Annotated in this window: 54 protein-coding genes and 1 riboswitch (2 of these 55 running past the window's edge); of the genes, 33 read left to right on the top strand and 21 right to left on the bottom strand. The window is 63.3% G+C overall.

Features of this window, described 5'->3' with window-relative positions; translation table 11 throughout:
• Both ACTXGA_RS12085 and murJ read right to left on the bottom strand, forming a co-directional pair.
• Window positions 1–597: the 5' end (the start) of a phospholipase D-like domain-containing protein gene (locus tag ACTXGA_RS12085; RefSeq protein WP_443393959.1), read on the bottom strand. Its footprint begins 690 nt before the window's first position; the window shows 597 of its 1,287 coding nt (coding positions 1–597); the start codon lies at window positions 595–597; its stop codon lies beyond the left edge, outside the window.
• Window positions 594–2,141, bottom strand: a complete 1,548-nt coding sequence (gene murJ, locus ACTXGA_RS12080) for a murein biosynthesis integral membrane protein MurJ (protein ID WP_443393957.1) — start codon at window positions 2,139–2,141, stop codon at window positions 594–596. Before murJ ends, ACTXGA_RS12085 begins: the two co-directional genes overlap by 4 nt.
• Before the next feature lie 351 nt (window positions 2,142–2,492).
• Between murJ and ACTXGA_RS12075 the strand changes: the two genes are divergently transcribed.
• Window positions 2,493–2,921, top strand: a complete 429-nt coding sequence (locus tag ACTXGA_RS12075) for a hypothetical protein (protein WP_443393955.1) — start codon at window positions 2,493–2,495, stop codon at window positions 2,919–2,921.
• Between the two features lie 28 nt (window positions 2,922–2,949).
• On the opposite strand, the gene ACTXGA_RS12070 is transcribed toward ACTXGA_RS12075, so the two are convergent.
• Window positions 2,950–5,742 carry a [protein-PII] uridylyltransferase gene (locus ACTXGA_RS12070; protein ID WP_443393953.1) on the bottom strand — a complete coding sequence of 931 codons (2,793 nt, stop codon included), beginning with the start codon at window positions 5,740–5,742 and terminating at the stop codon, window positions 2,950–2,952.
• Window positions 5,705–6,895, bottom strand: coding sequence for a penicillin-binding protein activator (locus ACTXGA_RS12065; RefSeq protein ID WP_443393951.1), 1,191 nt, complete (start codon window positions 6,893–6,895; stop codon window positions 5,705–5,707). The genes ACTXGA_RS12070 and ACTXGA_RS12065 overlap by 38 nt, the downstream gene beginning before the upstream one ends.
• A 99-nt stretch (window positions 6,896–6,994) precedes the next feature.
• Between ACTXGA_RS12065 and rsmI the strand changes: the two genes are divergently transcribed.
• The 4 genes from rsmI (at window position 6,995) to ACTXGA_RS12045 (ending at window position 10,279) form a co-directional block, all read left to right on the top strand.
• A complete protein-coding gene (gene rsmI, locus ACTXGA_RS12060; RefSeq protein WP_443393949.1) occupies window positions 6,995–7,921 on the top strand; it encodes a 16S rRNA (cytidine(1402)-2'-O)-methyltransferase in 927 nt (308 codons plus the stop codon).
• Complete coding sequence (locus ACTXGA_RS12055) at window positions 7,911–8,333, top strand: YraN family protein (RefSeq protein ID WP_443393947.1); 423 nt, start codon at window positions 7,911–7,913, stop codon at window positions 8,331–8,333. The genes rsmI and ACTXGA_RS12055 overlap by 11 nt, the downstream gene beginning before the upstream one ends.
• 81 nt (window positions 8,334–8,414) lie before the next feature.
• Window positions 8,415–9,350, top strand: coding sequence for a glutathione synthase (gene gshB / locus ACTXGA_RS12050; RefSeq protein ID WP_443393946.1), 936 nt, complete (start codon window positions 8,415–8,417; stop codon window positions 9,348–9,350).
• Window positions 9,347–10,279 carry an alpha/beta hydrolase gene (locus ACTXGA_RS12045; protein WP_443393944.1) on the top strand — a complete coding sequence of 311 codons (933 nt, stop codon included), beginning with the start codon at window positions 9,347–9,349 and terminating at the stop codon, window positions 10,277–10,279. Before gshB ends, ACTXGA_RS12045 begins: the two co-directional genes overlap by 4 nt.
• Here ACTXGA_RS12045 and ACTXGA_RS12040 read toward each other — a convergent pair.
• Both ACTXGA_RS12040 and ACTXGA_RS12035 read right to left on the bottom strand, forming a co-directional pair.
• Window positions 10,245–11,759: a YifB family Mg chelatase-like AAA ATPase gene (locus ACTXGA_RS12040; RefSeq protein WP_443393942.1), complete on the bottom strand. Its 1,515-nt coding sequence runs from the start codon at window positions 11,757–11,759 to the stop codon at window positions 10,245–10,247. The two genes, ACTXGA_RS12045 and ACTXGA_RS12040, sit on opposite strands and share 35 nt — an antisense overlap.
• A 93-nt stretch (window positions 11,760–11,852) precedes the next feature.
• Window positions 11,853–12,719: a glutathione S-transferase gene (locus ACTXGA_RS12035; RefSeq protein ID WP_443393940.1), complete on the bottom strand. Its 867-nt coding sequence runs from the start codon at window positions 12,717–12,719 to the stop codon at window positions 11,853–11,855.
• Window positions 12,720–12,926: 207 nt separating this feature from the next.
• Here ACTXGA_RS12035 and ACTXGA_RS12030 point away from each other — a divergent pair, with 207 nt between their 5' ends.
• From ACTXGA_RS12030 to ACTXGA_RS12000, 7 genes are all read left to right on the top strand, one after another.
• Window positions 12,927–13,805, top strand: a complete 879-nt coding sequence (locus tag ACTXGA_RS12030; protein WP_443393938.1) for an RNA polymerase factor sigma-32 — start codon at window positions 12,927–12,929, stop codon at window positions 13,803–13,805.
• Entirely contained in the window at window positions 13,802–14,593 is a 792-nt protein-coding gene (locus ACTXGA_RS12025; RefSeq protein WP_443393936.1) for a ChaN family lipoprotein, read from the top strand. The genes ACTXGA_RS12030 and ACTXGA_RS12025 overlap by 4 nt, the downstream gene beginning before the upstream one ends.
• Before the next feature lie 179 nt (window positions 14,594–14,772).
• Complete coding sequence (gene coaBC / locus ACTXGA_RS12020; RefSeq protein ID WP_443393935.1) at window positions 14,773–16,008, top strand: bifunctional phosphopantothenoylcysteine decarboxylase/phosphopantothenate--cysteine ligase CoaBC; 1,236 nt, start codon at window positions 14,773–14,775, stop codon at window positions 16,006–16,008.
• Window positions 16,009–16,025: 17 nt separating this feature from the next.
• Window positions 16,026–16,496, top strand: a complete 471-nt coding sequence (gene dut / locus ACTXGA_RS12015) for a dUTP diphosphatase (protein WP_443393933.1) — start codon at window positions 16,026–16,028, stop codon at window positions 16,494–16,496.
• Complete coding sequence (locus ACTXGA_RS12010; protein ID WP_443393931.1) at window positions 16,496–17,545, top strand: HesA/MoeB/ThiF family protein; 1,050 nt, start codon at window positions 16,496–16,498, stop codon at window positions 17,543–17,545. Before dut ends, ACTXGA_RS12010 begins: the two co-directional genes overlap by 1 nt.
• A gap of 111 nt (window positions 17,546–17,656) precedes the next feature.
• On the top strand, window positions 17,657–19,678 hold the full coding sequence (locus ACTXGA_RS12005; RefSeq protein ID WP_443393930.1) for a M3 family metallopeptidase: 2,022 nt from the start codon (window positions 17,657–17,659) through the stop codon (window positions 19,676–19,678).
• A 116-nt stretch (window positions 19,679–19,794) separates the two neighbouring features.
• On the top strand, window positions 19,795–20,094 hold the full coding sequence (locus ACTXGA_RS12000) for a hypothetical protein (protein WP_443393928.1): 300 nt from the start codon (window positions 19,795–19,797) through the stop codon (window positions 20,092–20,094).
• A 47-nt stretch (window positions 20,095–20,141) separates the two neighbouring features.
• On the opposite strand, the gene ACTXGA_RS11995 is transcribed toward ACTXGA_RS12000, so the two are convergent.
• Window positions 20,142–21,134 carry a TraB/GumN family protein gene (locus ACTXGA_RS11995; protein ID WP_443393926.1) on the bottom strand — a complete coding sequence of 331 codons (993 nt, stop codon included), beginning with the start codon at window positions 21,132–21,134 and terminating at the stop codon, window positions 20,142–20,144.
• Between the two features lie 95 nt (window positions 21,135–21,229).
• Here ACTXGA_RS11995 and ACTXGA_RS11990 point away from each other — a divergent pair, with 95 nt between their 5' ends.
• Complete coding sequence (locus tag ACTXGA_RS11990) at window positions 21,230–21,901, top strand: DUF2161 domain-containing phosphodiesterase (RefSeq protein WP_443393925.1); 672 nt, start codon at window positions 21,230–21,232, stop codon at window positions 21,899–21,901.
• A 9-nt stretch (window positions 21,902–21,910) separates the two neighbouring features.
• On the opposite strand, the gene ACTXGA_RS11985 is transcribed toward ACTXGA_RS11990, so the two are convergent.
• Together ACTXGA_RS11985 and ACTXGA_RS11980 are read right to left on the bottom strand one after the other, a co-directional pair.
• Window positions 21,911–22,780, bottom strand: coding sequence for a sulfotransferase domain-containing protein (locus ACTXGA_RS11985; RefSeq protein WP_443393923.1), 870 nt, complete (start codon window positions 22,778–22,780; stop codon window positions 21,911–21,913).
• A 71-nt stretch (window positions 22,781–22,851) separates the two neighbouring features.
• Complete coding sequence (locus ACTXGA_RS11980; RefSeq protein ID WP_443393921.1) at window positions 22,852–23,775, bottom strand: DMT family transporter; 924 nt, start codon at window positions 23,773–23,775, stop codon at window positions 22,852–22,854.
• A 359-nt stretch (window positions 23,776–24,134) separates the two neighbouring features.
• Here ACTXGA_RS11980 and ACTXGA_RS11975 point away from each other — a divergent pair, with 359 nt between their 5' ends.
• The 3 genes from ACTXGA_RS11975 (at window position 24,135) to ACTXGA_RS11965 (ending at window position 28,304) form a co-directional block, all read left to right on the top strand.
• Window positions 24,135–24,446, top strand: coding sequence for a co-chaperone GroES (locus ACTXGA_RS11975; protein WP_443393920.1), 312 nt, complete (start codon window positions 24,135–24,137; stop codon window positions 24,444–24,446).
• Between the two features lie 74 nt (window positions 24,447–24,520).
• Window positions 24,521–26,164 carry a chaperonin GroEL gene (gene groL / locus ACTXGA_RS11970; protein ID WP_443393918.1) on the top strand — a complete coding sequence of 548 codons (1,644 nt, stop codon included), beginning with the start codon at window positions 24,521–24,523 and terminating at the stop codon, window positions 26,162–26,164.
• Between the two features lie 169 nt (window positions 26,165–26,333).
• The gene (locus ACTXGA_RS11965) at window positions 26,334–28,304 is read left to right on the top strand and encodes an ATP-binding protein (RefSeq protein ID WP_443393916.1); all 1,971 of its coding nucleotides are present in this window, start codon (window positions 26,334–26,336) and stop codon (window positions 28,302–28,304) included.
• A 38-nt stretch (window positions 28,305–28,342) separates the two neighbouring features.
• Here the strand turns inward: ACTXGA_RS11965 and ACTXGA_RS11960 are convergent, their stop codons facing one another.
• Window positions 28,343–28,780, bottom strand: coding sequence for a gamma-glutamylcyclotransferase family protein (locus tag ACTXGA_RS11960; RefSeq protein ID WP_443393915.1), 438 nt, complete (start codon window positions 28,778–28,780; stop codon window positions 28,343–28,345).
• A 196-nt stretch (window positions 28,781–28,976) separates the two neighbouring features.
• Here ACTXGA_RS11960 and ACTXGA_RS11955 point away from each other — a divergent pair, with 196 nt between their 5' ends.
• The 6 genes from ACTXGA_RS11955 to ACTXGA_RS11930 all read left to right on the top strand — a co-directional run bounded on the left by ACTXGA_RS11955 (window position 28,977) and on the right by ACTXGA_RS11930 (window position 35,258).
• A complete protein-coding gene (locus tag ACTXGA_RS11955; RefSeq protein ID WP_443393913.1) occupies window positions 28,977–29,288 on the top strand; it encodes a hypothetical protein in 312 nt (103 codons plus the stop codon).
• Window positions 29,266–29,928 (top strand): ribonuclease HII, encoded by a 663-nt coding sequence (rnhB, locus tag ACTXGA_RS11950; protein ID WP_443393911.1) that lies wholly within the window; start codon window positions 29,266–29,268, stop codon window positions 29,926–29,928. The genes ACTXGA_RS11955 and rnhB overlap by 23 nt, the downstream gene beginning before the upstream one ends.
• Before the next feature lie 89 nt (window positions 29,929–30,017).
• The gene (locus ACTXGA_RS11945; protein ID WP_443393910.1) at window positions 30,018–31,133 is read left to right on the top strand and encodes a site-specific DNA-methyltransferase; all 1,116 of its coding nucleotides are present in this window, start codon (window positions 30,018–30,020) and stop codon (window positions 31,131–31,133) included.
• 322 nt (window positions 31,134–31,455) lie between these two features.
• On the top strand, window positions 31,456–32,136 hold the full coding sequence (locus ACTXGA_RS11940; RefSeq protein ID WP_443393908.1) for a cupin domain-containing protein: 681 nt from the start codon (window positions 31,456–31,458) through the stop codon (window positions 32,134–32,136).
• A gap of 98 nt (window positions 32,137–32,234) precedes the next feature.
• The gene (locus tag ACTXGA_RS11935) at window positions 32,235–33,128 is read left to right on the top strand and encodes a DMT family transporter (RefSeq protein ID WP_443393907.1); all 894 of its coding nucleotides are present in this window, start codon (window positions 32,235–32,237) and stop codon (window positions 33,126–33,128) included.
• Window positions 33,129–33,233: 105 nt separating this feature from the next.
• Entirely contained in the window at window positions 33,234–35,258 is a 2,025-nt protein-coding gene (locus ACTXGA_RS11930) for a methyl-accepting chemotaxis protein (protein ID WP_443393905.1), read from the top strand.
• Window positions 35,259–35,276: 18 nt separating this feature from the next.
• Here ACTXGA_RS11930 and aroC read toward each other — a convergent pair whose 3' ends face one another.
• On the bottom strand, window positions 35,277–36,383 hold the full coding sequence (gene aroC, locus ACTXGA_RS11925; RefSeq protein ID WP_443393903.1) for a chorismate synthase: 1,107 nt from the start codon (window positions 36,381–36,383) through the stop codon (window positions 35,277–35,279).
• Window positions 36,384–36,615: 232 nt separating this feature from the next.
• Window positions 36,616–36,727, top strand: a riboswitch (TPP riboswitch).
• Window positions 36,728–36,769: 42 nt separating this feature from the next.
• Between aroC and thiB the strand changes: the two genes are divergently transcribed.
• Genes thiB through ACTXGA_RS11910 form a run of 3 tightly spaced genes read left to right on the top strand, consistent with a single transcriptional unit; the run spans window position 36,770 to window position 39,940 of the window.
• Window positions 36,770–37,756, top strand: coding sequence for a thiamine ABC transporter substrate binding subunit (thiB, locus tag ACTXGA_RS11920; RefSeq protein ID WP_443393901.1), 987 nt, complete (start codon window positions 36,770–36,772; stop codon window positions 37,754–37,756).
• Window positions 37,732–39,249, top strand: a complete 1,518-nt coding sequence (locus ACTXGA_RS11915; protein WP_443393900.1) for a thiamine/thiamine pyrophosphate ABC transporter permease ThiP — start codon at window positions 37,732–37,734, stop codon at window positions 39,247–39,249. The genes thiB and ACTXGA_RS11915 overlap by 25 nt, the downstream gene beginning before the upstream one ends.
• A complete protein-coding gene (locus tag ACTXGA_RS11910; protein WP_443393898.1) occupies window positions 39,236–39,940 on the top strand; it encodes a thiamine ABC transporter ATP-binding protein in 705 nt (234 codons plus the stop codon). The genes ACTXGA_RS11915 and ACTXGA_RS11910 overlap by 14 nt, the downstream gene beginning before the upstream one ends.
• Before the next feature lie 91 nt (window positions 39,941–40,031).
• Here ACTXGA_RS11910 and ACTXGA_RS11905 read toward each other — a convergent pair whose 3' ends face one another.
• The 3 genes from ACTXGA_RS11905 to petA are packed head-to-tail and all read right to left on the bottom strand — an operon-like array spanning window position 40,032 to window position 42,780.
• A complete protein-coding gene (locus ACTXGA_RS11905) occupies window positions 40,032–40,808 on the bottom strand; it encodes a cytochrome c1 (RefSeq protein WP_443393897.1) in 777 nt (258 codons plus the stop codon).
• 19 nt (window positions 40,809–40,827) lie between these two features.
• Window positions 40,828–42,174 (bottom strand): cytochrome b, encoded by a 1,347-nt coding sequence (petB, locus tag ACTXGA_RS11900; RefSeq protein WP_443393895.1) that lies wholly within the window; start codon window positions 42,172–42,174, stop codon window positions 40,828–40,830.
• Between the two features lie 12 nt (window positions 42,175–42,186).
• Window positions 42,187–42,780 (bottom strand): ubiquinol-cytochrome c reductase iron-sulfur subunit, encoded by a 594-nt coding sequence (gene petA / locus ACTXGA_RS11895; protein WP_443393893.1) that lies wholly within the window; start codon window positions 42,778–42,780, stop codon window positions 42,187–42,189.
• Window positions 42,781–43,001: 221 nt separating this feature from the next.
• Here petA and ACTXGA_RS11890 point away from each other — a divergent pair, with 221 nt between their 5' ends.
• Window positions 43,002–43,655: an outer membrane protein gene (locus ACTXGA_RS11890; RefSeq protein ID WP_443393890.1), complete on the top strand. Its 654-nt coding sequence runs from the start codon at window positions 43,002–43,004 to the stop codon at window positions 43,653–43,655.
• Between the two features lie 66 nt (window positions 43,656–43,721).
• Here ACTXGA_RS11890 and ACTXGA_RS11885 read toward each other — a convergent pair whose 3' ends face one another.
• From ACTXGA_RS11885 to ACTXGA_RS11870, 4 genes are all read right to left on the bottom strand, one after another.
• On the bottom strand, window positions 43,722–44,327 hold the full coding sequence (locus ACTXGA_RS11885; protein ID WP_443393888.1) for a glutathione S-transferase: 606 nt from the start codon (window positions 44,325–44,327) through the stop codon (window positions 43,722–43,724).
• A gap of 146 nt (window positions 44,328–44,473) precedes the next feature.
• Window positions 44,474–45,277, bottom strand: a complete 804-nt coding sequence (locus ACTXGA_RS11880; protein WP_443393886.1) for a CAP family protein — start codon at window positions 45,275–45,277, stop codon at window positions 44,474–44,476.
• Between the two features lie 174 nt (window positions 45,278–45,451).
• A complete protein-coding gene (locus ACTXGA_RS11875) occupies window positions 45,452–46,378 on the bottom strand; it encodes a tyrosine recombinase XerC (protein ID WP_443393884.1) in 927 nt (308 codons plus the stop codon).
• Between the two features lie 21 nt (window positions 46,379–46,399).
• On the bottom strand, window positions 46,400–47,098 hold the full coding sequence (locus ACTXGA_RS11870) for a DUF484 family protein (protein ID WP_443393882.1): 699 nt from the start codon (window positions 47,096–47,098) through the stop codon (window positions 46,400–46,402).
• A 179-nt stretch (window positions 47,099–47,277) separates the two neighbouring features.
• On the opposite strand from ACTXGA_RS11870, the gene ACTXGA_RS11865 reads away from it, so the two are divergent.
• Window positions 47,278–47,595, top strand: a complete 318-nt coding sequence (locus ACTXGA_RS11865) for an antibiotic biosynthesis monooxygenase family protein (protein WP_443393880.1) — start codon at window positions 47,278–47,280, stop codon at window positions 47,593–47,595.
• 40 nt (window positions 47,596–47,635) lie between these two features.
• On the opposite strand, the gene ACTXGA_RS11860 is transcribed toward ACTXGA_RS11865, so the two are convergent.
• Window positions 47,636–48,325, bottom strand: coding sequence for a response regulator transcription factor (locus ACTXGA_RS11860; protein ID WP_443393878.1), 690 nt, complete (start codon window positions 48,323–48,325; stop codon window positions 47,636–47,638).
• A 233-nt stretch (window positions 48,326–48,558) separates the two neighbouring features.
• On the opposite strand from ACTXGA_RS11860, the gene ACTXGA_RS11855 reads away from it, so the two are divergent.
• Together ACTXGA_RS11855 and ACTXGA_RS11850 are read left to right on the top strand one after the other, a co-directional pair.
• Window positions 48,559–48,972 (top strand): universal stress protein, encoded by a 414-nt coding sequence (locus ACTXGA_RS11855; RefSeq protein WP_443393876.1) that lies wholly within the window; start codon window positions 48,559–48,561, stop codon window positions 48,970–48,972.
• Window positions 48,973–49,003: 31 nt separating this feature from the next.
• The gene (locus ACTXGA_RS11850; RefSeq protein WP_443393874.1) at window positions 49,004–49,555 is read left to right on the top strand and encodes a hemerythrin domain-containing protein; all 552 of its coding nucleotides are present in this window, start codon (window positions 49,004–49,006) and stop codon (window positions 49,553–49,555) included.
• Between the two features lie 2 nt (window positions 49,556–49,557).
• Here the strand turns inward: ACTXGA_RS11850 and ACTXGA_RS11845 are convergent, their stop codons facing one another.
• The gene (locus ACTXGA_RS11845) at window positions 49,558–50,532 is read right to left on the bottom strand and encodes a DMT family transporter (protein ID WP_443393872.1); all 975 of its coding nucleotides are present in this window, start codon (window positions 50,530–50,532) and stop codon (window positions 49,558–49,560) included.
• A 133-nt stretch (window positions 50,533–50,665) separates the two neighbouring features.
• On the opposite strand from ACTXGA_RS11845, the gene ACTXGA_RS11840 reads away from it, so the two are divergent.
• Together ACTXGA_RS11840 and ACTXGA_RS11835 are read left to right on the top strand one after the other, a co-directional pair.
• A complete protein-coding gene (locus ACTXGA_RS11840) occupies window positions 50,666–51,604 on the top strand; it encodes an ABC transporter ATP-binding protein (RefSeq protein ID WP_443393870.1) in 939 nt (312 codons plus the stop codon).
• Window positions 51,601–52,362: an ABC transporter permease gene (locus ACTXGA_RS11835; RefSeq protein ID WP_443393868.1), complete on the top strand. Its 762-nt coding sequence runs from the start codon at window positions 51,601–51,603 to the stop codon at window positions 52,360–52,362. The genes ACTXGA_RS11840 and ACTXGA_RS11835 overlap by 4 nt, the downstream gene beginning before the upstream one ends.
• A 101-nt stretch (window positions 52,363–52,463) precedes the next feature.
• Here the strand turns inward: ACTXGA_RS11835 and ACTXGA_RS11830 are convergent, their stop codons facing one another.
• Complete coding sequence (locus tag ACTXGA_RS11830; RefSeq protein WP_443393866.1) at window positions 52,464–53,180, bottom strand: CDP-alcohol phosphatidyltransferase family protein; 717 nt, start codon at window positions 53,178–53,180, stop codon at window positions 52,464–52,466.
• 116 nt (window positions 53,181–53,296) lie between these two features.
• Between ACTXGA_RS11830 and ACTXGA_RS11825 the strand changes: the two genes are divergently transcribed.
• Both ACTXGA_RS11825 and ACTXGA_RS11820 read left to right on the top strand, forming a co-directional pair.
• On the top strand, window positions 53,297–54,670 hold the full coding sequence (locus tag ACTXGA_RS11825; protein ID WP_443393864.1) for a trypsin-like peptidase domain-containing protein: 1,374 nt from the start codon (window positions 53,297–53,299) through the stop codon (window positions 54,668–54,670).
• 2 nt (window positions 54,671–54,672) lie between these two features.
• Window positions 54,673–55,690: the 5' portion of a replication-associated recombination protein A gene (locus tag ACTXGA_RS11820; RefSeq protein ID WP_443393862.1), read on the top strand. Its footprint extends 314 nt past the window's final position; only the first 1,018 of its 1,332 coding nucleotides appear in the window; its start codon is at window positions 54,673–54,675; its stop codon lies off the right edge, out of view.

The raw sequence follows: 55,690 nt of genomic DNA, 5'->3' as shown, positions 1-55,690 counted from the left end.
GGTCCAGCAATCCGTGAAATGTCCGCGCAGCGCCCCGCAGAAATCGCCATCCTCGATGGCCAGCGCAAGGTCCGGCCCGCCGATCACGCAGGCCCTGTCATCGGCCAGCGCAAAGCTCTGCGGCATCTCCACCGGGCGAAACTCTGGCCCGCCGGTCAGAATGCGCCGCTGAACGGCGGTCAGCATCGCGGGGTCCTCAGACCGCAGGGCTGTCAGCGCGGATTTGTACCGGCGGCGCAACCGCCATTCCCAAAGGCCGCTGACCTGTTGCCCATGGGGGGCGCAGATCACCTGCGCGTCGCCCTGCACAACGTCGGCAAATCCCGATGCGGTCTTCCACGCGGCCCGGTGGCGGCCCGGCGTCAGCAGCGGATCGGTGTCGGCCACGATCATGCGCAGAGTCACGCCGCGCCGGGTCAAGAGCGCGATCAGGTCGGCCCAGACCTCCAGCCCGCGTTCGCGCAATTCCGGGATCTGCAGGGGGGTGTCCGGGGTCAGATGCGGGACAGCCAGATACAGGTCCCTGCGCGCCGTCGCCGCCAACCGTTCCAGCGCAAGGGCGCTGTCGGTTTCGGTGATCAGCGCGCGTGCCGTCATGCCCGTCTCCGCCGGACAATCGCCTTCATCTCTGCCAAGCTGAAGGCGCCAAGGACCTGACCGGCGATCCCGTAGGCCACGACGCCAAGCGCGATCAGGCCAAAGAGCGCCGCAAGCCGCAGGTAGGGGATGGCCAGCCACGGGGCGAGGATCAGGTTCCCGCCCCAGAGCACGGCCCCCATGATCACCGAGGCCAGACAGATGCGCCAGAGCCGGTTGGTGAACCGGCTATCGAACCGCGCGACATCGCCGAATTTCCGCGCGCCCCGGGCAAGCTGCCAGACCATGATCCAGCCGGCCAGCGTGGTCGCGATGGCCGGGGCGATCCAGCCGATGAAGGGCGCCAGACCGATGGCAACTCCGGCATTCACCACCATGGCCCAGACCGCATAGCGGAACGGGCTGCGGGTATCCTCGCGCGCAAAGAACAGCGGTTGCAGCACCTTCTGCAGCACGAAAGAGGGCAGGCCCAGCCCATAGATCGCCACGGCCAGCGCGATCGAGGCCGCGTCATTGGCCGTTGTCGCGCCGCGCTGAAACAGGACAGACACCATCGGCAGCGGAATGACGATCAGCGCGACGGCGGCGGGGATGGTCAGCGCCAGGCTGAGTTCCCCGGCGCGGGAAAAGGCATTGCGCGCGCCGCCGTGATCATCCGCCTTCAAGCGGCGCGACAGGTCGGGCAGCAGCACGATGCCGACGGCGATGCCCACCACGCCCAGCGGTAGCTGGTACAGCCGGTCAGCGGCATAAAGCCAGCCAACCGCCTTTTCGAAATGGCTGGCCACCTGTTGACCCACCAGCAGGTTGATCTGCATGACACCGCCCGCCAACGCGGCCGGAATGGCCACGACCACAAGGCGCTTCATATCCGGTGTCATGTGCGGGCGGCCCGGGCGCACCTTGATGCCCGACCGCTCTGCAGCGATCCAGACCAGCGCCAATTGCGCCACACCCGCAACCGGCACCGCCCAGATGAGCCAGAGAATGACCTCTCCGCCCATGGCCGATCCGATGGCCATCGAGGTGCAGACGAGGATGTTCAGCAGCACAGGCGCGGCGGCGGCGGCTGCAAAGCGGCCCGTGGCGTTCAGAACGCCGGAAAACATCGCCGCCAGCGATATCAGCAGGATATAGGGAAAGACGATCCGCCCATACCCGGTGGTCAGGTCAAATCGTTCGTCCCCCGAAAACCCGCCCGCCGTGGCCCAGACCAGCGCGGGCATGAAGATCAGCGCCAGCGCGGTCAGGATCAGCAGCACAAAGGCCAGCCCGTTAAAGGCATCGCGGGCAAAACGCTGCGGGTCCTCCTCGCCTTCGAATTTCTTGGAAAACATCGGCACAAAGGCTGCATTGAACGCGCCTTCGGCAAAGAACCGGCGGAACATGTTCGGCAGGCGAAAGGCCGCGACAAAGGCATCCATCACCGGCCCGGGACCGATCAGGGCGAGGATCAGGATCTCGCGCACCACGCCCAGAATGCGGCTCATCAGGGTCCAGAAGCCGACGGTCATGATACCGGCGACAAGGCGTATGGGTTTCATGCTGCTCCGCTCGCGCTCTGCCTGACCGTCCGATTATCGCAAAGCCCGTGGCGGCGGAAGGGGGATCGCTGTTCTCCGGCGATCCTTGTTTCGCGGGCTCATCTGTCGGGACCCGCAGTTGCGGTAGGGCGGACCGCGGCCTGAAAGCCCGCAATACGGGTCAGAAACAATTGCGACTGGGCGCGAATTCAGCCATCCTTTCGTATAGGAGTTGTCGCGCCCGCAGTTTCATCGCGGCGGGGCGCTCTGTCAGACACTCATCGCCGTTTGGTCGAAAGCGCGATTTTCAAGCTAACCATTGGGTTCATCATTCGATCAGGCGTCAGCCATTTAGGACGGGACAAGACCACATTGCCTATCAGGTATGAAATCCTGACCGATCTGGAATTGGTGCTGGTGCATTTTCTGGGCGAAGTCGGATGCGAAGAACACATATCCTCCTTTCAGGACTATGCCGCCGATCCGCAGTTCGATGGCCGCCAGCATGTGCTGATCGACCTGACGCATTGCAGATTGGACAATTCCTATTTCGAGGACATGCAGCGGCTCGCCTACCGTCTCAAGGGGTACTATGGCGTGCGGGCGCTGACCTCGCGGACGGCGCTCTATGCGCCCGGGGACGTCGTCTTCGGGATGTCGCGGATGTACCAGTCGATTGCCGCAGGGGTCAGCCCGTGGGAAATCGGGGTGTTCCGGACCTTGGCCAACGCCATGGGGTTTGTCGGCCTCCATCCCGACACGCCGCAGGCGGCGCGTTTCATGGAGGCCTGGAACGCCTAGGCCGGGCCGCAGACAGGCACGGCGGCGGTCAGCCGCGCGCCCGTTCTGCGCCTTCTTCGATCGCGGTGCGCAGTTTCTTTTCGATCACGTCGCGCTTGACCTTCGAATGCAGCTTCAGCCCGAACATGTCCTTGACGTAAAAGGCATCCACCACCTGTTCGCCATAGGTCGCGATGATGGCCGAGGCGATATAGATGTTCTGGCTGGCCAACGTGCGCGTCAGATCAAACAGCAGGCCGGGCCGGTCGCGGGTATCCACCTCGATGATGGTAAAGATCTCGGAGCCTTCGTTGTCAAAGGTGATATGCGTCGGAACCTTGAAGGCCTTTTCGCGCTTTTTCAGCTTGTCCTTCGGCTTCATCGCCTCGCGCGCCACGACCTCACCCAGCAGCGTCTTGCGGATGGTTTCGCGCAGGCGCGGAATGCGGATGTCCTCGTAGGGGTGGCCGTCCGAATCCTGAATCCAGAAGGCCGCCGTGGCATAGCCGTCCTTGGTCGTGAAGGTGCGCGCATCGACGATGTTCGCCCCGGCCAGCGCCAGCGCCCCGGCCAGCCGCGAAAAGATCCCCGGGTGATCCTGCAAGGCAAAACAGGCGCGGGTGGCGTCACGGTCGGGATCGGGGTGGATGTCGATCTTGATCTCGTCATCCTTGATGTCGCGCAGCAGATTGGCAAAGACCACATGCGCGGTAACATGCAGACCCTGCCAGTACGGGGGATAATGGCGTCCGGTTTCGACCCGGAGTTCGCTGTTGTTCCAGCCCTTGAGCGCCTTGCGCAGCGATTTGCGCGCCTCGGTGCCGCGGTTCTCGCGCGTCAGCGCCTCCATCCCGTCTTCGAGCGCGCGACGCGTCTGGCGATAGAGCGCGCGCAGCAGCGCGGCCTTCCAGTTGTTCCACGTCCCCGGCCCGACGCCGCGAATATCGCAGACCGTCAGCACGGTCAGCAGGTCCAGCCGCTCCTTCGTCTGAACCGCCTTGGCGAAATCGCGCACGGTGCGCGGGTCTGCTATGTCGCGTTTCTGCGCCATGTCCGACATCAGCAGGTGATAGCGGACCAGCCATTCGACAGTTGCGCTTTCGGTCTTGGACAGGCCAAGGCGCGGTGCAACGGTACGCGCGATCCGCGCGCCGAGGATCGAGTGGTCCTCATCCCGGCCCTTGCCGATATCATGCAACAGCAGCGCCACGTATAGAACGCGGCGGTTCACCCCTTCCTTCAGGATGGTCGAGGCAACCGGCAGTGCTTCTTGCAGTTGGTTGTTCTCGATCTCCGAGAGGTTCCAGATGCATTGGATGGTGTGTTCGTCCACCGTGTAATGGTGGTACATGTTGAACTGCATCATCGCGACGATGGGCGCGAATTCGGGGATGAAGGCGGCCAATACGCCCAACTCGTTCATCCGGCGCAGGGCCCGTTCCGGATTGCCGTGTTTCAGCATCAGGTCAAGGAACAGCTTGCGCGCTTCGTTGTCCTCGCGAAAGGCATTGTCGATCAGGTGCAGGTTCGCCTTCACCAGCCGCATCGCGTCGGGATGGATCAGAAGGCCGGTGCGCAGGCCTTCCTCGAACACCCGCAACAGGTTCAGCTTGTCCGACAGAAAGGCCTCGTCATCGACGATGGCCAGCCGGTTGTGCACCACGCGATAGCCGTCCTTGGTCTGCGGCACGCGGGTGAACAGCCGCTGGATCAGCGGTGCGCCCTTGGTGTGATCGGCCTCCAGAGAGGTCAGCAGGATGCGGGTCAGATCGCCGACGGCGGTGGCATGGCGGAAATAGTCCTGCATGAACCATTCCACGGCGCGCCGCCCGCCACGGTCATTGTACCCCATGCGGGCGGCAACCTCGACCTGCATGTCGAACGTCAGGTGTTCGTTGGCCCGGCCAGAAGCCAGATGCAGGTGACAGCGCACGCCCCAGAGAAAGCGTTCCGCCTGCACGAATGTCTCATATTCCTCGGGCAGGAACACGCCGCGCGTCACCAGTTCTGACACGTCGTCCGTGTGGTGGACGTATTTGATGATCCAGAACAGCGATTGCAGGTCACGCAGCCCGCCCTTGCCTTCCTTGACGTTGGGCTCGACCTTGTAACGCTGGCCCTGCTTGTCATGGCGGCTGTCGCGTTCTTCCAGCTTGGCCTCGACAAATTCCCGCGCGGTGGAATTGAACAGGTCCTTCCACAGCGTCTCTTCCAGATCCTCCGCAAGCGCCTCGTTGCCGATGATGTAGCGGCTTTCCAGCATTGCGGTGCGGATCGTGAAATCCTCTGACCCCATGCGCACGCAGTCGCGCACGGTGCGGGAACTGTGCCCGACCTTCAGCCGCAGATCCCACAGGATATACAGCATGGATTCGATCACGCTCTCGGCCCAGGGGGTGATCTTGTAAGGGGTCAGGAACAGCAGGTCGACGTCAGAATAGGGCGCCATCTCACCCCGGCCGTAGCCGCCGACAGACAGCACCGACAGGCGCTCTGACTCTGTCGGATTGGGCAGTTTGTGCAGCACTTCGGTCGCGATTTCGAACGTCAGCCGAACGATGCAATCGGTGATCCAGGTATAGGCGCGCGTCGTACGGCGCGCGCCAAAAGGCTCTCTTGCCAGCGCTTCGGCCACCACTTCGCGGCCCTTGTCCCGTGCTTCGCGCAGGACAGAGACCGTGACCTTGCGCACCTCCGCTTCGCTTGCGCCCTTGGGCAGGGCGGAAAACAGCGTGCTGCGGACCTCTGATATGTCAAAGATATCAGAGGCCGGAGCGATGAGGTTGTCCGGGTGGCTGTCGTTTTCAGAAACCGCCAGAGAGGCTGCTGGGCGCAGGGTCAAGGATCACCATCTGTTTGTCTTTTACCGTGGCGATGGCCAGCGCGCGCTGGTTGCTGCCGTTGTTCAGCAAGCGGAATACACCGCCGGTCCCGGTAAAGCTAGTCGAGGTCAGCGCTGTGGTTGACAGGGCGTCGGCCCGGCCTTCGCGCGCCAGCGCGCCGATGGCCGAGATGCCGTCATAGGCCAGCCCCGCCAGCGGATGCGGCGTGGCACCGTATTTGGCGCCGTAGCGGCCCGAGAATCCGGAAAGGCGCTGCGTGTCGGGCAGGGCAAACCATGCACCTTCGGCCCCGGCCATGCTGAACAGTTCCGGGCGCACGTCCCAGCGGGTCAGGCCCATGTACTGGATCTGGTCCGGGCTGACACCGGCTGCGGGCATCTGCGACAGCAGGATCTGCATGGCGGCGTTGTTGGCGGAGGTGGTGATGAAAACGGAATCCGCGGCACCAGAGCTGACCACCCGGCCAGCGGCCTGCGCGGCGGCGTTCACACCCTCGATCGACAGCTGGTAGGGCTCTGCGCCCACGACCCGCACGCCATTGGCGGTGGCGGCCTGCTCGATGGCAAGCTTGCCGAACTGGCCCTCGACATCGTCCGAATAGATGATGACGACGTTGCTTCTGCCGTTGCGCTTTGCGTAGCTGAGCATCCGGTTGGCGGTATTGGCAAAAGTCGGGCCAAGCACAAAGACGTTGCCGCCCGCGATGGACGGGTTGTTGGAGAAGCCAAGGACATTGACGCCCTTGTCCGCCACGGCCACGCCGGCGGCGTTCACCGCATCGGCCCGCAGGGGGCCAAGGATGATCTTCGCCCCGTCATCGACGGCCTTTTGCGCCATGGCTGCCGCCGTGGGGGCCTGTCCGCCGGTGTCATAGACCCGCAGATCGATGGTCACCCCTTCGCCCAGTTCCGCAATCGCCATTCGCGCGGCGTTTTCCAGCGACACGGCAATCGGCGCTGCGCCCTGATCCGACTTGGGGAGCAAAAGCGCGACCGGGATCGGCTCGGACGTGTTGATCCGGGGGCCGTCGCCGCCACCACTCTTGCCGATATTGGTCAGGGCAGAGGGATCACAGGCCGAAAGCGCCGCAGCGGCAATCAGCGCCGCAACCGGGCGTATTACCTTGCGGAGGTTGGCAAACATGGCAAACATGGACAAAGGACTCCCTCGTTTCAGGCGCAGGGTATGCGGTGCCTGTGGCGCACTGCGCGATTTTGCCAGACTTATAGTGAAGCGCGAAAGGGGGAACCAGTGACGATTGGTGACAGTGGCGGAAACGAGCGCGCAGTGCCTCCGGGCCTCTACCTGATCGCGACGCCCATCGGCAACGCGCGCGACATCACGCTGCGGGCGCTCGACCTGCTGGCCGGGGCGGATGTGCTGGCCGCAGAGGACACGCGCAGCCTGCGCCGGCTGATGGAACTGCACGGCGTGGCGCTGAACGACAGGCCGCTTGTGGCCTATCACGATCACAACGGCGCCCGCGTCCGGCCGCGCCTTCTGGCGGATATCGCTGCCGGAAAATCGGTGCTCTACGCCTCCGAGGCGGGGACACCGATGATCTCCGACCCGGGCTTCGATCTGGCCCGCGCCGCGACCGAGGCGGGACATCCCGTCACCAGCGCGCCGGGCGCAAGTGCCGTGATCACCGCCCTGACGCTGGCCGGATTGCCCACCGACAAGTTCCTGTTTGCCGGGTTCCTGCCCAATGCCGGGGGGCCACGCAGCAGCGCGCTGCGCGATCTCGCCGCCGTTCCCGCAACGCTTGTCTTCTACGAATCCCCCAAAAGACTGCCGGACATGCTGGAGGCCGCCGCCAAGGCGCTGGGCGACCGTGAGGCCGCGGTCTGCCGCGAATTGACCAAGAAATTCGAGGAAACGCGCCGCGGAACCCTGACGGAACTGGCCCTGCACTACCGCGAAACACCGGCGCGGGGCGAAGTCGTGGTGCTGATCGGCAAAGGCGATTCAGACTCCGTTAGGGAAATCGATCTAGAACATGAGGTGAACACTGCCCTGAAAACCATGTCCGTGCGCGATGCCGCCGATTATGTCTCGGCCCGGTTCGGGGTGAAACGCCGCCCGGTCTATCAGCTGGCGATGCGGATGTCCGCCGCGGATGCCGGGCGCGATGGGGCAGAAGACGGGGCAGAAGGAGAGGCCGAAGATGGCACTTGATCTTGTCGACGGGACACCCCCCGCGCCGGGCGATGGTCAGCAGCACCGCACCCGGCAGCTCTCGGGACGGACCGGCCATCTCGCGGGCCTCGCGGCAGAGGACTGTGTTGAACAGGACTACCTGCGCCGGGGCTATCCCGCGCTTTCGCGCCGCTGGCGCGGGCAGGGTGGGGAAATCGATCTGGTCGTGCAGGACGGTGACGGTGTGGTGATCGTCGAGGTCAAGAAAAGCCGCAGTTTCTCCCGCGCGATGGACCGCCTCTCTCAGCGCCAGATCGCGCGCCTCTGTGCCGCTGCCGAAGAATATGTCGGCACCATGCCGCGCGGGTCGCTGACCGACATCCGTTTCGACGTGGCACTGGTCAACGACCGGGGCGAAATTCGCATCGTTGAGAACGCTCTGGCCTGCTGATCTCCGGTTTCCGGCGCGCCGCCGGATTGCGCCCGCCCGCATCATGCGCCATCTATGGCGCAACGATTGCAGGGGATGCGCATGAAAATCGCCTTTCAGATGGACCCGATCACCGGGGTCGACATCAACGCCGACAGTTCCTTCCGTCTCGCCGAAGAGGCGCAGGCGCGGGGGCATGAGCTGTTCTACTACGGCCCGGATCAACTGGCCTTCGAAGAGGGGCGCGTAACCGCGCGGGGCCACTGGATGACGGTCCAGCGCGTCGCCTCTCAACCGGCCATTCTGGGCGACCGGGTGGCGGTGGACCTTGCGGACATGGACGTGATCTGGCTGCGGCAGGATCCGCCCTTCGACATGCATTACATCACCACCACCCATTTGCTTGACCGCCTCAAGGGGCAGGTTCTGGTGGTGAATGATCCGTTCTGGGTGCGCAACTCGCCGGAAAAGCTGTTGGTCCTGAACTTCCCGGCCCTCACCCCGCCCACGGCCATCGCGCGCGATCTGGATGTGCTGCGCGCCTTCCGCGAAAAGCACGGCGACATCATCCTCAAGCCGCTCTACGGCAACGGCGGCGCGGGGGTCTTCAAGCTTCAGACCGACGACGGCAACCTCAGCTCCCTGTTCGAGATGTTCACCGGTTTCTCGCGTGAGCCGCTGATCGTGCAAAAATACCTGCCCGCCGTGTCCAAGGGCGACAAGCGCGTGATCCTTGTGGATGGAGAGCCTGTGGGCGCGATCAACCGCGTTCCCGCCAAGGGCGAGGTGCGCTCCAACATGCATGTCGGCGGTCGCCCGGAAAAGGTCGACCTGACTGCGCGGGATCGCGAAATCTGCGCCGCCATCGGCCCGGAACTGCGCGAAAAGGGGCAGGTCTTTGTCGGCATCGACGTGATCGGCGACTGGCTCACGGAAATCAACGTGACCTCACCCACCGGCATTCAGGAACTCGAACGGTTCGACGGCATCAACGTCGCCGAAAAGATCTGGCAGGCGATCGAGGGCAAGCTGGCTTGAGCCGGGACACCCGGCCAAGCCTGCGCGCGCGTCTGATCAACACCTCCCTGCGGCTGATCGAAAAGCGGCGCCTTGCCCGGGTCGAGGCGCCAAAGGATCTGAGGCGCGGGTTTGAACGCAGCGCGCGGCTTTTCTTTCACGGGCCGCGCGGGGCGCGGTATGACCGGTTTCCCATGGGCGATACCCCGGCGGTCATGGTCACCGTGCCGGACGGCACATCGGGGATCGTGCTGCTCTACTTCCACGGGGGCGGCTATGTCATGGGATCGCCCCGGACCCATCAGGCGATGCTGGCCCGGTTGTGCGCAATGACCGGGTCCAGCGCCATTCTGCCGGATTATCGCAAGGCGCCGGAACATCCTTTTCCCGCGGCCTTCGAGGATGCGATGGCGGCCTATGCCAAACTCTTGGGGGATGAGACGCCGCCCGCGCAGATCGTGATCGGCGGCGACAGCGCGGGGGGCGGGCTGGCGCTGGCGCTTCTGGCAGAGATCTGCCGCCGGGGCCTGCCGCAACCGGCGAGGTGTTTCGCCTTTTCGCCGCTCACTGACCTGACGTTTTCGGGCGCGTCCTTTCAGGCCAATGCAGAGGCAGAGGTGATGCTGCCGGTCAGCCGGGCGCGCGGCATGCAAGAGATGTATCTGGGAACCGCCGATCCGCGCGATCCAAGGGTCTCGCCGCTCTTTGCCGATTTCACCGGGGCCTGCCCGGTCTGGCTGGTTGCCGGGGACACGGAGATCCTGCTGGACGATACAAGGCGGATGGCAGAACGGCTGCGCGCGCAAGGCGTGACCGTGTCAGAGCGGATCGCGCACGATCTGCCGCATGTCTGGCCGATCTTTCACAATGTCCTGCCAGAGGCGCGGCGCACGCTGCGCGACCTGGCGCGCTGGATCAACTCTCTTTCGCAGACAGCAGCCGATAACTGAGCGCCTCGGCCACGTGGTCGCGCCGGACCTCTGCGCTGTGATCCAGATCGGCGATGGTGCGCGCCACCCGCAGCACCCGGTGATACCCGCGCGCGGTCAGGTCGAACCGTTCGGCGGCCCGCGTCAGCAGATCGCGCCCCTGCGGATCCGGCGTCGCCACCTCTTCCAGCACCTGCCCTTCGGCATCGGCATTTGTGCGCAGGCTGTCATGCTCCGCGAACCGCGCGATTTGAATTCCACGCGCGGCGGCGACCCGTTCCGCCACCTGCGCCGAACTGTCGCCCGAGGCTGGCAGATCAAGATCGGAAAAGGCGACCGGCGGCACCTCCAGCCGCAGATCGAACCGGTCCATGAGCGGGCCTGAGATGCGGCCAAGGTAATCCTCACCACAATTGGGCGCGCGCGAGCAGGCCTGCGCCGGATCGGTGAGATAGCCGCATTTGCAGGGATTGGCGGCGGCCACCAGCAGGAACCGCGAGGGATAGCGGATATGCGCATTGGCCCGCGCCACCACCACCTCTCCGGTTTCGATGGGCTGGCGCAGGGTTTCCAGCACCGTGCGCGGGTATTCGGGAAACTCGTCCATGAACAGCACGCCGTTGTGGGCCAGGCTGATCTCTCCCGGTTTCGCCCCGCGCCCGCCACCGATCAGCGCCGCCATCGACGCCGTGTGATGCGGCTCTCGAAAGGGCCGGGTGCGAGAGATACCGCCATCCGTCAAAAGCCCGGCAATCGAATGGATCATCGAGGTTTCCAGCGCCTCGATCGGCGTCAGCGGCGGCAGCACCCCGGGCAGGCGCGCCGCCAGCATGGATTTGCCGGACCCGGGCGGGCCGACCATCATCAGGTGATGCCGCCCGGCGGCGGCAATCTCCAGCGCTCGCTTGGCCCGTTCCTGCCCCTTGACGTCGCGCAGGTCACGCGCCGCGGCACCGCCGGTCACCTCGCCCGGCAGCGCCGGTTCCAGCACGCTGGCGCCAGAAAAATGGCGCACGATTTCCAACAGGTTGCCCGCGCCGATCACCGTGCAGGCCTCGACCCAGGCCGCCTCCGGCCCGGAGGCGCGCGGGCAGATCAGCGTTCGATCCTCCTCGGCGGCGGCCATTGCGGCGGGCAGGGCGCCGACCACCGGCAACAGGTCACCGTCCAGAGACAACTCACCCAGCGCCACGGTCTGCGCGATGGCGTCCTTGGGCAGGATGTCCAGCGCCGCCAGCAGACCCAGCGCGATGGGCAGATCGAAATGGGACCCCTCTTTCGGCAGGTCCGCAGGCGCGAGGTTAATGGTGATCCGCTTGGACGGCAGCGCAATGGCCAGCGATGTCAGCGCCGTCCGCACCCGGTCCCGCGCCTCTGACACGGCCTTGTCCGGCAGGCCGACGATGGAAAAGGCCGGCACGCCCGGCGTCACGGCGCATTGCACCTCGACCGGGCGGGCCTGAACACCTTCGAAGGCGACTGTATGGGCGCGCGCGACCATCTCACTCCCGGATCATCGTTCCGGGACTGAGACTGCGCCGCGCGTGGTTAGCAATTGGTTAACGAAGACCGGGCGGATTAAGAAATGCGCCCCTCAGCCGTCGCGCAGCGCCACGAAGGCGGGCCATGCGTCCGGGTCATTCACCGTCTTGTCGCGGCAAAACGCGTTGCAGAACCCGAAAATGCGGCCTTCGGTTTCCATCAGATGGGTGACCGGATCGCCGGAATAGGGGCAGCGGTCGTTCTCGGCCACACCCTCCTCCACCGCCCGCGCCTTGCGCGGTGCCGGTCCGGGCCAGCTGACTTGCGGATACTCGCGGTCATACCACGGCAGCGTCGCCCCCCGCGCCAGCCCCATCGCGCGCCAGCGTCGAAAGGCCGGATCGGCCAGATGCTGCGCGACATAGGCCTGCGCGGTGTCGGACACAGGCAGGCCATAGCCCGCGATCCGCATCGCCACCGGGGCAAAAAACGCGTCAGCCACGGAGTACTCCCCGGCCAGCCACGGCCCGCCCGACCGTTCCAGCGCATAACCCCACAGCGACTGCACGCGGTCCAGATCCTTTTGCAGCGCCTCCGGCACCGGCACATCGCAATAGGCCGCGCGCAGGTTCATCGGGCACAACTCGCGCAGCGTGCCATAGCTGGAATGCATCTCTGCCGCCAAACCGCGCGCCAACGCCCGCAGGCCGGGATTGTTGGGCCAAAGGCCCGCGCCCGGATGACGGCTGGCCAGTTCCTCACCGATGGCAAGGCTGTCCCAGATCACGGTGCCATCCGACAGCACCAGCGTCGGCACCGTGCGCGCCGGGGCAAAGGCGGCCATCTGCTCTGCCACGCCTGCCTTCATGAAATCCACGATCTCGATGGACACCGGGATGTCAAACCGGCGGAACAGCAGCCAGGCCCGCAGGGACCAGCTGGAATAACTGTAGTCGCCAAGAAAAAGTCTGTCGGTCATGGAACCCCCACCAAAATCTTTGCGTTGTCATACCGTGGAGTGCGCCTGTCGTGAATTGAGTGTTTGTGCGGCAAGCCATCATCGAACGCGATTGATCGGTTGGCAGGCATAATTTCGCGACATTTTGTGATCCACCTGCCGAGGTGCCACGTAACAACTGTAAAATCCCCCGATCCGCGGGGTCAGATTTGCAACAGGGGAGCAACAATGGCACTCGATTCCTTCAGCGACCAATCCCTTTCCCGCCGCGCCATGAAGGCAGAACTTCTTGACGCGGAGACGGAGTTGAAACTGGCCTATGCCTGGCGCGATGAGCGTGACGAACAGGCGCTGCACCGGCTCATTCAGGCCTACATGCGGCTGGCGATTTCGATGGCGTCCAAATTCCGCCGCTACGGCGCGCCAATGGGCGACCTGATACAAGAGGCCAGCCTTGGTCTGATGAAAGCCGCCGACAAATTCGACCCGGATCGCGGCGTGCGCTTTTCGACCTACGCGGTCTGGTGGATCAAGGCGTCCATTCAGGACTATGTGATGCGCAACTGGTCGATGGTGCGCACCGGATCGACCTCTTCGCAGAAATCGCTGTTCTTCAACATGCGCCGCGTGCAGGCGCGTCTGGAACGTGAGGCCGCAGCCTCGGGTGAAGAGTTGGACGGCCATCAACTGCGCCACAAGATCGCCAGCGAGATCGGCGTGCCGTTGCGCGACGTCGAGATGATGGAGGGCCGCCTCTCCGGTTCCGACTACTCGCTGAACGCCACCCAATCGGTCGAGGATGAGGGCCGCGAGTGGATCGACACCATCGAAGATGACGGCGAGCAAGCCTCCGAAATCGTCGAAAACGCCCATGACACCGAACAGCTGCGCGATTGGCTGGTGCAGGCGATGGGTGCGCTGAACGACCGAGAGCGGTTCATCGTGCGCGAACGCAAGCTGCGCGAGGACACACGCACGCTGGAATCGCTTGGCAATGAACTGGGCCTCAGCAAGGAACGCGTCCGTCAGCTGGAGGCGGCCGCCTTCGGCAAGATGCGCAAGGCGCTTGAAGCGCAGTCCGGAGAAGTGTTTCACTTCCTCGCATGAAACGCCTGATCCTTGGCCTGCTGGCCCTTGCCTCGCCCGCTGTTGCGGAGGTTCCCACCGATGCCGATGTGCTGTTTCTGGGCGAGGTGCATGACAACCCCGGCCATCACGCCCGTCAGGCAGAAATCGTTTCGCAGGTGCAGCCACGGGCGATCGTCTGGGAAATGCTGGACAGCGCAGAGGCGGGGCGTGTGACGCCCGAGCTGATCGCCGATCAGGCCGCGCTTGACGCCGCTTTGGGCTGGACGGGCAGCGGCTGGCCCGATTTCGCGATGTACTATCCGATCTTCGCGGCGGCGCCGGATGCCGCGCATTACGGGGCCGAAATGCCCCGTGACAGGGCGCGGGCGGTGATGGAACAGGGGCGCTCTTCCGTTTCCATCTCGCATCCGGGCCTGCAGGCGTTGCTGATGGCCGACTACGCCAACCCCGCAGAGTTGCAGCTTCGGCTTGATCTGCAGATGGCGTCCCATTGTAACGCCCTGCCAGAGGACCTGCTGCCCCAGATGGTCGATGTGCAGCGCGTGCGCGACACCCTGCTGGCCGCCGAGGCGGCAAAGGCGCTGGAGGACACCGGCGGCCCGGTGGTTGTCATCACCGGCAACGGCCACGCCCGCAGGGATTGGGGCGCAACATACCTCTTGGCCGCCGTCGGAAAAGGCGCGGTGATCTGGGCACTGGGGCAGGCCGAGGATGGCCGCCCCGCGCCAGAGGGCGGCTTTGACCTGATAGAAAGCAGCCCGCCCGTCGACCGCGAAGACCCCTGCGCCGCGTTCCGCAAGGACTGAGATTTGCGCCGCGCCGCCGGGCGCAAAGGTTAAATCATCGTGAAAACGCGCCTGTAACCCCTTGATCCTGCATTCCCCCTAACCTGTCCACGCGTGGACAGACCCCGCGCCGCTCACGGTCGGCCCTTGCGGTCAGGGGTGCAAGTTGCATAGTGCGAGGGTCTTTTGGAGGGTCCGTCGTGCTGGCCGGAAAACGTATCCTGTTGATCATCGGCGGCGGCATCGCCGCCTACAAATGCCTCGACCTGATCCGCCGCTTGCGTGAGCGCGGGGCAGAGGTGACGCCGGTCATGACCCGCGCCGCCGAAGAGTTCGTCACCCCTCTCAGCGTCTCGGCCCTTGCCGGCGAAGAGGTCCACCGCGATCTCTTTGACCTGACCAAGGAGGCCCAGATGGGCCATATCCAGCTCAGCCGCGTCGCGGACCTCCTGGTGGTTGCCCCCTGCACCGCCGACCTGATGGCCAAGATGGCCGGCGGGTTCGCCAATGATCTGGCCACGACGCTATTGATGGCGACGGACACCCCGGTGGCCATCGTCCCCGCCATGAACGTCCGCATGTGGAACCACCCCGCGACCCAGCGCAACCTCGCCACCCTGCAGGGCGACGGCGTGCGGGTGATCGGCCCCAACTCGGGCGACATGGCTTGCGGTGAACACGGGCCGGGCCGGATGGCCGAACCGCTAGAAATCGTCGCCGCGATAGAGGATAACTTCGCCGCCGGGCCGCTGGCCGGGCGGCGCGTGCTTGTCACTTCCGGCCCCACGCATGAACCCATCGACCCGGTGCGCTATATCGCCAACCGCTCCTCCGGCGCGCAGGGCACGGCCATTGCCGAGGCGCTGCGCGATCTGGGGGCAGAGGTTGTCTTTGTCACCGGCCCCGCCGATGTGGCGCGACCCACGGGGGTAGAGGTGGTCGAGGTCGAGACCGCAGAAGAGATGCGCGCGGCGGTGATGCAGGCGCTGCCGGTCGAGGCGGGCGTTTTTGCCGCCGCCGTCGCGGACTGGCGCGTGGCCTCTGCCAGCGGGTCGAAGATCAAGAAAGAGGGTGGCAAGCTGCCCGTTCTGGAATTTGCCGAAAACCCGGACATCCTGAAAGAAGTGTCACATCTGGCGGAGGGGCGGCCAAAGCTGGTCGTCGGCTTTGCGGCTGAAACGGACGAAGTCGTGGCGCACGCCACCGCCAAACGGCTGCGCAAGGGCTGTGACTGGATCGTCGCCAATGACGTCTCACCCGCCACGGGCATCATGGGTGGGACGGAGAACGCCGTTGTATTGATTTCCGAGGACGGGGCCGAGACATGGCCGCGCGCCGCCAAGCGAGAGGTGGCCGAACGGCTGGCCAACCGGATGGCCGAGGCGCTGGGCGCGGTCCTGCGCGCGCCCGGACCGTGGGATGGCACCAAGGGCTGAGGCCGGGGAATAAAGATTTGACCCAAGAATCAAAACAGGTCGCGATTTCCTTTCAGTGGGAAGAAGAGGCGGATCAAGGTCTAGGACTGCCGACCTATGCCACCGCCGGGGCCGCGGGTGCGGACCTGCGGGCCAACTTGCCTGACCGTGGGCAGATTGTGCTACAAGCCGGGGCGCGCGCGCTGGTGCCGACAGGCCTGCGGATCGCGGTGCCGGACGGCTATGAGGTGCAGATCCGGCCGCGTTCCGGGCTAGCGCTGAAACACGGGATCACGCTGCCGAATGCGCCGGGCACCATCGACAGCGATTATCGCGGCCCCTTGGGTGTGATCGTGATGAACGCCGGGGCTGAGCCCTTTGTCATCGCCCACGGCGACCGGATTGCACAGATGGTGGTGGCCCCGGTGGTGCGTGCCCTGTTCGAGGAGGCGGCGCTGACAGAGACCGCCCGAGGCGCGGGTGGCTTCGGTTCGACGGGACGCGGCTGATGGCTGTGGTTCTTTTGCTTGCGGCGGCGCTCTGGGGCGTCGGCCACCTGATGAAGACGCCGATTGTGGCGCGCCTTTACATGCTGGGGCTGCTCTATGTGGCCGTCCTGATGGTGCATGTGCTGCTGCCGCTCGGCCATCCACTGCGTGTGGCCACGGGCGGCAGCGCAGCGGGCTGGCTGATCCTTGGCGGATTGGCGGCGCTTGCTCTGGGCTATGCCGTCATTGTTCGGCGGCTCAGGGCGCGGGCCGTTCAGCATGAAGTGGCCGACGCCCCCAAGCCTGATCCGAGCAAATTCCGCGAAGGCGAGCTGGAGCGTTATGCCCGCCACATCGTGCTGCGGGAATTGGGCGGGCCGGGTCAGAAGCGGTTGAAAGAGGCCAAGGTGCTGGTCGTGGGGGCCGGCGGCCTTGGCTCGCCAGCGCTGCTCTACCTTGCGGCAGCGGGCGTCGGGGTGATCGGCGTGATTGACGATGATGAGGTCGACAGCGGCAACCTGCAACGGCAGGTCATCCACACCGATGCCCGGATCGGCATGCCCAAGGTGTTTTCCGCGCAGGCCGCGATGGAGGCGTTGAACCCCTACATCGAAGTGCGCCCCTATAAACGAAGGCTGTCAGCGGAGATCGTGAATGATCTGCTGGCGGACTACGATGTCGTGTTGGATGGCACCGACAATTTCGACACCCGCTACATGGTGAATCGGGCCTGCGTGGCGGCAGGCAAGCCGCTGATTTCCGGCGCGCTCAGTCAGTGGGAAGGGCAGGTATCGGTGTTCCATCCTGCTGAAGAGGGCCCCTGTTACCAGTGTATCTTTCCGGAGGCTCCTGCGGCGGGCCTTGCGCCCTCTTGCGCAGAGGCAGGAGTTTTGGGGCCGTTACCCGGTGTCGTGGGCTCGATGATGGCGGTGGAATGTATCAAGCTGATCGCCGGGGCGGGGGCGGTCCTGCGGGGTGAGATGCTGATCTATGACGCGCTGTGGGGTGAGACGCGCAAGATCCGGCTGAACCGCCGCGCGGATTGCCCGGTCTGCGGAAAGCAGGATTGAGTCGCCGAACAACGGGGCTTTGCCCAAGTCTACCTTCAAACAAACGCAGGCGCGGATTGAAGCAGCCGTGTGCGAGGCATAGCTTGGCCTCAAAGAACTCAGGAGACAGAGATGACCAACCCCTTGCTGGCCGACTGGGACACCCCCTTTGGCATCGCGCCCTTTGCCCGGATTACGGATGAGGATTTCGCGCCCGCGCTGGAAGAGGCGCTGAAATCGCACATGGCCGAGATCGAGGCGATCGCGGGCAACGAAGAGGCGCCGACCTTTGCCAATACCATCGAGGCGATGGAGGGCGCGGGCGAGGCGCTGGACAAGGTTCTGGGCACCTTCTTCAACGTGGCAGGCGCTGACAGCAACGACACGCGTCAGGCCCTGCAGCGGGACTTTTCGCCCAAGCTGTCGGCGCATTTCTCTGCCATCAATTCGCACGAAGCGCTGTTTGCCCGGATTCAGACCCTTTGGGACCAGCGCGACGAACTGGACCTGAGCGACGAAGAGGCGCGCGTGCTCTACCTGACGCATCGTGGTTTTGTCCGGGGCGGTGCGGCGCTGAAGGGTGCCGATGCCGAGCGGATGAAAGAGGTCAAATCGCGGCTGGCGGTTCTGGGGACAGAGTTCACACAGAACCTGTTGAAGGACGAGTCCGACTGGTCGATGGCGTTGAGCGAGGCCGATCTTGAGGGTCTGCCCGGTTTCGTCGTGGATGCCGCACGCGCCGCCGGAGAAGCGGCAGGGGCTGACGGGCCTCTGGTCACGCTGTCGCGGTCTTTGATCGTGCCTTTCCTGCAGTTTTCGCCGCGCCGCGACCTGCGGGAAAAGGCCTGGCGGGCCTGGGTGATGCGCGGTGAGAATGGTGGCGCGACGGACAACCGAGGCATCGCCGCCGAGATCCTGAAGCTGCGCCAAGAGCGGGCCGGGTTGTTGGGTTACGATGATTTTGCGCAATACAAGCTGGAAACCGAGATGGCCGGTACGCCGGACCGGGTGCGCGAGTTGCTGATGGCGGTTTGGGAGCCGGCCAAAGGGGCAGCCTTGTCGGATGCCGCAGAGATGGAAGCCATGCTGCGGGCGGATGGGATTGCAGGACCGCTGGAGCCTTGGGACTGGCGTTACTACGCCGAAAAGCGGCGCAAGGCCCTGCATGATCTGGATGAGGCCGAGCTGAAGCCCTACCTGCAACTGGACCGCATGATCGAGGCGGCCTTTGCCTGTTCCAAGCGTCTGTTCGGACTGGAATTCGCGCCGCTGGACGTGGAACTGTATCATCCCGACTGCCGCGCATGGGAAGTGACCCGTGACGGTCAGCATGTGGCGGTCTTTGTCGGCGATTACTTCGCGCGGGCGTCGAAACGGTCGGGCGCGTGGTGTTCTGCCTTCCGCTCTCAGGCCAAGCGGCCAAAGGTGGAAACGCCGATCGTCGTCAACGTCTGCAACTTTGCCAAACCCTCGGCGGGCAAGCCTGCGCTGTTGTCTTATGACGATGCGCGCACGCTGTTCCATGAATTCGGGCACGCCCTGCACCAGATGCTGTCCGACGTGGAATTCGGCTCTGTCTCCGGCACCTCCGTGGCGCGGGATTTCGTCGAACTGCCCTCTCAGCTGTACGAACACTGGCTGGAAGTGCCGGAGGTTCTGAGCGAATTCGCAACCCATGCGGAAACCGGCGAGCCGATGCCAGAGGCGTTGCTGGACAAGGTGCTGAAGGCGGCGACCTTCGACATGGGGTTCCAGACGGTGGAATATGTGGCCTCTGCGCTTGTGGATCTGGAATTCCACTCCGGCCCCGCCCCGGCGGACCCGATGCAGAAACAGGCTGAGGTGCTGGAAGGGCTGGGGATGCCGCGTGCAATTACCATGCGCCATGCGACGCCGCACTTCGCGCATGTGTTCGCCGGGGACGGCTATTCGTCTGGCTATTACAGCTACATGTGGTCCGAGGTGATGGATGCGGATGCCTTTGCCGCCTTTGAGGAGGCGGGCGGGGCCTTTGATCCTGCAACGGCCCAAAAGCTGGAAGAGTTCATCCTGTCCAAGGGCGGATCGGTCGAGGCCGAGGAGTTGTACCTGCAGTTCCGTGGGCGCATGCCCGGGGTCGAGGCCCTGTTGAAGGGGCGCGGTCTGGAGGCTTGATCCTGTCTTGTCCCGCGCCTTTTCCGTCAGGCGCGGGACATCCCCTACAGTTTTACGATTTCTAGAGGGGTTTCTGCGAGTCCTGCGCTCGAAGTGGGAGCAACAGGAGAATCCTCATGAAATCGTTTGCCGCAGCGCTGCTCATCATGATCCCGGCCTTGGCATGGGCCGCACCGCAGAACACCAATACCCCTGCCGACACGATCCATCCGAATATTCACAGCAAGGTGGGTGGGGGCGATGCGCTGAACGCCAACCCCAACGGCGTGACACCCAATGGCGGCCAAATCCACGGCATCGCCAACAATCCGGGCAAAAGCGGCAGCCGCCCGAACGAAGACGGGGTGCGTGGACAGGCGAATGAACTGGGCACGATGCATGGTGGCATCGGGTCCAAGAACAAGAACGTCGACTGACAGGTGCAATGATGGGGTGGCGCGATTGCGCGCCGCCCTTTGGGGCGTCAGAACGGCAGGCGTTCCAACGCGAAACCCTCTTGCTTCAACAGGTTGAGCACACCCTGTTCGCCGCCCAGATGTGCGGCGCCAAAGCCCGCGACGACGGTGCCTTTTGTATCGTCCAGCGCCTGCAGGATCACCGGGATCCAGGCGCGGTTGCGACCAGAGATCAGCGCTTCGTCCAGCACCGCGAAAACCTCGGTTGTTTCGGCCTCCGTCAGTGGGGTCAGGCGGGGGGAGAGCACCTCCAGCACGATCTGCCCGGCCCCATGGGTTTCGGCGAAATAGCTGCTCAGAACGGTTTCAAACAGATCCTCGGCGTCCTTCGGTGAACTGAGTGCAGAGCGGATCATCAGCATCTGCATGTCCATAGGCAGATCGGCGAAGGCGGCAAAGCCGGTGTCGAAGGGTTCCAACGCCATCGTCCGCACTCCGGCGTCTTGTGCCGCAGCCTCCAGCCGTGCATCCAGCCCGTTGCGATCCTCCAACCGGTCGGCCAGGCAAGGAGGGATCGCCAGCAGCATCGACACATACCAGGGCCGCATCCGCGCGCCCATGAATGGCGGCAACCCGCGCTGGCGCATCGCCTCGGCCAATTGGTCCCAGTCTTCCTCGGGCAGCAGGTCCGGCAGGGTCTGGTCAGGCAAGAGCAACATGTCCATGTCGCTCTGCAGGCTGGCCTGCAATTCGGCCTCTTCGACAGCCGTCATTTCGAGCAACAGCAGATCGGCGGATTTGACCAGCGGCGCCAGTCGGTCAGCCGGGGCGTTCAGCCGGTCGTCGGACAGGTGCATCGTGCCGATCAGGTGTAGAACGTCATCGCCCCGTGTGGCGCGCCAATGGTTTCCTTCGGCATAGGGCGTGGCGTCTAGGCGGCTTTGCAGGGCCTCCGCTTCACCTTCGGTCAGGGCGTTCAGCAGGCTTTGGCCGGCACAGGCCGCGTACAGTGGTGCGGCCAGCAGGCTGCAAAGGGTCGTGGCGATGAGGATCAGGCGCATCGAAGTCTCCCGGTGGCTGTCTTGCCCTAGCGTCCGGACCCTAGTTTGCCTTGGGGCGGCTGGACAAGGGGGGGCGCGGAGAGGAAAGTTGCGCCATGCAACGGGAGAGCGAGCTTTACGGCCCGGTAAAGGCCTATCTGGAAGGGCAGGGCTTTGCCGTCAAAGGTGAGGTCGGGGCCGCCGACATGGTGGCCGTTCGCGGCGATGAGCCGCCCGTGATCGTTGAACTGAAACTGCGGATCACGCTGGCGCTGTACCATCAGGCCTGTGCGCGGCTGGCGGTGACAGAGCATGTCTACATCGCCGTTGCGCGGCCCAAGGGCAAGACGGCGCGCCGGGCGCTGAAGGACAACCGCGCCATGTGCCGGCGGCTGTCCTTGGGGTTCATCACGGTCCGCGAGGACGGGCTGGTCGAGGTTCTGTGCGACCCCGGCCCCCACCGGCCGCAACGGCGCAAGGCCAAGACGGAAAAGCTGCTGCGCGAGTTTGCGCGGCTGCGCGGTGATCCGAATGAAGGGGGCGCGACGCGGCACGGGATCGTGACCGGCTACCGACAGGATTCGCTGGTCTGCGCCGCGCATCTGGCCGAGCACGGCCCGTGCCGAGGGCAGGACGTGGCAAAGGCGACGGGCGTTCCGGCCGCGACGCGGATCATGCGCGACAACCATTATGGCTGGTTCGAGCGTGTTTCGACCGGGGTCTACGGGCTGACAGGGGAGGGCAGCGCAGGTCTGGCGCATTGGGCCTATAGCTGGGAGCAGGGTTAAGGCCGTTCCCTAGGCGCTGCCCCATTCCAGCCAGTGCCGGTCTTCGGGCGACAGCGCCTCTGACAGTCGCTTTTCATAGGCGGCCAGATCATCCTCAGTCAGCTTGCCTTCCCACTTGTTCGAAGACGCGGAGTGAAAGAATTCGGCATCGTTGCGCCAGAATTCTTGCCCTGCCGAGGGGGTAAAGCGGTTGGCGTTGGCCTTCATGTTGTCGAACTTTGCGGCCTCGGCGACCTCCCGCAGCAGCGGTTCGGGGTGCGTCATGCCGGTGTGTTTGGCGATGCGCGCGACTGTGCCAGGCAGGTCGCGGGTCATGTCGGCGTAATGCAGGCGCGTCAGGTTCTCACGCGGTTCGCGCGCCAGAGTTTCGCGGTAATGGGTCAGGATCGATTCAAGGCTGACGGCGTCGAAATGATCGCCTTCCAGAAACAGGCGGAACCCTTCGGACAGGTCGTCGGGGTAATACTCATCGCCAAAATCAAAGGCCATGTTCTGCACGTGTTTGCGGAACGAGAAATGCACATCGATGGGATGCCGGTAGACGGTGATGTAGCGCAGGTGCGGCCAGATCGGAATGCCGTCGAAGGGCGTGTGCGTCTTGACCTGACGGCGGTGGTCCTGCGCCTCCAGTCGGGACATGACCTCGTCAAGGTCACGGACATTGATGTCGATCCACGGCGATTTCATCGAGGTCTGGGCATCGACCAGCGGATCGCCTGCGATCAGCATGGCAAGGATCGCCTGCGTCCACGTGGTGCCGCACTTGGGTGGGGTCGACACGACGATATCGCCCGCACGCGGCTGAAAGGCGTCCCAGCGACGCGAATCCGTCAGGTCTCCCTGATAGCTGCGCTGGGCGGGTTCGCATTCATGGGTCATGACCTGTCGCTCTCCCTGTCAAAGGTCGAGCATGTGGCACCTCCGGCCACCGCGCAATGGTTTTGCGTTGTCTACGCGTCGGGCCCGCGCGACTTCGCGGCCATGCGCTCTCGGTACAGGGTGAACAGACCCGAGGCGATGATGATGCTGCATCCAAATAGCGTCCAGCCATCGGGCAGGTCCGCAAAGACGACATAGCCGTAGAACGTACCCCAGATGATCAGCGAGTAATGCAGTGGTGCGACCACAACCGCCTGCGCGATGTCCAACGCGCGGATCACCAGCACCTCTCCAAGGCCCGCGGTCACCGCCAGCCCGACAATGACCATCCAGAGGGTGGGATCGGTGGGGGTAACCCAGACAAACGGCAACGCCACGCTGACCAACGCGATCGAGGTGAGCGAGGTATAGGCCACGGTGGTCAGGATCGGGTCGGCCCCGCTGAGGCTGCGCGACAGCACCTGCCGGACGGCAAAGAAGGTGGCGGCGACAACCGCGAACCCGATGGCCGGATGCAGCACCCCCATGCCGGGACGGATCACGATCAGCATCCCTACAAAGCCGATGATGACGGCGATCCAGCGGCGGATGCCCACGGGTTCACGCAGGATCGTGGCCCCCATGATGGTGACAAGGAACGGCGCGATGAAGGTCACGGCCACGACATCGGCCAACGGCACATAGGTCACCGCTATGATGAAACAGATGGCCGAGCAGACCGCCGTGACGCCGCGCGCGATTTGCAGCAAAGGCAGGTGGGATCGCAGGATCTGCGTCCCCCTGATGGCAAGAATGACAAGAATGCCAAGCGCCAGACCGATCTGCCGGAACCAGACGATTTGCACCGGATGCAAGGCGTCTGTCAGGAACTTTGCCTGTACGTCGCAGGCCGCGAATGAAAAGAAGCCAAGCGCCATCAGGATGATCCCGCGCATGTTGTCGGTCTGCGACGGCATCGGGGCATGGCGCAGGGGCGCGGCGACAGGTGTTGGCATGGCGGGGCTCTGGTTGGGAGGCGCGGGCTGCGCTGACCCAGCGTAGGTCAGCCCCCCTGACCGTTCAAGCGTCCGCTCAAGAGGGGGTTTTGGTGCCAACCGGTCGAAAGTGGTGTGGGGGAACAGGGGCTTGAGCCAGCATCGGTTTGCGCATCCCACTTGGCGCAGGTCCGGTATGCGAATTTCGAATACCAATCATCGCGGTATCGCCGGTCGGGTGGATCTATTTTTTTCCAGCCGTCGGTTGACACGACTCGGGCCGATCCTTAACTCAGCGTCGTTAGCACTCGACGACAGTGAGTGATAACGGCCCCGACTTTTGGGGGCTTGGGAGAAACTTTGAGCTAGGAGACTCGAAGATGGCATTCAAACCGCTTCATGACCGCGTGCTGGTTCGCCGCATCGAAGGCGACGAGAAAACTGCTGGTGGCCTGATCATTCCGGATAGCGCCAAGGAAAAGCCGGCAGAAGGCGTGGTTGTCTCGTGTGGCGAAGGCGCACGTAAGGACAGCGGCGAGCTGATCGAGATGGCCGTCAAGGAAGGCGACCGTATACTTTTCGGCAAATGGTCCGGCACCGAAGTCACCGTTGGTGGCGAAGAGCTGCTGATCATGAAGGAAAGCGACATCCTGGGGATCATCGAAAACGACGCAGCCGCAGCCGCGGCCTGAACACCTGTCGTGATCGACGGGGCGCTGTAGCGCCCGTCGCATTGTCCCCATTCTGTCTAATAGGAGAAGATTAGATGTCCGCAAAAGACGTGAAATTCGACACCGACGCCCGCGCAAAGATGCTGAAGGGTGTCAACATCCTCGCCGACGCGGTGAAGGTGACCCTCGGCCCGAAGGGCCGCAACGTGGTTCTGGACAAGTCGTTCGGCGCCCCGCGCATCACCAAGGACGGTGTGTCTGTCGCCAAAGAGATCGAACTGGAAGACAAGTTCGAGAACATGGGCGCGCAGATGGTGAAGGAAGTTGCTTCCCGCACCAACGACGAAGCCGGTGACGGCACCACCACCGCGACGGTTCTGGCTCAGGCCATCGTCAAGGAAGGCATGAAGGCGGTTGCCGCCGGCATGAACCCCATGGACCTCAAGCGCGGCATCGACGCGGCGACCGCCAAGGTCGTGCAGGCCATCAAGGACGCAGCCCGCACCGTCGAGAACTCCGACGAAGTGGCTCAGGTTGGTACCATCTCCGCCAACGGTGAGGCCGAAATCGGTCGCCAGATCGCCGACGCCATGCAGAAGGTCGGCAACGAGGGTGTCATCACCGTCGAAGAGAACAAAGGCCTCGAGACCGAGACCGATGTTGTCGAAGGCATGCAGTTCGACCGCGGCTACCTGTCGCCCTACTTTGTGACCAACCCGGACAAGATGATTGCAGATCTCGAAGACTGCATGATCCTGCTGCACGAGAAGAAACTCTCGTCGCTGCAGCCGATGGTTCCGCTGCTCGAGCAGGTGATCCAGTCGCAGAAGCCGCTGCTGATCATTGCTGAAGACGTCGAAGGCGAAGCGCTGGCGACCCTCGTGGTCAACAAGCTGCGCGGCGGCCTGAAAATCGCAGCCGTCAAGGCACCGGGCTTCGGCGATCGCCGTAAGGCCATGCTGCAGGACATCGCGATCCTGACCGGCGGTCAGGTGATCTCCGAAGACCTCGGCATGAAGCTGGAGTCGGTGACCATGGACATGCTTGGCACTGCCAAGAAGGTCTCGATCACCAAGGATGAGACCACCATCGTCGACGGCGCAGGTGAAAAGGCCGAGATCGAAGCACGTGTTTCCCAGATCCGTACCCAGATCGAAGAAACCACTTCGGACTACGACCGTGAAAAGCTGCAGGAACGCGTTGCCAAGCTGGCAGGCGGCGTTGCCGTCATCCGCGTTGGCGGCATGACCGAAGTCGAAGTGAAAGAGCGTAAGGACCGTGTGGACGATGCTCTGAACGCGACCCGCGCAGCCGTGCAGGAAGGCGTTGTCGTCGGCGGCGGTGTTGCTCTGGTTCAGGGCGCCAAGGCGCTCGACGGCCTGAAGGGCGAAAACGCTGACCAGGACCGCGGTATCTCGATCATCCGCGCCGCTCTGGAAGCGCCGCTGCGTCAGATCGCATCCAACGCAGGTGTCGACGGTTCCGTCGTTGCTGGCAAGGTGCGTGAATCGAACGACCTCAAGTTCGGTTACAACGCCCAGACCGGTGAGTACGGCGACATGTTCGCATTCGGCGTCATCGACCCGGCCAAGGTTGTCCGTACCGCGCTGGAAGATGCATCTTCGGTTGCAGGCCTGCTGATCACCACCGAAGCGATGGTGGCCGACAAGCCGCAGAAAGAAGGCGCAGGCGCCGGCGGCGGCATGCCCGACATGGGCGGCATGGGCGGCATGATGTAAGCCACGCCCAAGCGCGTGACACGATTTGGGGCTGCCCTTTGGGCGGCCCCTTTTCTTTTTCAGGTAAGGTAGGCGGCAGCTTTGGGTTCGGGCCTGCCCGGGTATTGCGGAAACGTGGCAATCGCGACCCAAGCGGCACTCAAATCTCAAGCTGGGTGGAAAACATCCAGTGATCAGGTATTCATATCGCATCCTTGTCCATCATGGCTCCATGTCTCCGCACAAGATATTTCAGCATCTGTTTTCCGACGCCGAGTGGCCGCCTTTGCGCCGCGCCTTGTGGAGCATCCTGCCGACCGTTGTCGTGATCTTCATGATCGAGATGACGCACCTTGGCCGGGGGGTCATTCCCGTGCCGTTCCTGCTGTTGCTCGTCACCGTTGGTCATGCTGGATATTTCGGCGGACGACTGGTCGGCAGCTTCAGCGGCGTGCTGGCCGCGATACTGGTGGTGCACGGCTACATCGAAGGATTTGGGCCAGCGACACTGACCGGCGGTTGGCCATACGTCGTGTTCGGTGTGGCAGTTTTCATTTTTGCGGGTTTCATATTGGGGCGTCTGCGCGAACAGCGGGATGCCCATTACAACGCCCTGCTTGAAACCCAGCGGCGCGATCAGGAAGAGCCGCTGTTGTTGGCCAGCCAATTGATCAAGCTCGGGTATTACATCTGGGACCCAATTAACGATGCGCCGATTGTGGTGTCCGAACAGCACCTCAAGAACTACGGCACCACGAGGGAACAGTTTCTGGCCGGGGTGTCGCGATCCGGTGGCGGTTTTCCCCTGATCCACCCTGAAGACCGGGACAAGGTCGCGCTGTGGAGCGAAAAGGTCGAAAAGGGCGAAACGGTTGAGATGGAGTACCGCGTCCAGTCTGACCAGGGAACCCGGTGGATCCGGGCAATCGTCCGTCCCCTGAGCGACGCGTCCGGTAAGATCGTCAAGGAAATCTGCGCCTCTCTGGACATCACCACCCAGAAAGCCACCGAAGCGCATCTGGCTGAAGCGCAGAAACTGGAGTCCGTTGGCCGCCTTACGGCTGGCATCGCGCATGATTTCAACAATCTTCTGGCGGTGATCCTTGGCAATCTGGAACTCATTGCCGAGTCCAGGGCAGAGGAGCATTCCGCAGAATTGATTGATGCGGCGATACAGGCGACCCATCGCGGAAGTGATCTGACGCGGAAACTTCTGGCCTTTGGACGCAAAGCGGCGCTGACGCCCGAGTTGATTGACTCAAATACCATCATCCGCGACATGAGAGAGGTCATCCGCCGCACGCTGCCCGCGACGATCGAGGTGGAGACGGTATTGGGGGCTGGATTGTCGGCGGTAGAGGTCGACCGCTCCCAATTCGGAAACGCCCTGCTGAACCTTGTGATCAACGCCCGGGACGCGATGCCAGAGACAGGTGTCCTGACCGTCGAATCCGCGAACGTGCGGCTGGATGAGGCCTATTGCGACGGGCATGGCGCAGAACTCGATCCCGGACAATATGTCATGATCGCGGTCAGCGATACCGGCAGCGGCATCAAGCCTGCCGAGTTGAAACGCGTGTTTGAGCCCTTTTTCACCACCAAACCCGTCGACAAGGGAACGGGTCTTGGGCTGCCCCTAGTCTATGGCTTCGTCAAGCAATCGGGCGGGTCGGTGCAGATTTACAGTGAGCTCGGAGAGGGCACGACCGTAAAGATGTATTTCCCGGCGAAGGGGAGGTTGGCCCGGCCAGCAGCGGAACCATTGCCCGATCCGGTGGGCGAGACATTGCATCAGGGGCGCGTGCTAGTTGTTGATGATGATCCGGAGGTGCGCCGAATGGTTGTCCGGCAAATGCGTCTCTTGGGGTTCGAGGTGCTCGAAGCGCCCGAAGGCAGCACCGCTTTGGATGTTTTGCGCGGCACACCCGACATCCGCCTGTTGTTGACGGATGTGGTGATGCCCGGAGAAATGCAGGGAACCGACCTTGCAGAAGCCGCGTCACAGGAAATGCCGGACCTGAAGATCGTCCTGATGACCGGCTATGCGAAAAGTGCCGTTGAAAACGGTCACAGCAAGTCCAACGGATTTACCAAACTGACGAAACCGGTTCAGCTGAATGAATTGACCCGCGTGGTGAACCGCACGCTGGGCGGCACCTGAGCTATCGATACTCCGGCGCGCGGTGTGTCGGTCGGGGTTTAGCGGGTGTGCGGCGCGCTTCGGTCAAAGCGACCAGAGGGAATGCGGGTCGCGCGGGACAGATCCCATGCATAGAAGTAGCAAACCGAGGCCACGACACGGCCATCGTGCAGGGTAACGGGGACGCTGCGACGCAGGAACTCATGCGGCTCGGGACGTGACGCATCACAGGCCTCATACTCGTCCAGGGCGGGCAACAGGCTGCCGGTATTCCGCAGGGTGTAGACCTCTCCGAATACCCGGTCTTCTTCGTGGCCCGAAGGAACTGCGCCGGGATACAGGTTCCCCGGTTCTTCGGGGTCGTCGATGGTGTAGAGACAGGCGCGAATCCAGCCGTGACCAACCAGAGAGGCGTCTTCACGCAGTCGGTGGCCGATCGGATGATCCGCTACCGTCATCAGGGTTCCGTAAACGAAAAGGTAACAGGTGTCGGTCATTGAAGTCTCTGGCTGATGTGCGGCAAGCTGTTGTGCGGGTCGATTGACGGGAAAACCGGGCTGTGTCCACCACTTGCCGTAGAATGCGAAAACACTGTTGCGAGATCGGGCCTCGCGGCGACCGCACGATCTGATAGAGTCGACGTCGCTCTGCCACGAGGTCCCTGAAATGAGTCGCCGCGATGCGAGAAAAGCCTTGAACCTTGCTCTGCCAGAACACCTGCGAAAGGCCTTGGTTCTGCAGTCCAGCGCGCATGTGCCTTTGGCCTACCTTGTGCGGCAAACCCTGCGAAATGCATTGGATGCGGGGCAGGGCTGGCGCGAGACGGTCGGTCCCGGCGACAGGCGGCCCATCCTGTTGCAGTTGAACTGCGAAGAGCGGGCTCGGCTGGCGATGTGGACCTCTGCCAAAAAGGTGAGCGAGGAGGCCGCGATCCTGTCATTGATTGCAGCCTATCTGGAAGACGAGGCTCAACAGCTGTCCGATGCCCGGCAGGGCAAAAATTGAAGCTGTGCTTGCTCCGCTTGAGATGACGCTGGAAAAGGCGCTTTGGGCGCGGGGCTGCGGTCAGGTGGCGGGCGTTGACGAGGTTGGGCGCGGCCCGCTGGCCGGTCCAGTTGTGGCCGCTGCGGTGGTTCTGAATCCCGAAAGCATCCCTGAGGGCCTGAACGATTCAAAAAAGCTGAGCGTCAAGCGCCGCGTGCTGCTGGAGGCCTTATTGCGGCAAAGCGCGCTGGTTGGTCTGGGACAGGCCACTGTCGAAGAAATCGACGAGATCAACATTCTGCAGGCCAGCCTGTTGGCGATGCGGCGCGCGGTGGCGGATTTGCCGGTGGTGCCCGATCACCTTTTGATCGACGGCAACAAGATCCCGGCGGGACTCCCCTGTGACGCGACCCCGGTGGTGGGCGGCGACGCGCTTTCACCGTCGATTGCCGCTGCGTCAATTGTGGCCAAAAAGTGGCGCGATGACGTCATGAAAAAGGCCGCCGTGCAGTTCCCCGGATACGGTTGGGAAACAAACGCCGGCTACCCCACAAAGTGTCACAAATCTGCACTCCGAGATTTGGGGGTTACCCCCTTCCATAGACGGTCTTTCGCCCCGGTGCGCGATATCTTGTGGCAAGCAAAAAACTCAAGTCCCTGATTCAAAAATAGAATTGACCGCGAATCAGGGATGACTCATCTTCTGTTTAACCAATGAGCGCAAAAAGCGCCGCGGGACAGAGGCAGAGAATGACGACAATGACCAAGGTGACGGGCGCCAATGCGCTCCCCATCAACACGATCCTGTCCGGGGATTGCATCGAAGTGATGCAACGCCTCCCCGAGGCTTCGGTCGACCTGATCTTCGCCGATCCGCCCTACAATCTGCAGTTGAAGGGCGCCTTGCATCGCCCCGACAACTCAGAGGTGGATGCCGTCGACGATCACTGGGACCAGTTTTCGAGTTTTGCCGCCTACGACAAGTTTACCCAAGACTGGCTCGCAGCGGCGCGCCGATTGCTCAAGCCCGACGGGGCGATCTGGGTGATCGGCTCATATCACAACATCTTTCGTGTGGGGGCCGCGCTGCAGGATGCGGGCTACTGGATCCTGAACGATGTTGTCTGGCGCAAGTCGAACCCGATGCCGAACTTTCGCGGCAAGCGGTTCACCAATGCGCATGAAACGATGATCTGGGCGTCCAAAAGCGAGGGGGCGAAATATACCTTCAACTATGAGGCGCTGAAGTCGCTGAACGAAGGTATCCAGATGCGCAGCGACTGGGTCTTGCCGATCTGCAATGGCGGCGAGCGGCTGAAGGATGGCAACGGGGACAAGGCCCATCCGACACAAAAGCCGGAGTCGCTGCTGCATCGTGTCCTGGTGGGGTCGACCAAACCCGGTGACGTGGTGCTGGACCCTTTCTTTGGCACGGGGACGACAGGCGCGGTGGCCAAGATGCTGGGCCGTGATTTCATCGGGATCGAACGAGAGGCCGCCTATCGCGAAGTGGCCGAGAAACGCATCGCCAAGGTGCGCGCCTTTGACAAGGCATCGCTGCAGGTCAGTACGTCCAAGCGCGCAGAGCCGCGCGTGCCCTTCGGTCAACTGGTCGAGCGTGGCATGCTGCGCCCGGGTGAGGAACTGTGGAGCATGAACGGCCGTCACAAGGCTAAGGTGCGCGCAGACGGAACGCTGGTCGGGAACGAGGTCAAGGGCTCGATCCATCAGGTCGGGGCGCAACTGGAAGGCGCACCCTCCTGCAATGGCTGGACCTACTGGTGCTTCAAACGGGATGGCAAGACCGTTCCGATCGACGTGCTGCGCCAGCAAATTCGGGCAGAGATGACCGAACGGCCCTCCTGACCATATCAGACAATTCAACAGACACCGCCGATGCCGCAACCTACCCTTGCGGCACGAACTGGCCCCGCTTGCCTATCGGCAGGCGGGGCATTTTTCTTGGACCCTGAGGCAAAGTCTGCACCGGACAATACGCCGGACCGCAGAGGTTGCTGTTGGACGTAGATGACGAACCAGGCGTCATCCAACAGGACATCTTCGCCTTCGGTAAGAAATAGCAGACATTGTCGAACTGGCTGGCGTCTTCTCCGGGGTCGCATTGCCGGCGCGGGTTTCTATATTTCGGAGGAGGGCCGCCAACGCGGCGCAGGAAGGGACAGCCGATATGGAAATCAACGCGGATTTTTCGCAGCGCGTGGTCATCCGCCCGGAGGACTATCAATGGCGCGCATCGCCCGCCGCGGGTGTGGAGCGCATGATGCTGGACCGGATCGGAGAGGAGGTGGCCCGCGCCACAACCATCGTCCGTTTTGCGCCCAACAGCACCTTTGATCCACATACCCATGGCGGCGGTGAAGAGTTTCTGGTGCTGGAGGGGGTCTTTTCCGACGAACACGCTGACTATCCGGCGGGAACCTATGTGCGAAATCCGATTGGCACCTCTCACCGCCCGCATATCGGACCGGAGGGGGCAACGATCCTCGTCAAACTGTGCCAGTTCGACGAAAAGGATACGGAGCAGAAAGCCATCGAAACCCGGAATGCCGAATTCCGTCCGGGCACGGCGAAAGGCTTGTGGGAATTGCCTCTGCACGAGGTCCCGGGAGAGACTGTGCGTCTGGTCCGTATCGAGCCGGGAACGCAGGGGGATCTGCCCGGAACAGGGGCGTCCGAGGAGATATTTGTCATCAAGGGCAGCTTTGCCGACGAGAATGGCACCTATCCCGCCGGGACATGGCTGCGCAGCCCGACTGGCTTTGGCCCCTGGATCAGAAGCGACGAAGGGTGCCTCATCTACATCAAGACCGGTCATCTGGATCACTTGATCGCGTCAGCGGTCGACTGATTGGAAGTCATGCGGTGATTGCATGACTGTCAGTCTTTGGTGTTGGTCTTGAGCAAGAGGGCTTTCCGAACCGCGGGAAAGCCCCTACGCCTGTGCTCATGGATATTCGCGCGATCTTGATGGGCCTTGCCTTTGCGGTGATGTGGTCCTCTGCCTTCACCTCTGCCCGTATCATCGTGGCTGCCGCTCCGCCTTTGTCGGCGCTCGCCCTTCGCTTTCTGATCTCGGGGTTGTTTGCCATCGCCATCGCGCGTCTCTTGGGGCAAAGCTGGCATCTGACTCGTGGGCAGTGGCGCGCGACCATCATCTTCGGCCTATGTCAGAACGCGCTGTATCTCGGCCTCAACTTTGTGGCCATGCAGACGATCGAGGCCTCTCTGGCCGCCATCATCGCCTCGACCATGCCGCTGTTGGTAGCATTGTCCGGCTGGGCTTTTTTGGGCGACAGGCCCAAGCCGCTTGCCCTTGCCGGGTTGCTGGCAGGGATCGTCGGGGTCGCCCTGATTATGGGGGTGCGCTTCACCGGCGGCGTTGATTTCTATGGGCTGGCGCTTTGTATCGGTGGCGTGATCGCCCTGACCGTTGCCACGCTAAGCCTGCGCGGCGCGACGTCGGGCGGCAATTTCCTGATGGTGGTCGGCCTGCAGATGCTGGTCGGCTGTGTCGCGCTCAGCATTCCGGCCGTTGCGCTGGAAACCCTCCAAATCGATTGGTCGCTCAATCTGTTGCTGGCCTTTGCCTATACAGTGTTCGTTCCGGGGCTGGCGGCGACACTGGTCTGGTTCCTGCTGGTCGACAGGATTGGCGCGGTCCGGGCGGCGACGTTCCACTTTCTCAATCCCTTTTTCGGGGTGGCGATCGCCGCCCTTCTACTGGGGGAGACACTGCGCCCGCTGGATCTTCTGGGGGTCGCGGTGATCGCCGGGGGCATTCTGGCGGTTCAACTGTCCCGCCTACCGGGCGCGTCCGCTAAAACTCTTGGGAAGTCGTAGGTATTTCCGCCGGTGATGCGGAAAGCTTTGTTTACCGCCTGAGGTTACATCGATGAGGCAAGCCGTTCCGTTTCCGGGGCGGCAGCCGGTATTCGAAGGTGTGACATGGGCCGATTTCCGATCAGGGTGCAGGTGCTCTTCCTTGCCTCAATGTTTGTCGTCATGCTGGCCGTGGCGGGGGTCCTGTCGTGGATCGTCAAATCGGATATGCAAGCGGCATATGAACAACAGGGTACCAGCTACGCCGACAACCTGTCGCTGATGCAACTGATCCACAAACTCGACAAGGCCGAGGGTCACCTCGTCGCCTTTTCGACCGGGGACGACGCGGAATGGCAGCTGTTCACTGATGAGTTGGCGGCCGCAATTGCAGCGCTTGAAAGCGCAGAGCACTTGTTCGTCCACGGTGACAAAGGGGCAAACACGGCGCTGATCGCCGACCTGAAAGAGGCGGCCGTGCCCGTTGCCGGATTGTCCAAACACTATGGGAACGCAAGGAACGAAGCGCTCTTTGGCCAGATGCAGTCGGTCAAGAACGTCTTCCTGCCGACAATCCGCGAGGCGCAGGGCAAGATCGCAGAGATTGGCCACGGGCTCGAATCTGCGGCCGTTTCTGCGCGCGAACAGGCGGAGGCCGTCGCGGCCTCATCGGATCAGAAACAACTGCTGAGCAGTGGCCTGCTGGTGGCCCTGGCGCTGATCCTTGCCTTTGTCTTTGGACGTTCCCTGTCGCAGCCCATACGCCGCGCGCGCGATTCCGTCGCCCGGCTCGCGGATCATGATTACTCGACCGAAATTGCGGACGTCGACCGCGCCGATGAGGTGGGGATGATATCCCGCAATCTCGAAGACCTGCGCGGCAAGTTGGCCGCAGCGGAAGCGGCAGAAGAGCGCGCCAAAGCAGAGAACGGTCGCCGGGTCGAGCTGTTCCAGACGGTGGGGGCGGCAATGGCAAGCTTGCGAAACGGCGCGTTGGACAGCCGGATCGAAGCCTCTGACTGGGCGGATCTGGGGGACAGCTATGTCACGCTCTGCAGCGACTTCAACAGCCTGTCCGCGGCGCTGAGGGACCTCGTCGGCTCCCTTCAGGCCAGCGCCGAGACGGTCAACGGAAATGCGCAGGACCTTTCTGAAATGTCCGACGAAATGTCCCGTAGATCCGAAGTTCAGGCCGCAACCTTGGAACAATCCGCGGCAGCCTTGGATGAATTGTCGGCCAGCGTCCAAGCGGCGTCCGAACAGGCCCAGAACGTCGACTCCAAGGTCACGGAGGGCCGCGAGCGAGCGGAGCAGGGGGGCGAGGTGATGGCCCGTGCGCTGCAGGCCATGGGATCGATTGCAAAATCTTCCGAACAGATCGCGCAGATCATCACCGTGATCGACGACATCGCCTTTCAGACCAACCTGTTGGCCCTGAACGCAGGGGTCGAGGCCGCCCGCGCGGGCGAAAGCGGCAAGGGCTTTTCCGTCGTTGCGTCAGAGGTTCGTGGGCTGGCGCAGCGCGCATCCGAGTCTGCCAGCGAGATCAAGGAGCTGGTGTTGAACAGCGCCCAGCAGGTGGAAGACGGTGAAAAGCTGGTGCAGGAAACCAGCGCGACATTGACCCATATCGTCGCCAGCGTGACCGAAGTTTCGGGCCTCGTCTCCGATATCGCCAGATCCGCCAGGGATCAGGCCAGCGGGGTGCAGGAGATCAGCGTTGGCGTCAGCGAACTGGACAAGGTGACCCAGCAAAACGCTGCCATGGTCAGCCAGACCAGTTCCGCCAGTCGGCAACTGAGCGTCGAGGCGGCGCGTTTGACAGACGTTCTGGCGCGGTTCTCCAACAGTGGTCACACGAACATCGCAAGGAGCGCAGGGATGGTGCCGGATGCGGCGCAACCGGCTGCAAATACGGACGTCGACGATTGGGGCAGGAACGCCCCGGTGGAGCGCGCTAAAGATCCAATCGCCGACAAGAGTGTCCGGTGCGATAAACCTTTAGACTGCACCCCAGAGGAACCGCCGCAGCCGGGCCAGCATGACCGATTGGTTCATGGCAGTTGGTCCGCCGAATTGGACGACCCCGAGCCGCTGCCGATGGAAATTCCCCGCTTGGCCGCTGGAGACGGCCAGTGGAAGGATTTCTAATCCTCTGAAGGTTCCGCGTCAGGCAGGGCTGATCTTGCCACCCGCATCGCCAATCTGACCGCGATGCAAAAGCAGATGGTCGAGTATCACACAGGCCATCATGGCCTCACCCACCGGAACGGCCCGGATGCCGACACAGGGGTCATGGCGGCCCTTGGTGACAATCTCCGTCTCTTGCCCGTCCACCGTAATGGTCTTGCGCGGCGTCAGGATGGAGGACGTCGGCTTGACCGCGAAGCGGACGACAACTTCCTGTCCCGATGAAATGCCACCCAGAATGCCACCGGCATGGTTGGAGCTGTAGACCGGCCCATCCTCGCCCATGTAAATCTCGTCGGCATTCTGCGAGCCCTTCAGGGCAGCCGCCGCCATGCCTTCGCCGATCTCGACGCCCTTGACCGCGTTGATCGACATCATCGCGGCGGCAAGGTCCGTGTCCAGCTTGGCGTAGATCGGCGCACCCAGACCCGCGGGAACGCCGCGCGCGACCACTTCGATCATCGCGCCAACGCTTTCGCCATTCTTGCGCAATCCATCAAGGTATCCGGCCCAGTCCTCTGCCGCCACCGGATCCGGGCACCAGAATGGATTCTGGTCGATCTGGGCATCGTCAAACCGGCTGCGGTCCGCCTTTCGTGGGCCCATCTGAACCATGTAGCCACGGATCTCGACCCCGGGCAGCAAATGCGCCAGCGCCGCCCTCGCCAGACCGCCTGCTGCAACTCGCGCCGCGGTTTCCCGTGCCGAAGAGCGGCCGCCGCCGCGGTAATCGCGCAGCCCGTATTTCTGGAAATAGGTTATGTCCGCGTGGCCGGGGCGGAATTTCTGCGCGATCTCGGAGTAATCCTTGGAGCGCTGATCGGTGTTTTCGATCATCAGCTGTACTGGCGTGCCGGTTGTCCGCCCTTCGAACACGCCGGACAGGATGCGCACCGCATCCGGCTCGCGCCGCTGGGTGGTGAACTTGTTCTGGCCCGGCTTGCGCATGTCCAGCCAATGCTGCAATTGCGCCTCGTCGATCGCCACCCCCGGCGGGCAACCATCGACCGTTGCCCCAAGGGCCGGCCCGTGGCTTTCACCCCAGGTGGTGACGCGGAAAAGATGTCCGTAGCTGTTCATGCTCATGGGCGCAGCCTCCCTTGCAACGGGTCGTTTCGAGGCGGGATACGCAAGGGCAGCGGCAATGCCAAGCCTATTCCAGCGCCCGATGACCGGCTTGCGCCCCAATCGCCACGGCAAACGCGAGGCAAGCAAAGGGAATTTGGGGATCGCGGATCGCCTGAGAGGTGTTTCGATGGCCCTATCAGGGCAACAATCACGGTTTCCCTTGAAGTGTTTTCGGCGCGGCGCTAGGTCTGCCAATACCTCGGGGTGGTGGCGTAACAGCCACCTGAGATTTCCGTTTGCCGGACGAACCCGTTGAACCTGAACCGGTTAGAACCGGCGGAGGGAAGGTATGGACCTTTCGAGGCCTCCAATCTTGCCCTTGCGCCGCAATTTTGGAGGACGTCATGAGAAACCTGACCTTCACTGTTGCAGCGGGATGCCTGAGCGCCAGCATGGCCTTGGCGGATGCTCCTGTGCTGACAGTCTACGCCCCCGATTATTTCGTCTCGGAATGGGGCCCCGGCCCAAAGATCGAAGAGCTGTTCGAGGCGCGTTGCGCTTGCGATCTGCAGTTCAAGCCCGGCGACCTGTTGCCCCGCCTGCTGCTGGAAGGGGACCGGACAGAGGCCGACGTGGTGATCGGCCTGAACACCGATGTCACGCAAAAGGCGCGGGCCTCGGGCCTGTTTGCGGAGCACGGCGTCGCGCTGGACGCGTTGACCCTGCCGCTGGACTGGACGGACAGCGTGTTCCTGCCGTTCAACTTTGGTCATACGGCCTTTGTTTACGACACGACCAAGGTGGAGAGTGTCCCGACCAGTTTCGACGCCCTGCTGGACGCGCCGGACGACCTGCGGCTGGTCATTCAGGATCCGCGCACCTCGATTTCCGGTCTGGCGCTCGTGCTCTGGGTGCAGGCGGTCTATGGCGAGAGCGCTGAGGCAGCCTGGGAAAAACTGGCGCCCAAGATCGTGACGGTGACCAAGGGCTGGTCGGAGAGCTATGGCCTGTTCACCGATGGTGAAGCCGACATGGTGCTCAGCTACACCACCTCGCCCGCCTATCACATCATTGCCGAGGGCGATGATACCAAGAAGGCGGCGATCTTCCCCGAGGGTCACTATTTCATGGTGGAACTGGCGGCCAAGCTGGCCGGGACAGATCAACCGGAATTGGCGGATCAGTTCATGCAGTTCATCCTGTCCGAAGATTTTCAGGGCATGATCGCAACCGGCAACTGGTCGATCCCGGCCGCGCTGCCGCAGGATCAATGGCCCGAAGGGTTCCAGAAACTCGACCTGCCGGAAAAGGTCCTGTTCTACTCCGAGGATGAGGCGGCGGACCTGCGCAACGAGGCCATCGAAGCATGGCGACGCGCGCTGTCGCGCTGATCGCGGCGCTGGCTCTGGTGTGTCTGACACTGGGGCCGGTGGGCGTGGTGCTGACCCGGGCCGGAGGCTTTGGCGCTCTTGGCCCGGGGGATTGGCAGGCGGTGCGGTTCACGCTGTGGCAGGCGCTTTTGTCGGCCTCGTTCAGCGTGGTGCTGGCGCTGCCGGTGGCCAAGGCGCTGGCGCGCAGACGGTTTGTCGGGCGCGGGCTGTTGGTGACGCTGTTGGGTGCGCCATTCATTTTGCCGGTCATCGTAGCGGTCATGGGTCTGATCGCGGTGTTTGGGCAGGCGGGACTGGTCAACGCGGTTCTTGGCGCGCTGGGGTTGCCCAAGATCGACATCTACGGGCTGCACGGGGTTGTGCTGGCGCATGTGTTTTTCAACCTTCCCTTGGCGGTCCGGATGCTGCTGTCCGCGTGGCAGGCGGTCCCGGCAGAGCATTTCCGGCTGGCAGCATCATTGGGGCTGGGCGCACGGGCGCAGTGGCGGGTGTTGGACGGCCCCTTGATTGCGCGCGTGGTGCCCGGGGCGTTTACGGTGATCTTCGTGATCTGTCTGACCAGTTTCGCCGTGGCGCTGACGCTGGGCGGGGGGCCGCGGGCCACGACCGTCGAACTGGCGATCTATCAGGCGATGCGCTTCGACTTTGACCTTGGGCGCGCGGCAGCCCTGGCGGTGCTGCAACTGGGATTGGCGCTGGCCGCCGGGCTGATTGCCCTGCGCGTGGCCGGGCAGAGCGGATTTGGCGCAGGCCGCGACCGCGAGGTGCCGCGTTGGGACGGGCAGGGCAGGATGGCGCGGGCCTGGGACGGGGCGTGGATCGGTACGGCGGGGCTGTTCCTGTTGGTGCCCCTGGCAGCGGTGGTGCTGCGAGGGGTCCCGGGACTCCTGCTGATCAAGACGGACACGCTTGTGGCAGCGGGGCATTCCTTGACGGTCGCCCTTGGCTCCACCGGGCTGTGCATGGCATGGGCCTTGCCGTTGGCGACGCGACGGGGAGAGTTGTTTGCCTTGCCCGCGATTGCGATTTCGCCGCTGGTGCTGGGCACCGGGCTGTTCCTGATCCTGCGGCCATTCGTGAACCCGTTCGACATGGCCTTGCCGGTCACGGGGCTGGTGAATGCGCTGATGGCGCTGCCATTTGCGTTGCGTATCCTGCGGCCAGAGGCAGAGGCGGTCGAGCGCGATTATGGCCGGTTGCGGGCGACCCTGCGCATGACATCCTGGGCTTGGTTGCGGCTGGTCTGGGTGCCACGTCTGCGCCGCCCGATGGGCTTTGCCGCGGGATTGACGGCGGCGCTGGCGATGGGGGATCTGGGTGTGATTGCCCTGTTTGCGGATCCTGACCGGGCGACCCTGCCCTTGCAGGTCTATCGTCTGATGGGCTCTTACCAGATGGAGGCCGCAGCGGGCGCGGCGCTATTGCTGCTGGGCCTCAGCCTTGCGCTGTTCTGGCTGTTCGATCGTGGAGGGCGGGTGAATGCTGCGACTTGAAAACGTGCGCGTGGCGATGGATGGGGGCGACCTGACAGCCGATCTGGCGCTAGCGCCGGGGCGGCGGGTGGCGGTGGTCGGCCCCTCCGGAGCGGGGAAATCTACCCTTCTGGATGCGATTGCCGGGTTCCGGCTGCCGCAGACCGGGCGCATCCTGTGGCAGGACCGCGAGATCACGCAGGCCCCGCCGGAGGCACGCCCCGTCTCTATCCTGTTTCAGGACAGCAACCTGTTCCCGCATCTGACGCTGGAGCGGAATCTGGGTCTGGCTCTGCACCCGGACGGGCGCAAACCGGATGGCGAGGCAAAGGCGCGGATCGAGGGGGCGCTGCGCCGCGTTGGGCTGGACGGGATGGAGGGCCGCAGGCCCGGCACCCTGTCCGGGGGCCAGCAGGGGCGCGCGGCGCTGGCGCGGGTCCTGTTGATGGCCCGACCTGTGATCCTGCTGGATGAGCCGTTCTCGGCGCTGGGGCCCGCGCTGAAGGCCGAGATGCTGGATCTGGTGCGCGAGGTGGGCGACAGCCTTACCGCGCTGGTGGTCATGGTTACCCATGATCCCCGGGACGCGGCGCGCTTTGCGCAGGATGTTGTGCTGGTGGCCGACGGGCAGGCGGAGGGGCCGGTCGCGGTGGATCGGTTTTTCGAAGATCCGCCACAGGCCTTTCGCGACTATATCGGCGTGGCGGGGTAAACCCCGCCCTACACAGAGCGCCCGACACGTACCGAAAACGAAAAAGCCCCGCCGAATTGGCGGGGCTTTTCTGTCTTGGTCTAAGGCGCGATCAGGCGGTCGGCTTGCGCTTAATCGGGGCCCAGATACGCTTGTTCACGAGGTAGAGCAGCACCGAGAGGACAACGAGGAAGAACACGCCGATGAAACCGGCTTCCTTGCGCTGCATCATCTTCGGTTCCGCCGTCCACATCAGGAAGGCAGCAAGGTCCTGCGCCTCGTGGTGCAGCGAGTTGTCGTGACCATCGTCAAAATCGACATCTTCGCCCAGAAGCGGCGGCGCCATCGAAATCCAGCCGCCGGGGAAGGCGTGGTTTTCGTACAGGATGGAGCCTGCTTCTTCCTTTTCCTCACCGGTGTAGCCGGTGAGCAGCGACGCGATGTATTCGGCGCCACCGATGCCCTTGAAGAACTGGTTTATCCCCAGTCCGTAGGGGCCGTGGAAACCGGCGCGTGCCTTGGCCATCATCGACAGGTCAGGTGCACCGACGGCGGTGTTTTCCGGAAAGTGATCGGTCGGCTTGGCCGGGCGGAAATCTTCGAGCTCGTCGTCGTAGACTTCCATCGTTTCGGCGTAGGCGATGACCTGCTCCTCGGAGTAGCCGAGGGCTTCCAGATCACGGATCGGGACGTACTTCAGCCCGTGGCAGGCAGAGCAGACCTCGGTGTAGATCTTCAGTCCGCGCTGCAACTGGTTCTGGTCCCAGGTGCCGAATGGGCCCTCGAAGGAGAACTGAAAGTCCTCCACGTGGGCCTCGCCGCCGGCGGCATGTGCGCCGCCGGCCAGACCGAAGGCCACAAGGGCCGCGAGGGTGAGTTTCTTGAACATCTCTTACGGTCCTTCTGTCTTATTCCGCCGGGGTCGGGGCGGCTGCGCCCTTCGCCTCATCCTTCGGCGGGTAATGCGCGTCGAAGTCGGCTTCGATGGTTTCGGGCTGCGGCAGCGGCTTTTCGATCACACCCAGCAGCGGCAGGATGATCAGGAAGTACGCGAACCAGTAGGCCGAAGCGATCAACGAGAAGCTGGCGTAGGGCTCTTCTGCGGGCATTGCGCCCAGCCACATCAGCGCGAAGAAGTCGATCACCAGCAGCCAGAACCACCACTTGAACTGCGGACGGTACTTGCCCGAACGCACCGAGGAGGTGTCCAGCCACGGTGCCAGCGCCATCACGATGATGGCCCCGAACATCGCCAGCACGCCAAAGAACTTGGCGTCGATGATGCCGCCGGTCACGAAGGACGCAAGCTGCACCAGCCAGACGTCAGAGGTGAAGGCACGCAGGATCGCGTAGAACGGCAGGAAATACCATTCCGGCACGATGTGCGCAGGCGTCGCCAGCGGGTTGGCTTCGATGTAGTTGTCCGGGTGGCCAAGGTAGTTCGGCATAAAGCCGACGATCGCGAAGAAGACCGCGAGGATCACCGCAAGGGCGAAGAGGTCCTTGATCACGTAGTAGGGCCAGAACGGAACGGTGTCCTTCTCTGCTTCGGCCTTCGAGGTGCGGCGCACTTCGACACCGGTCGGGTTGTTGTTGCCCGTGGTGTGGAAGGCCCAGATGTGCACAGCCACGAGAGCGGCGATCACGAAGGGCAGCAGGTAGTGCAGCGAGAAGAAGCGGTTCAGCGTGGCGTTGTCCACCGCCGGTCCGCCCAGCAGCCATGTCTGGATCGGCTCGCCGATCAGCGGGATGGCACCAAACAGGCCGGTGATCACGGTCGCGCCCCAGAAGGACATCTGACCCCAGGGCAGAACGTAGCCCATGAAGGCGGTGCCCATCATGCACAGGTAGATCAGCATGCCGATGATCCACGTCACCTCACGCGGGGCCTTGTACGAGCCGTAGTAGAGACCGCGGAAGATATGCGCGTAGACCGCGACAAAGAACAGCGAAGCGCCGTTCATGTGCAGGTAGCGGATAAAGTGGCCGCCGTTCACGTTGCGCATGATGTGTTCGATCGAGGCAAAGGCCAGATCGACATGCGGCGTGTAGTGCATCACCAGTACGATGCCGGTGGCGATCTGCAGCACAAGGCAGAATGTCAGGATGATGCCCCAGATCCACATCCAGTTCAGGTTCTTGGGGGTGGGGATCATGATGGTGTCGTACAGGAGCCCGACGATCGGCAGACGAGAGTGAAGCCACTTCTCGGCGCCGGTCTTCGGCTCATAATGGTCGTGCGGGATTCCAGCCATGTCTTGTGCTCCTTAACCCAGCAGGATGGTGCTGTCGTCGACCCATTCGGCGGGCGGGACAGGCAGGTTTTCGGGGGCGGGGCCTTTGCGGATGCGGCCCGCCAGATCGTAGTGCGAACCGTGGCAGGGGCAGAACCAGCCGCCAAATTCACCGGCATCGCCCAGCGGCACACAGCCGAGGTGCGTGCAGACGCCCATCTGGACCAGCCACGCCTGCGGCGCTTCGCCTTCCGGCGACGGCATGGTGCGGTTGGCGTCGGTTGCCGGGGCGTTCGGATCGGAAAGGTTGGCGTTGCGCGCGTTGCCGTCGACAACGCTCTGCCCGGCCTCAAAGGCCTCATCCTGTTCCTTGGCTTCCTGAATCTCGGCCCCGGTACGGTGACGGATGAAGACAGGCTTGCCCAGCCATTTGACGGTCAGCTGCGTACCGGGCTGGACGCCCGAAACATCGACACGAATGGTCGACAATGCACGAACGTCTGCGGAAGGATTCATCTGGTTGACCATCGGCCAGACAGCAGCACCGGTCGTAACGACCCCGGCGCCGGCTGCGGCATAGTAGAGGAAATCCCTTCTGGTGCCTTCGTGGTCTTCTGCGTGGGACACGAGGTTGCTCCATTTCTGTGGGGCCGTCGGCCCGCGGTAAAACCCATGGTTCCGGAATCCGGACGGATTCCAGACCCCGCTCAGCCTTGCTAATTAGCGAGGTGCCCCTATGGGGTAAAGGATGCAAAAGCCTCGCAGTATGCGCTCGCGCGAATCTGTCGCGGTTGAATCCGGGGTAGGCGAGTGCTTATGTCCGCATCTAGGTGAATGGAGCGAGCCCGATGAAGCGGTTGATTCTATCTGCAGGCGTGATTGCGGCACTGGCGGCCCCGGCCGCTGCGGAAACCGAATTGTCCTTTTATCTGGGTTGGCAGACCCTTCCCCATAGCCGAATCTCGGGCGATCTGCCCGGCGGTGGCGGCAGCTATGATGAGCTTGTCGGCTGGGAGGGCAAGCCCTTCACGATGCCGCCCTACTATGGCGCGCGCGCGACGTGGTGGCGCACTGACAATCTTGGCTTCGGTCTCGAATACACCCATACCAAGGCCTATGCCGACGATTCCGCCAAGTCCGCGCTGGGCTTTTCGCGGCTGGAATTCACGGACGGCCATAACGTTGTGACCGCCAACGTGATGAAGCGTTGGCCGGACCAGTGGGGGCAGTTCACGCCCTATGTCGGTGCCGGTCTGGGTGTTGCGGTTCCGCATGTGGATGCACAGCACAGCAGCGGGTCGCGGACTTACGGATTTCAGGTGACCGGCCCGGCGGCGCGTTTGATGGCAGGCGCCAGCTATCCGATCAATGACCGCTTTTCGGTGTTTGGTGAGTATCAGTTCACCTATTCCAAGAACGAAGGCACCTTTGACGACGGCGGCACCTTCAAGACGGATATCAAGACCAACGCGCTGAACGTCGGTCTGTCGTTGAACTTCTGACCGTGGCGGCGGGGTGAGCCCGCCAAACAGTCTGCTCGGGGCGGCATCTGGCCGCCCTTTTTCATGTCAGCCTGTCGGTGTAGTGGCGATCATCGACGGCCGCTCCGCAAATTGGGCGTACCAGTCGGCAAGGGATTCGCGGCCGGTGCGCCAGGATCGCGCCTCGTGCCGGAAATCGAGGTAGCCCAGTGCACAGCCCACAGCGATATGGCCCATGTCCGTGCGCCCGTGCAGATGGCTCATCCAGCGGGTGCTGAGCGCATCCAGCGCGCGCGAAACCTTGGCCCATTGGCCTTCGATCCATTCCATCGAGACCTTTTCAGCCGGGCGAAAGCGTTCTTCGTAGATGATCAGGACCGCGGCCTCCATGATGCCGTCCCCCGTCGCCTCCAGCGTCAGCGTGTCCCACAGGCGATTCTCCGGATAAAGTCCGGCTTTGGCGCGGTCATCCAGAAAGCGGCAGATCACCCGGCTGTCATACAGCGTTGGCCCGTCGTTGCGCATCAGCGCCGGGATTTTGCCCATGGGATTGGCGGCGATCAGCTTTGGATCCGGCGCCATGGGTGATGCGGTGACATCGACCTGTTCGACATCGTCGACCTGCCCGGTTTCGTGCAGGGTCACCAGAACCTTGCGGACAAAGGGCGATGGCCCGGCCTTGAGAAGTTGCATGTCCAACGCTTTCCTGTCTGATCCCGTTCTGCCGCCAATCCGGCAACAGTCGGCCGGGCAAGTCAAGCCATGGAAAAAGTCGGGCGCGCATCAGGCGCACCCGACCGGGTCAGCCCCTGCTGCCCGCGGCGGTCAGTCAGAGGGCGTCAGTTGCACCGGATGCCCGCGGGTTTTTGCAGGTACTGATGCGCGACGTTCTGGTCGAACGCGCCTGCCATGTTGCCGGGCTGGCTGTAATGGCAGACCGAAACCTGCTGCTGGCCACAGCTGGCCTGTGCGCATCCAAGCTGCGTTGTCGATCTCCAGATTACCTGCGTGTAATGGCCGGTCTCATAGGTGAAGCCCATACCCGGCTGGTACTGACCGATTTCACACCAGTACCATCCATCAACCGAATCCTTTGCCGCGTTCAGAGCGCCACCGCTGCTCCAGCCGCCCCAGAGGTTCTCACCGGCCTGATACTTGCCGCGCGGGCTGTGTTGCAGGTTGCAGCCCTGACTTTGCAGCACCTGTGCCCATTCTTGCGCGCTGGCCTGCAACTGCGCCGACCAGCTTAGCGCTGGCGCACCGTGGTTGGCGCGCACCGTGTTATGCGCCTGCAGGATCTGCGAGTTGAAATCGCCGCCGCCACCTCCGCCGGAGTAGGCGGGCGGGGTGATGGTGCCGGGGTCGACATAGCCGGGGTCGGCTGTCGTGTTGTCGGTGTAGCCGGGATCAGAATACCCCGGATCGGTGTATCCGGCCTGGTTCGCATCGCAATAACACCACGAGGTATAGGAGCCGGAGCCGTCATCCTCCCAGTAACCGGCATAGCTCATGTTGGAGGCCGAACAAACGCTGGGACAGGCTTCTTGGGCCGTGGCGTCGTCCCAGATTTGCCATCCGGCACCGTGTACCCATTCCTCTGCCTGAACGGATTCGGCAAGCGTCAGGCCGCCTGCAAAAGCCACGGCGAAACCTGCCGTACGAAGAAACGATTGAATTTTGTGCATAAACTGATTGGGCATCTGCATTTCCTTTTCAAAAGGTCGTCTCGACGGACGTGCCGCGTGAAAAGGATGGCTGAAAATGCCATTTTTTTCAACTTTCGTGACAAATTCGCAATATTGTTGCGCGGTTGGAAATTATCCCGCTTTGGGGTGCGACGCCTCGTAGACCTTCATCAAATGCACCTCGTCCACGGCCGTATAGGCCTGCGTCGTGGACAGCGAGGCATGGCCCAGCAGTTCCTGAATCGCGCGCAGATCGCCCCCGGCGGACAGCAGATGCGTGGCGAAGCTGTGCCGCATGGCATGGGGCGTGGCCGTGGCAGGCAGACCCAACTGCATCCGCGCCCTTTCGGTGGCCTTGGCCACCAATCTGGGGTTCAGCGCCCCGCCCCGTGCGCCACGGAACAAGGCCTGATCCGGCTCGACCGGATGCGGACATAACCGCAGGTAGGTTTCCACGGCCGAGCGGGCGACCGGAAGGACCGGCACGATCCGTTCCTTTCCGCCCTTTCCAAGGATGCGCAGTGAGGATCCCAGAGGCAGGTCCCGTCCCTTCAGGCCAAGCGCCTCTGAAATCCGCAGGCCACAGCCATAGAGCAACGTGACAACGGCGGCATCCCGCGCCCCTTGCCAGCCGTCCCGGGATTGCAGTTCCACGGTCTCGATCATTGCCTTGGCGGCATCTTCGGACAGGGGGCGCGGCAGTTTCTTCTGGAACTTGGGGGCGCGGGCCGACAGCACGGCGGTGGGTTCGATCCCCTCGCGCTGTGCCAGCCAGCGGTAGAAACTCTTGACTGCAGACAGCTTGCGCGCGACCGAACGCGCGCCAATCTGCTGCCGCCGCAAATGCGCCATCCATGACCGCATGTCGGTGGTCGTGACCCGCATCAACGGTGCAAGGCCCTGCGGTTCGGCGTGATGCGCGGTCAGGAAGGCGATGAAATCCAGCACGTCGCCACGATAGGCGGTCAGCGTATTCTCGGACGCACCGTCCAGCGCCTTGCAGGACTCCAGCCAATTTGCCAGTGCGTCACGCGATGCAGGGGAAATCTCCAGCGACATGCGCGGCCTCCCCGGCGTGCCTCAGGCCAGCCACCTGCGCATGGCACGTTCGAAAACGCCGCCGAAAAAGGCCAACAGATCGGTGCCCTGCTGCGGGGTGAACTGATGCGGATCCTCTGCGCCCATGACCAACAGGCCGGGCAGACGACCGGGGCCGAAATCCAGTCGCAGGCAGGCCTCCGACCGGATGTAGTCCGCCCGCGCGCCAAAGATCGAGGCACTGCCGGCCTGAACCTGGCGCAATGTCACCGGGCGTTCGTTGCCTTCGCCGATATAGGCCTCGACAAAGCCGGGTTCCGCCACCGACAGCACATCGCCCAGCCGGTGCACGACCGGATCATCCTCTTCCTGCGCGGTTTCAAGCACCAGACGGATCGCGTCGATCCGAAGGATCTGCGCCACCTCGCCACCAAGATCATGCAGGAAGGTCTCGAATTCCACCGGGTCCAGCATCCGCAGGACCGCGCGGTGAATCTGGTTTGTTCCGGCAAGGTTTTCATAGGCAGCAGCGATGACGCTGCGATGGGTGTCCTCCAGCCGGTCCAGCCGGGATTCCAGACGCTCCATCGCGATGCCGCGCAGGTCGATGATATTGCCGCCCATGGCGCGTTCGTTTGCCGCGATCAGCGCCTGCATCAGGTCCTTGTCGTCCAGAATCATGTCCGGACGCGAGATGATGGAGTCGCGGAGCGCCTCCTCGATTCGTTGAGTGCTGCTCATCGGCCTTGGTCCTGCTCTGCTGCGCTTTTGCGCCTATTCTTTGCCTCTTGAGGCTGTGTGGCCTTCCGCCCCCTGCGCTGTCAAGGAATTCCGCCGGAAGGCGGGCAAGCTGCAAGCCAATCGCGGGGGTTTGGCAACGCTATAATCCGTGCCAAAGTGATCCCAGCAGGAGGATTCACATGCCAAAGATTTCCGTCGATGCGCAGGCGCAGACCGTCATCACCACCTTTGAAACCACGCCCGGCCAATGTCAGGATTTGCTGGACGCGCTGAACGATGCCTATGCGGCTTTCATCTCGAAACAGCCGGGGTTCATCGCTGCCGGGCTGCACGTCAATGATGCCCAGACCCGGATCGCGAACTATTCCCAGTGGGAAAAGCGCGAGGATTTCCTTGCGATGCTGCGCTCACCCGAAATGCGAGAGAGGAACCGCAATCTCAGCGGATTGTGCCGCAGTTTCGAGCCGGTGCTGTACGAGGTGGCGGCGACCTTCTGAACCGGGCATTGCGGCCCGCGCAGGAGGCAGGCAGCGATGGTCAGGCTGCAATGGCATCGTCCTGTCCGGCGGCGGAGAACCGATAACCCGCGCCGCGCACTGTTTCGATGTCCACCGAGCCCTCGCTGGCCTGAAGGCAGGCGCGCAGATTGCAGACATAGACATCAAAGACCCGTGCATCCGGTTCGTCCTCCAGCCCGTAGATGTGGCTCAGCAGCGCCGGTCGGCTGACCAATCGCCGGGGCCGAAGCGCCATGTATTCGAGCATTTCGTAAACCTTGGGACTCAGCTTGATCGGGCAGTCGCTGAGATAGGCCTTTCGGCGATGCAGATCGATGCGCAGGGGGCCATAGCCCAACCACGGCTGCGCCACACCATGCGCCCGCCGCGCTATCGCGGCGAGGTAAATCACCGCTTCTTCGGGCGGAGTTTCGTCGTGCAGGACGGTATCCGCCCCGGCCTCCAGCCATCTGGCTATCTGTGCGTGGGTAGGGTCCTTGGCGATCAGGGCGATCGGCATGTTGGGTTGGGCGCGCCGCAGCCGGGCCAGCGACAGGCCATCGACCTCAAGCAGTTGCGCGTCAAGGATCAAGAGGTCCGCTGGCGCCATGTGAAGGAAATGCGCGATGTCCTCGGGGCGGTCGGTGCGCGTCAGCAGAAGCCCGGCCTTGGCCAGTTCCTTGGCGAGGGTCATCAGGGTCCAATTGGTTTCGACGATCAGGTAACGCACGACGCATTCTCCTTGCAGTCGGCCCGGCGCGAGCGGCGCAGGGCGATCGGGATTCCGCCGACCCGTTCTGAAAACGGCTGGAGATCATGCAGCAGTGCGTTCTGTCACCGACCCTTGGTTTATTAGGGGATCGTGGCGCGATTGTGGCTGCATGGTGGCGCGACCGGGCATGACCTGTATCAAGGCAAGGCTGTCTGCCCTGCGCGATGCTGTCATGATCAGGAGGAGACCCGATGTACAAGAACATACTGATCCCCGTCGCTTTCGAAGAAGGCAGCGCAGCCAAGGCGCGCGCGGCAACCGATGTGGCCCAAAAGCTCTCCGAAGAGGGGGCCGCGATCACCTTTCTGCACGTGATGGAAGAGGTACCGGGATATGTGTCCAGCTATCTGCCGGCGGATTACACTGCGCAGGCGCGCAAGTCTGTCGAAAACGAGCTTGCCGCGATGGCAGCGGACGTTCCGGGTGCGCGCTCCATTGTCGTGTCCGGCCATTCCGGTCGTACCATTCTGGACTGGGCCGCCGACAACGGTGCGGACCTGATCGTCATATCCTCGCACCGGCCGGGCATGCAGGACCTGCTGCTGGGTTCCACCGCGGCCAAGGTTGTGCGCCACGCGCAATGTGCTGTGCACGTGATGCGTTGACTTTGGTACGGGGTGCGCCACCCTGCGCCCCATGAACAACGATCTTGACCTGACACGGCGCACGGCGCTGCCCGACGCGCTGTATGCCCTGCGCAATGACTTCCCCCGCGAAGGATGGGAGGGGCACACGAACTTCGGCGATCTGGTGGCGTTCTGGATGGAACGCCACATGATGTTCCGCCGGATCTGCGAAACGCTGCGCGAGGATGCCGAGGCGGTCATCGATGGGCAGCTTGACCCACAGCGGATGCAGGGGCGGCTCTCGCGCTATGGCTCGATGCTGTTGCAGCAGTTGCACGGGCACCATCAGATCGAGGATCACCATTATTTTCCGCAATTGATCAACCGTGAGCGCAGCCTGTCACGCGGGTTCGAGATCCTCGATCGTGATCACCATGCCATGGACGGTTTGCTGCATCGCTTTGCTACGTCGGCGAACGGCGTCCTGCAGCAGCAGTCAGAGGTTGGCGCGTTCCGGGACGAGGTTGCCGCTTTCGAGGGCCTGCTCTTGCGCCACCTCGAGGACGAAGAGGATCTGGTGGTGCCGATCCTGCTGAAACACGGCAGCGACGGCTTCGGTTGAGCCTACCGACGTCCCCACCGCGTGCGGCGGCCGGGCAGGGGACGCGCGCGGGCCTGTTCGCGCAGGAATACGAAGATGCCCGCGCCGATGATCAAGATACACCCCGCCCAGGTGGCGGCCACCGGCCAGTCGCCGAAGATCATCCAACCCCAGAGGATGGCCATCGGCAGCCCGATGTATTCAAACGGCGCGATGGTGGCGGCATTTGCCATCCGGTAGGCCGCGCTGAGGCAGTAGCCGACCGCGCCCGAGCAGATGCCAAGCCCGATGAACACGGGCCAGTCGCCCGGCGCGGGCCATGTCCAGGCGCGCAGAAGAAAAATGAGGCTTTCGTTCTCGACACCCTCGGCGAACCGACCGTCACCGGCGACAAGGTAAAACCCTGCCGAGACCAACAGAAACGTCCCCTGAATATAGACCGCCATGGCTGAGGCCCGCGTCGTCACGCCCAGCCGCCGGGTCAGCACCTGCATCAGCGCATAAAGCGCCGCGGCGATGACCGGCAGCAGCAACACGGCGCGAGAGACCTCAAGGTTGGTCTTCCAAGGCTCCTGCATGACGACCACGCCAACGAAACCCACGACGACGGCGCCGATGCGAAGCGGGCCGACCTTTTCCCCCAGCAGGGGAATGGACAGCACCGTGATGAAGAGCGGCGCGACAAAGAACAGGGCCGTGGCCTGCGCCAGCGGCAGCACCGCCACCGCCGCATAAAAGGTCATGTTGGCCAGCACGACGAGCAATCCGCGAAACAGGTGAATCCCCGGTGTCCGGGTGCGCAGGATGCTGAACCCGCCCTCTGCCATGACAAAGGCAAGCGTGAACAGCAGCCCGATGGCGGAGCGCGTGAACACCATCTGGTGCAGCGGATAGCCACCCGACAGCACCTTGATCAGCAGGTCGTTCACAGAGATTGCCAGAGTGCCGATACAAATAAAGAGAATGCCCAGACCGGGCCGGTTCAATGCGTCCGTCATGTCCCGGCCTTAGGCTGTCCGGGCGCCGGGGGCCAGTCTGTTTGCGACATGCATGGTGTCTATGCATTTCTGCGGAATTGCACATCCCGCTTTAGCCATTAGGTTCCGGCCACGCGAACAAGGAGGGCATCCCATGCCCATGGTGGAAATCCGCAATGTGCGGAAGGCTTACGAGTCCGGTTTCGAGGCGCTGAAAGGTGTCTCGCTTGAGATTCAGGAGGGTGAGATCCTTGCCCTGCTCGGCCCGAACGGGGCGGGCAAGACAACGTTGATCACCGCGATCTGCGGGATCACGAAGATCACCGGCGGCACGATCCACGTCGGCGGGCATGACGTGGTTACGGGTTACCGGGCTGCGCGCAGCCTGATCGGTCTGGTGCCGCAGGAAATCACCCTTGAACCCTTTTCCAAGGTCATTGACGCGCTGCGGTTCTCACGTGGGTTGTTCGGCAAAAAGCCGAACGAGGCGCTGATCGAAAACACCCTGCGCAGGCTGTCGCTTTGGGACAAACGCGATGCGAGGGTGATGGAGCTGTCCGGCGGGATGAAACGCCGGGTGTTGATCGGCAAGGCGCTGGCGCATGAGCCGCGCGTTCTGTTCCTTGATGAGCCGACCGCCGGGGTCGACGTGGAACTGCGCCGCGACATGTGGGAAACGGTGCGTGAACTGCAGCGCGACGGCGTCACCATCATCCTGACCACCCATTACATCGAAGAGGCCGAGGCAATGGCCGACCGGGTGGGCGTCATCAACAAGGGTGAGATCCTGCTGGTCGAGGACAAGGCCAGCCTGATGTCCCGCATGGGTCAGAAGGAGCTGACCGTCGAATTGAGCGAGCCGATCGAGACCATCCCACCGTCGCTCACCGGCTACGGTCTGCGGCGGTCCGACGACGGGCTGACGCTGACCTATCGCTACGACACCCAGGCAGAGCGCACGGGCATCGGGCGGCTGATGGGCCTCTTGGCCGAAGCGGGCTGCAAGGTGCGGGACGTGCACACGGCGCAGAACTCGCTTGAGGACATTTTTGTCGGCTTGGTCGCCGAACAGGAAAAGGAGGCGGCGGAATGAACGCTCAGGCGGTCTGGTCGATCTACCGGTTCGAGATGATGCGGTTCTTCCGCACCATCCTGCAGAGCTTTGTCTCGCCGGTGATCTCGACCTCTCTTTACTTCGTGGTCTTCGGCGCGGCCATCGGGTCGCGCATAGATCAGGTCGAAGGGGTCAGTTATGGCTCTTTCATCGTGCCGGGACTGATCATGCTGTCGGTGATGACACAGGGCATTTCGAACGCATCCTTCGCGATCTATTTCCCCAAGTTCAGCGGCACCATCTACGAGCTTCTCTCGGCCCCGGTGAATTTCCTTGAGATCGTGCTGGGCTATGTGGGCGCGGCGGCGACGAAGGCGCTGTTCATCGGGGTGGTGATCCTGGGGACGGCGTCGCTGTTCGTGGACCTGGAAATCCAGCACCCGGCGGCGATGGCGGCCTTTCTGATCCTGACCTGCATCAGCTTTTCCCTGATGGGATTCATCATCGGGATCTGGGCCAAGAGCTTTGAGCAGTTGCAACTGGTGCCTCTGTTGATCGTGACGCCGCTGGTTTTCCTTGGCGGGTCATTCTACTCGATCTCGATGCTGCCCCCCGCGTGGCAGACGGTGGCGCTGTTCAACCCGGTGGTCTACCTCGTCTCCGGTTTCCGGTGGAGTTTCTTTGGGCTGGCGGACGTGCCTGTGGGACTGAGCCTGATGGCCATCGCCGGGTTCACGGCGCTGTGCATGGTGGTGATCTGGTGGATCTTCAGGACCGGCTGGCGGCTGCGCTCCTGATGGGGTGTCCACGCGTGGACACGACTGCGCCTCTGTAAGATCAATGGCTTACAGAGGCGTTTTTACCTCTTGTTAGGATACGGCCCCTCACAAGACCCGTGTCAGGCGGTCTTGCGTTCCGGGATGATCTGCTGCGCGATGCCCGCAAAGAGCAGGTAGAGCGAGGTGCCCAAAAGCCCCCAATGCGCCCAGCTTTGCGGGTGGAAATCGACCCATGCCGCCCATCCGGCAAAGACCGTCCAAGCCAGCGCAACCGGCAGGGACACCACGCGCCAGCGGCGGGTGCGCACCGGGTGAATGAACTTCAGCGGCAGGAACATGGCCAACGCCAGAGCGGCGACAAGGGTCAGGATCACCCAGAAATCCGGTTTGACCGCAAACAGAACCAGAACCAGCATGTTCCAGCAGCCGGGAAAGCCGCAGAACGAATTGTCCGAGGTTTTCATGCGGTTGTCGGCAAAATACATCGCGCTGGCAAAGGTGATCAGGATGATCGCGGCCCATCCCGTCCATCCCGGCAGCAACCCGGCCTGAAACAGCGCGAAGGCCGGGATGAAGACATAGGTCAGGTAGTCGATGATCAGGTCCAGCAGCACGCCGTCAAAGCGGGGGGCAAAGGTCTTGACGTCGTATTTGCGCGCCAGCGGGCCGTCGATGCCGTCCACGGCAAAGGCCACCACCAACCACAGGAACATCAGCGACCATTTTTCCTGTACCGCCGCCAGCATCGCCAGCATGGCAAAGACCGCGCCGGTCGCGGTCAGTAAATGCACCGAAAGCGCTCGGGTCTCTGGTTTCGGTTTGATCGCGCGGTTCATGCACCCGTCATGGCGCAAATGCGGGCCAGTTGCAATTCCCGCGCAAGAGGTCGGAACTTGCAACGCGGCGGTGGCGAGGACATATCCTAAGGGTTCAAATCAGGATGGAGCTTTTCATGCTGCGTACCTTTCTTTGCCTAATTTTGCTGGCCGCGCCCGTCGCAGCGGATGAGCCACGCGTACCGGCCAGTCAGGCCGAGATCAGCCTGAGCTTTGCGCCTCTCGTCAAAGAGGCCGCGCCGGCGGTGGTCAACATCTACGCCAAGAGGATCGTGCGGGACCAAAGCCCCTTTGCCTCTGACCCGTTTTTCAACAACTTCTTCCGCGAATTCCAGTCGCGCCCGCGGGTGCAGAACTCTCTCGGTTCTGGTGTGATCCTGTCCTCCGACGGGATCGTGGTGTCCAACAATCACGTGGTCGGGCAGGCGACGGAAATCCGCGTGGTGTTGAACGACCGCCGCGAATTCGGGGCTGAGGTGTTGCTGGCCGATGAGGAGGCGGATCTTGCCATTCTCAAGCTGAAGGGGGCCGAGGACATGCCCTACCTGCAGCTGCGCGACAGCGATACCGTCGAAGTGGGCGAGCTGGTGCTGGCCATCGGCAACCCCTTTGGTGTGGGGCAGACCGTGTCCTCCGGTATCGTGTCGGGACTTGCGCGGTCGGGCACGGCGACGGGGAATGCACGCGGCTATTTCATCCAGACGGACGCGCCGATCAACCCGGGCAATTCGGGCGGCGCGCTGATCGACATCTCTGGGCAGTTGATCGGGGTCAACACCTCTATCCTGACCCGGTCGGGCGGGTCGAACGGCATCGGCTTTGCCATTCCTTCGGGGCTGGTGTCGCAATTCGTGGAACAGGCGCAGAACGGCAAGGCGCGGTTCGAACGGCCTTGGGCGGGCATCATCGGTCAGCCGGTGGATGCGGAACTGTCCGAAAGCCTTGGTCTGGTTATCCCGGGCGGCGTGGTGATCGCGCAACTGCACCCAAGCAGCCCCTTTGCCAAGGCGGGGCTGAAGGTGGGCGATGTGGTGATCGAGGTGGACCGCCAGCCAGTGAACACGCCCGCGGAGATGATCTTTCGCATGTCGATCCGGGGCATCGGCCGCGCGGCAGAGGTGATCTATGTCCGTGACGGGGCCGAACAGATCGCCACCGTGGCGATGATCTCTCCGCCCGACGATCCGCCCAGCAACGCGGTCAGCCTTGGCGAGTTTACCGTGCTGCCGGGGCTTCAGGTGGGGCGTGCCAATCCGCGTGTCGTGGCGCAACTGGGTCTGCCGATCGATGCGGACGGCGTTGTGGTGCTGGATCCCGGTCCCTTTGGCGCGCAGGTCGGGCTGGCCGCCGGTGACAGGTTGCTGGGCATCAATGGCCGCCGGATCGACGCGCCGGGGGATGTGCAAAAGCTGTTGCGGCGCCCCGGCCCGCTGGTCCAGATCGAACTGCTGCGCGGGCAGCGGCGCATTGCCCTGCGGTTCCGGGCCTGAGCGTGGCGGATCTTTTCGACCGTAACGACGCGGCTTTGCCTGCGGGGGAGGCCCCCGCCAAGGGCGCGCCGCGCCCCCTGGCCGACCGGCTGCGCCCTGCGCGTCTGGACGAGGTGATCGGCCAGCGGCAGGTCCTTGGGCCGGAGGCGCCGCTGACCGTGATGCTGGAGGCGGGGTCACTGGGCTCTATCGTGTTCTGGGGGCCGCCGGGGGTGGGCAAGACCACCATCGCGCGGCTTTTGGCGGATGCGACGGACCTGCACTTCGTCCAGATCAGCGCGATCTTTTCCGGTGTGCCGGAACTGCGCAAGGTGTTCGAGGCGGCCAAGATGCGCCGCAAGGCCGGGCAGGGCACGCTGCTGTTCGTCGACGAGATCCACCGTTTCAACAAGGCGCAGCAGGACGGGTTTCTGCCGCATATGGAGGACGGGACGATCCTGCTGGTGGGGGCGACCACGGAAAACCCCTCGTTCGAGCTGAACGCCGCCCTTCTGAGCCGGGCGCAGGTTCTGGTGCTGGAACGGCTGGGGGCCGAGGATCTGGAATTGTTGGTGCAGCGCGCCGAGACCGTTCTGGACCGCCCCGTGCCTTTGGATGAGGGCGCGCGGGCCGCGCTGCTGGACATGGCCGATGGCGATGGCAGGGCGCTCTTGAACCTTGTGGAACAGGTGATGTCATGGCGGCTGGACAAGCCGCTGACCACCGAGGGGCTGAAAGCGCGGCTGATGAAGCGCGCCGCCGTCTACGACAAATCCGGCGACGGGCATTACAATCTGATCTCTGCCTTGCACAAATCGGTGCGCGGCTCTGATCCCGACGCGGCGCTCTATTGGTACGCGCGGATGCTGGAGGCGGGCGAAGACCCGCGCTACCTTGCGCGCCGGATCACCCGAATGGCGGTCGAGGATATCGGGCTGGCCGATCCGCAGGCGCAGGCGGTTTGTCTGGACAGTTGGAACACCTACGAACGGCTGGGCAGCCCGGAAGGTGAATTGGCCATCGCGCAGGCGCTGGTCTACA

This window comes from Antarctobacter jejuensis, from assembly GCF_052266595.1.
GTDB lineage: Bacteria > Pseudomonadota > Alphaproteobacteria > Rhodobacterales > Rhodobacteraceae > Antarctobacter > Antarctobacter jejuensis.
This window is presented reverse-complemented; position numbering and strand designations above follow the sequence as displayed.

Excerpts from the sequence above, each read along its gene's own strand:
- ACTXGA_RS11990 (WP_443393925.1), top strand. The coding sequence starts at position 21,230 with ATGCAACGGGAGAGCGAGCTTTACGGCCCGGTAAAGGCCTATCTGGAA.
- ACTXGA_RS11855 (WP_443393876.1), top strand. The coding sequence starts at position 48,559 with ATGTACAAGAACATACTGATCCCCGTCGCTTTCGAAGAAGGCAGCGCA.
- ACTXGA_RS11885 (WP_443393888.1), bottom strand. The coding sequence starts at position 44,327 with ATGCAACTTCTCAAGGCCGGGCCATCGCCCTTTGTCCGCAAGGTTCTG.
- ACTXGA_RS12055 (WP_443393947.1), top strand. The coding sequence starts at position 7,911 with ATGGCACTTGATCTTGTCGACGGGACACCCCCCGCGCCGGGCGATGGT.
- ACTXGA_RS11835 (WP_443393868.1), top strand. The coding sequence starts at position 51,601 with ATGAACGCTCAGGCGGTCTGGTCGATCTACCGGTTCGAGATGATGCGG.
- murJ (WP_443393957.1), bottom strand. The coding sequence starts at position 2,141 with ATGAAACCCATACGCCTTGTCGCCGGTATCATGACCGTCGGCTTCTGG.
- ACTXGA_RS11905 (WP_443393897.1), bottom strand. The coding sequence starts at position 40,808 with ATGTTCAAGAAACTCACCCTCGCGGCCCTTGTGGCCTTCGGTCTGGCC.
- ACTXGA_RS11910 (WP_443393898.1), top strand. The coding sequence starts at position 39,236 with ATGCTGCGACTTGAAAACGTGCGCGTGGCGATGGATGGGGGCGACCTG.
- ACTXGA_RS11945 (WP_443393910.1), top strand. The coding sequence starts at position 30,018 with ATGACGACAATGACCAAGGTGACGGGCGCCAATGCGCTCCCCATCAAC.
- ACTXGA_RS11845 (WP_443393872.1), bottom strand. The coding sequence starts at position 50,532 with ATGACGGACGCATTGAACCGGCCCGGTCTGGGCATTCTCTTTATTTGT.
- ACTXGA_RS11865 (WP_443393880.1), top strand. The coding sequence starts at position 47,278 with ATGCCAAAGATTTCCGTCGATGCGCAGGCGCAGACCGTCATCACCACC.
- ACTXGA_RS11975 (WP_443393920.1), top strand. The coding sequence starts at position 24,135 with ATGGCATTCAAACCGCTTCATGACCGCGTGCTGGTTCGCCGCATCGAA.
- ACTXGA_RS11940 (WP_443393908.1), top strand. The coding sequence starts at position 31,456 with ATGGAAATCAACGCGGATTTTTCGCAGCGCGTGGTCATCCGCCCGGAG.
- ACTXGA_RS12035 (WP_443393940.1), bottom strand. The coding sequence starts at position 12,719 with ATGACCGACAGACTTTTTCTTGGCGACTACAGTTATTCCAGCTGGTCC.
- ACTXGA_RS11825 (WP_443393864.1), top strand. The coding sequence starts at position 53,297 with ATGCTGCGTACCTTTCTTTGCCTAATTTTGCTGGCCGCGCCCGTCGCA.
- ACTXGA_RS11875 (WP_443393884.1), bottom strand. The coding sequence starts at position 46,378 with ATGTCGCTGGAGATTTCCCCTGCATCGCGTGACGCACTGGCAAATTGG.
- ACTXGA_RS12030 (WP_443393938.1), top strand. The coding sequence starts at position 12,927 with ATGGCACTCGATTCCTTCAGCGACCAATCCCTTTCCCGCCGCGCCATG.
- ACTXGA_RS12065 (WP_443393951.1), bottom strand. The coding sequence starts at position 6,895 with ATGTTTGCCATGTTTGCCAACCTCCGCAAGGTAATACGCCCGGTTGCG.
- ACTXGA_RS11830 (WP_443393866.1), bottom strand. The coding sequence starts at position 53,180 with ATGAACCGCGCGATCAAACCGAAACCAGAGACCCGAGCGCTTTCGGTG.
- ACTXGA_RS12005 (WP_443393930.1), top strand. The coding sequence starts at position 17,657 with ATGACCAACCCCTTGCTGGCCGACTGGGACACCCCCTTTGGCATCGCG.
- ACTXGA_RS11930 (WP_443393905.1), top strand. The coding sequence starts at position 33,234 with ATGGGCCGATTTCCGATCAGGGTGCAGGTGCTCTTCCTTGCCTCAATG.
- thiB (WP_443393901.1), top strand. The coding sequence starts at position 36,770 with ATGAGAAACCTGACCTTCACTGTTGCAGCGGGATGCCTGAGCGCCAGC.
- ACTXGA_RS11850 (WP_443393874.1), top strand. The coding sequence starts at position 49,004 with ATGAACAACGATCTTGACCTGACACGGCGCACGGCGCTGCCCGACGCG.
- rnhB (WP_443393911.1), top strand. The coding sequence starts at position 29,266 with ATGCCCGGCAGGGCAAAAATTGAAGCTGTGCTTGCTCCGCTTGAGATG.
- ACTXGA_RS11960 (WP_443393915.1), bottom strand. The coding sequence starts at position 28,780 with ATGACCGACACCTGTTACCTTTTCGTTTACGGAACCCTGATGACGGTA.
- ACTXGA_RS11840 (WP_443393870.1), top strand. The coding sequence starts at position 50,666 with ATGCCCATGGTGGAAATCCGCAATGTGCGGAAGGCTTACGAGTCCGGT.
- ACTXGA_RS12010 (WP_443393931.1), top strand. The coding sequence starts at position 16,496 with ATGGCTGTGGTTCTTTTGCTTGCGGCGGCGCTCTGGGGCGTCGGCCAC.
- groL (WP_443393918.1), top strand. The coding sequence starts at position 24,521 with ATGTCCGCAAAAGACGTGAAATTCGACACCGACGCCCGCGCAAAGATG.
- ACTXGA_RS11995 (WP_443393926.1), bottom strand. The coding sequence starts at position 21,134 with ATGCGCCTGATCCTCATCGCCACGACCCTTTGCAGCCTGCTGGCCGCA.
- ACTXGA_RS12040 (WP_443393942.1), bottom strand. The coding sequence starts at position 11,759 with ATGGTCGCGCGCGCCCATACAGTCGCCTTCGAAGGTGTTCAGGCCCGC.
- petB (WP_443393895.1), bottom strand. The coding sequence starts at position 42,174 with ATGGCTGGAATCCCGCACGACCATTATGAGCCGAAGACCGGCGCCGAG.
- ACTXGA_RS11935 (WP_443393907.1), top strand. The coding sequence starts at position 32,235 with ATGGATATTCGCGCGATCTTGATGGGCCTTGCCTTTGCGGTGATGTGG.
- ACTXGA_RS11890 (WP_443393890.1), top strand. The coding sequence starts at position 43,002 with ATGAAGCGGTTGATTCTATCTGCAGGCGTGATTGCGGCACTGGCGGCC.
- ACTXGA_RS12000 (WP_443393928.1), top strand. The coding sequence starts at position 19,795 with ATGAAATCGTTTGCCGCAGCGCTGCTCATCATGATCCCGGCCTTGGCA.
- ACTXGA_RS11980 (WP_443393921.1), bottom strand. The coding sequence starts at position 23,775 with ATGCCAACACCTGTCGCCGCGCCCCTGCGCCATGCCCCGATGCCGTCG.
- aroC (WP_443393903.1), bottom strand. The coding sequence starts at position 36,383 with ATGAGCATGAACAGCTACGGACATCTTTTCCGCGTCACCACCTGGGGT.
- gshB (WP_443393946.1), top strand. The coding sequence starts at position 8,415 with ATGAAAATCGCCTTTCAGATGGACCCGATCACCGGGGTCGACATCAAC.
- ACTXGA_RS11985 (WP_443393923.1), bottom strand. The coding sequence starts at position 22,780 with ATGACCCATGAATGCGAACCCGCCCAGCGCAGCTATCAGGGAGACCTG.
- ACTXGA_RS11915 (WP_443393900.1), top strand. The coding sequence starts at position 37,732 with ATGGCGACGCGCGCTGTCGCGCTGATCGCGGCGCTGGCTCTGGTGTGT.
- ACTXGA_RS12025 (WP_443393936.1), top strand. The coding sequence starts at position 13,802 with ATGAAACGCCTGATCCTTGGCCTGCTGGCCCTTGCCTCGCCCGCTGTT.
- ACTXGA_RS11870 (WP_443393882.1), bottom strand. The coding sequence starts at position 47,098 with ATGAGCAGCACTCAACGAATCGAGGAGGCGCTCCGCGACTCCATCATC.